Raw genomic sequence first — 56297 nt, forward strand, 5'->3', positions numbered from 1 at the left:
CGGCTTCCTGCTCCTTGATCATCCCGATGATCTGCGCCTCGGTGAAGCGGCTCTTTCGCATCGTCTGCTCCTTTGCAATTGAGCAAACTCTACATCAGACTGAGGGATCTCGAGGGGGGCAGGTCACCTCCAGCGGCCGCAGTTCGGCGTTCCGGTCGTCCATCAGTTCCCTGATGGCGTGCCCCATCTTCCACGCGGTCTTCTGGTTCACGCCGAGCAACCGTGCCATCACAACCGAGGAGATGCCCTTGCTCGATGTGAGCACCAGGAACATCGCGCAGATCCAGATACGCAAGTCGAGCTTCGTGCCGTGCATCGGGGTGCGCGTGGTGACCGTGAACTGGAGACGACAGTCCCGGCATTGGTAGAGCCCCGGTCGGCAGGTGCGACCGCGCAGTATCGACGAGGCTACCGAGCCGCAATGCGGACAGTGCCTGCCGGTCGACCATATGATACCTTCCAGGAAGCGTCGAGCATGCATCTCGCTGGGCATGCGCTTCCAGATGTCCGGGATCGACTTGAGTTCGGTGATCATCGGAACCCTCCATGCCTGCCACCAGCCGGGCAATATTGGCCGGGAGGTCGATTTCCGAAGGAGGAGCCTGAGGAAAAGGCGCGAAATGCGGCGACACCAAGGAAAACCTACGCCCCTTCAGACGCTTGGACCACTCGGTGCTTTTTCTCGTGGATAAGCGCGTAGTGTTTTTAAACCAGAAGCGCTTCGCGAGCTGTAGGATTCACGTCACAAAGCAGTCATGAACTCGGTCGATGGTAGTCAAAAATCATATGCGGTCATCATTTTATAATAAGCGGGATATTCAATAGAGTGGAATTCTTGGTCGGCCTGGTGGTCGCGATCGGATTATACCTTCAATGGCATAGACGTAGAATGCTGCAATCAACTCAGGCGAAACTAAATGAGGGCACCCTTGCAGGGCGAGCCTTAAAAGCCTTTATACTACTCCCGGCCGCAAGCCGGCGCAGCCTCGATTTATATTATAATGATTACATGCACCGTGAGTTCGCCTTTATAAAGGCGCGAGGCTATTTGCAAAGCGAATCAATACGTGACAGATGGCAAAGCGATAAAAAAGACTATGGCTGCTACGGAAAGTTCCTCTGGCGACGCGATAATCGAATCGTGACGCCGTCCATGTGGGACAGAATACTATTCAGCCTTCCAAGAGCTACAGCGGTAATAACCGAAAAAGCACTGAGGTTCGATCTTCATACTGGGCTGCTCATCTGTGGCGTTATTGGGGCCTTCGTCCTGAGCTCGAAAACTGCAATAGAAGATCCCACTATAGTCTCAATGTTTTGGGTGATCGGCGCTCCGCTTCTTGCGTTCGTCGGGTACAGTATACACTGGTATTTTCAGCCGTTATCACTCGCGTTTATTATAGCATTTTTCCTAATAAATTTCTCTCAAAGCTACTTTGATAGACTGGGCCTTACCTTTGTCGAAAATGTAGTTGCAGAACTACTTTCCTCGCCAGGAACTGCCCTCTCTGTTGCATCAATCCTGACACTAGCTTTTATCTCCACATTGGTTGACGCCCTTGACGCAATATAACTCTTCTTGGTTTTGACTTTCATATGCTAACGCTTAGACCGTGACGCGGTCGAAAACTGTCAGGAGACAGTTCTACGGCAACACCTCGACATGTCGAATGAGACATCATCCGACATGTCGAGGCCGCAGCACTGACATAATTACGTCAGCATGAGTGGCAGCATAGTCCGCACAACCGACTTTGAGAAGTAAAGAGCTGGGTGCCGATGCCGTCGCTCTCTTGGCTTGACAAACGGGTTGGTCAAGCAAGGCGGGGTTCGCTTCAACTCCGGCAAGCTATGCGGGATCTACCTTATCGCCAACGCTGAGAAACTCAGTTAATTCCGCGAAAGGCGGCGCCACCAATTGGCATAGGGAGTGTTCTTTGGATGGTGGCGATTGACGTCCGGCGCCCCGTCTGACCACCAAACAGGCCCCCGTTCACCCAATGCCACTTTAGTCGCATGCACCCGTCTCCGTGCATCTTCAATTTCCTTATCCGTCTTTGCATTCTTCACCGCGGAGCGAGCCTTCATAAGCTTCTTCACAAGCTCCGCGCGCTCCACATCGGAGAGGGCGGGGTTACTGCATCGCCACAAGCGATCCTTTACCAAGAAATATCGGCCGTCCGGCGTGGTGGGGTAGGATTTGTGTGCCATTGCGGACAGCAAAAGTGTGGGTCGTAGTCGGAAACTGATATGCTGCCAAAATTAGGCTCGTTTCGAGCTGAGACCAGTGCCAATACGTGCTTGTGAACTCCTACCAGAGCCGGCGCAGAGGGGGCGAGAATGATCGCGCAAGAGGCGTAGATTGCGGATGGATTGGCGACTTCGGCTTGCTTCAGCGTCGTTATGCTCCTCTAATACTTAGGGACATGTGTGAATGTCTCTGTTGACGAGCCGCGCTGCAAGAATGCGGAGAGCAGTGAACTGCAGCTTTGGGCCGTTTTCCCCGTTACCGCTTTCGAGCGAACGCGACATTGCAAACGCCGCTTTCTGCGCATTGCTGCCCTTCGTGCGGGGCACAGCAGATCTCCGGAGCCAGCCGGCCTACGGCCTCTACCGATCCTGGCGCAGACGTCGACTTACTAGTGATAGCGATCTGCTGTTTGCTGAACCGAGATTTCTGCGAGGGCCTTCCTCGCATTGCCTGCTTTGCAATTTACGAGACTTTTCAGAGATTTGGTGGTCCAGTTTCCCGAAATCAGGTCATCTCTACAGCCGCGGCTTCCGGACGCGCCGCGTGGCCCTGCTTCGCGAGGATGCAGCACGGCGCAGCGCGGCCGTGGCATCAGAGGCCGGGTAGGTATGACCGGCCCGCAGCGGCCTTGTGACGGCGAGGATCGGGCGCGCGCCTCACCGCGCTCCGAGAACGAGCAGCACGAGCGGCAGGGTCGCGATCACCGCCAGCGTCTGGGTCGTCACGATCCCGGCCATCAGCGTGGCGTCGCCGTTCATCTGTCGCGTCAGCGCATAGGCGGTCGGCGCCGTGGGCACCGCCGAGAACACGACGAGCACCATGATCTCCACCTCGGACAAGCCGAAGACGAGGCTCACCGCCCCGGCGAGGACCGGCATGGCAAGCAGCCGCGCCGCGCCGATCCCCGTCAGGACGGCCCAATCGCCGCGCAGCGAGGTGTGCGTCAGCGCCGCGCCGACGCAGAGCAGCCCGAGCGGCAGGCTGGCCTGTACCATCAGCGCCACGAAGCTGCCGACCCCGAGCGGCAGGCCGATCCCGCTCAGCGCCAGCCCGAAGCCGCCGAGACAGGCGAGGATTAGCGGGTTTCGCAGCACCTTGCGCGCCACGAGAGACAGCGACCCGCCCTTTTCGCCCAAGGCGAGGATCGACAGCAGGTTCACGAGCGGCACCGCGATGGCGAGGTAGATCGCCGCGCGCTCGATCGCCGGGGCGCCGGACAGCACCGTGAGGGTTGAGAGGCCGAGATAGGTGTTGAACCGGATCACGCCTTGCAGGACCGGGCCGAAGCGGGCGGCGGGCAGCGGGCGCACACGCGCCAGCAGCGCCACGAGGCGGTCAGGATCGTCGCGATCGAGGCCCCGCCCAGCCGGAGGAGGCCGGATCGTCCACGGGCGCTTCGGCGAGGCTGGAGACGAGCAGCGCCGGGAACAGCAGGAAGTAGTTCAGCCGATCCGCCATCGGCCAGAAGCCCGGCCCCGGAAAGCCGCTGCGGGCGAGGGCATGTCCGAGGCAGATCAGCGCGAAGATCGGCCAGATCGAGATCAGTAGCATGAAGGCCCCGTGTCCTGCCCGTGTCCTGCGCCTGACGCCATGTCGGGCCGAATGCAATGGCGCGAGGGGCCATCACCCGGCCCGAGTTAGCGGCTGTCCGGGCAGCGGGGAAAGACCGGCTTGGCAGGATGGGCGTCGTTGTCTTTCGCTCGTCGGACGCACGACGGGCAACCACAGTATTGGCCAGTTCATCGTGCCCTCGACGCCCGACGCCGCGTTCAGGCGATGCAATCGAAGTTGGCGGGCCCTTGAACCGAAACGGGCGACCGTCAGGCCGCCCTCAATAGAACCCTATGGCATCCGATCCGGTCGAACACTCGATGTTGTGTTACCCGGCCTCTTCGCCGGATCTTCACCGCGAAACCGCCTCAACTTGAGTCGGATTTACATGTCAGTGCGTCCAGGCCCCGCGCCGGGTGGTCGAGAAGTTCTCGCCATAACCGCCGGGGCGGATGTTGTGCTTGCGCACATGCGGCTCCTGCACGATCGCGTCGAGCCCGTGCTTCTCGGCATAGGCCAGCGCTGCCTCGCGGCTGTCGAAATACATCCGTACCTGGCTTTGGGTGTCGGTCGAGCTGGTCCAGCCCATCAGCGGGTCGATCTCGCGCTTGGAGGCCGGCGCGAATTCGAGGATCCAGGCCTCGGTCTTGGCGGTGCCGGACTGGGTGGCTGTCCGGGCGGGTCGGTAGATCCGTGCGCGCATCTGATGGTCCCTTCTCATCTGCTCGGCGTTATCGGCAAAACGGCGTCGCCATGCAAGGCGGCAAAGACGCCGCACCCCTCTTGCACAGGAACGAAAAGAGGCCAGATTGGTTCGGTCCCGAGGAGTCCGCCGATGCACAACAACTCGCCCCAGCAGATGCCGATGCTGCACGCCCCCGCGCCGGATGTGAAGGCGCGCGACAAGCTCGAAGGCGGCAAGCGGTTTCGCATGCAGACCGACTTCTCGGCGGCGGGCGACCAGCCCACCGCCATCGTCGAGCTTGCGGGCGGCATCAGCTCGGGCGAGCGCGATCAAGTGCTCTTGGGCGCCACCGGCACCGGCAAGACCTTCACCATGGCCCGCGTGATCGAGGAGACGCAGCGCCCGGCGATCATCCTTGCGCCCAACAAGACCCTCGCGGCGCAGCTCTATGGCGAGTTCAAGGGGTTCTTCCCCGACAACGCGGTCGAATATTTCGTCTCGTATTACGACTACTACCAGCCCGAAGCCTACGTGCCGCGATCGGACACCTTCATCGAGAAGGAAAGCCAGATCAACGAACAGATCGACCGGATGCGCCACTCGGCCACCCGCGCGCTTCTCGAGCGCGACGACGTGATCATCGTGGCCTCGGTCTCGTGCATCTACGGCATCGGGAGCGTCGAAACCTATGGCGCGATGACGGTCGACCTGCACAAGGGCAAGACTTACGAGCAGCGCGCCGTGATGGCCGATCTCGTGGCGCAGCAGTACCGGCGCAACGACGCGGCCTTCGCGCGCGGCTCGTTCCGGGTGCGCGGCGACAGCCTCGAGGTCTGGCCCGCCCACCTCGAGGATCGGGCGTGGCGGCTGTCCTTCTTTGGCGACGAGTTGGAGAGCATCACCGAATTCGACCCTCTCACCGGGTCGAAAACCGACGAGTTCGACCGCATCCGCATCTATGCCAACAGCCACTACGTCACCCCGCGCCCGACGATGAATCAGGCGGTTAAGGGCATCAAGGAAGAGCTGCGCATCCGGCTTGAGCAGCTTCAGGGCGAGGGCAAGCTGCTGGAAGCCCAGCGGTTGGAGCAGCGCACGCATTTCGATCTCGAAATGCTGGAGGCCACCGGCGTGTGCAACGGCATCGAGAACTACTCGCGCTATCTCACGGGGCGCGCGCCGGGCGAGCCACCGCCCACCCTGTTCGAGTTCATCCCCGACAACGCCATCGTCTTCGCCGACGAAAGCCACGTCTCGGTCCCGCAGATCGGCGGCATGTACAAGGGTGACTTCCGGCGCAAGATGACGCTGGCCGAGCACGGCTTCCGCCTGCCGTCCTGCATGGACAACCGCCCCCTCAAGTTCGAGGAATGGGACGCGATGCGGCCGCAGTCGATCTTCGTGTCGGCCACGCCCTCGGCTTGGGAGCTCGATCAGGCGGGCGGCGTCTTCACCGAACAGGTGATCCGCCCCACCGGCCTGCTCGACCCGCAGATCGAGATCCGGCCGGTGAAGACGCAGGTGGACGACCTTCTGGACGAGATCCGGCGCGTCACGGCCAAGGGCTACCGCACGCTGTGCACCACGTTGACCAAGCGCATGGCCGAGGACCTGACCGAATACCTGCACGAGCAGGGCATCAAGGTGCGCTACATGCATTCCGACATCGACACGATAGAGCGGATCGAGATCCTGCGCGACCTGCGGCTCGGGGCCTTCGACGTGCTGATCGGGATCAACCTGCTGCGCGAGGGGCTCGACATCCCCGAATGCGGGCTGGTGGCGATCCTCGACGCCGACAAGGAGGGCTTCCTGCGCTCCGAAACCTCGCTCGTGCAGACGATCGGCCGAGCGGCGCGCAACGTCGACGGCCGGGTCATCATGTATGCCGACCGGATCACCGGCTCCATGGAGCGCGCCATGGCCGAGACCGAGCGGCGCCGCGAGAAGCAGATCGCCTACAACATCGAACACGGCATCACGCCCGAGACCGTGAAGAAGAACGTCGATGACATCCTCGCCGGTCTCTACAAGGGCGACGTCGACATGAACCGGGTCACCGCCAAGGTCGACAAGCCGATGGCGGGGGCGAACCTGCAAGCGGTGCTCGACGGTCTCAAGACCGACATGCGCAAGGCCGCCGAGAACCTCGAATTCGAGGAGGCGGCGCGCCTGCGCGACGAGGTGAAGCGGCTGGAGGCGGTGGATCTGATGGTGTCGGACGATCCCATGGCGCGCCAGCAGGCGGTCGAGCGGGCCTCGGAGGCGGCGGTGAAGTCGTCTGGACGCTCCACCGCCGGCAAGCCCGGTCAGCGCGGCGGCAACGTGGATCGCAAGAAGAACCGCAAGCCCCGCTAGGTGCCGCGTGAGCCTATTTGGCGATCGCGCGCACCAGCGCCAGCACCAGCGCCGCGCCGATCAACGCCACGAGGATGACCAGCAGCAGCCCCCCGGCGGCCAGAACGGTCACGCCCAGCGCGGCCAGAACGAAGGGCGTGGCCATCGCCGCCAAGGCGCCCACGATCATGTAGAGCGCCCGCCTGCGCCCGCCCGAAAGCAGGCTTGCGAACCAGCCCACGGCGAGGCCCACAAGCGCCAGTATGACCAACGCCGCGATGCCGATGCCTTGCAGAAGTTCTTCCATCATCCGTCTCCAATTGTTGCGCCAAGCCTAGCGCGGCAACGCGCGTGGGAAAGGCCCGGTCTGCCGGGCGGGATCATGGCGCCGCTAGCTGGCCCGCAGGAACAGGACCGCCCCCGATGACCGACCCGACGACAACCGAGACCGCCGATGAAACCACCGCCGCGATGATCCTCGGTGCCGCCGTTTGGGAGGACGGGCCTTCGCCGACGCTGCGGCGGCGCACGCTGCAGGGCGCTGCGCTATGGCACATGGGCGAGGTGTCGCATCTCGTGCCCTGCGGCGGGCTGGGGCGGCATCCGCCGAGCGAGGGCGAGGCGATGCGCCGACTGCTCGTCGAGGCGGGCGTGCCCGACCATGCGATCCACCCCGAGACCGCCTCGCGCGACACGCTCGAGAACATCCGTCTCGCCCTGCCGATCCTTGCCCGGCTCGGCACGGACCGGGTCGTGGTGGTGACCGACGCGCCCCACCTGCCCCGCGCCCTGCTAGTGGCGCGCAGGCACGGGCTCAAGGCGCGTGGCAGCGCCCCGCAGGGCGGCGCACGTCGGGCGGCGCAGCTGCGCCTCGCCCTGCGCGAGATCCCCGCCTATGCCGCCTATCTGTGGCGGCTGCGGTCGTTAACCCGCCGTTAACTGCCCACCCCTCAGCCTTGGGAATGGCTGTTCGGGGGAAGGGCCGATGTCGCGCATCCTCGTCCTGTTGCTCTGCCTGCGGCTCGCCTTGGGCGCGGGACCGGTCTGGGCGGGGGCATGGCCGCGCGACGAGGGCGAGACATTCCTGTCCTTCGGCGGCAACGTGGCGCTCTTCGGCGGTGCGATGCGGCCTGTGCATTACGACCCGATGTTCTATGCCGAACACGGCCTGACCGCGCGGCTTACCCTGGGCATCGACGGCTACACCGCCGATGCGGGCACCGCCGGAAGCCTCTTTGCATGGCTGCGCCTGCCTTGGCGCCCGGGCGATGGCGACGATGTCTGGGCGGTGTCGACCGGGATCGGCGCGACGCTGCTGCCCGACGGCACCCACGAGGCGACGACGCGGCTCGGGCTGCATTGGGGACGCGGGCTCGAAAGCGGCTGGCTGGCGCTCGACGCCCAAGGGCAGCTCGGCGTGACCCGGCTGTCGCATCAGGCCAAAATCGAAGCCACGTGGGGCCACAAGATCACCCCGCTCTGGACCAGCCTGTTTCAGGGGCAGGCAGGCTACGGGCTGTCCGGCGACCTTTATGCCAAGCTCAGCGCATCGGTCATATGGCACACAACCGAGACGTTCGACCTGCGGCTCGGCCTCACCCGCGCGATGACCGGCGACCGCGGCGGCGGGCTGACGCTCGAAAGCTGGTGGCGCTTCTGATCTTGCCTGCGCCGCCGCGCCGCGACAGGCTGATCCCATGACCGATCCGATCCGCCCCACCGATGACGGCGCCCGCAAGCAGGCCGCGCGGCTCCTGGCGCAGGCGTGCCACGGCGTGCTCGGCGTGCAGGGTGACGGGCCGCCGGGACTGAGCCGGGTGGCGCTCTTGCCCGATGGCGCGGACCTGCTCATGCTGGTGTCGGATCTGTCGCGGCACACGCGGGCCCTCGCTACCGACCCCCGCTGCGCCCTGCTGATCGGTGAGCCGAGCCTTGGCGATCCGCTCGCCGCCGCGAGGCTGTCGCTGGAGCTTCGGGCCGAGGCGGCCGACAAGGCGGCGCATCGCGCGGCTTGGCTCGCATGGCATCCGCAGGCGGCGCTTTATTTCGATTTCGCCGACTTTCGGCTGCTGCGGCTGATGGTGCAAAGCGGGTTTCTGGTCGGCGGGTTCGGCCGGGCTTTCGCCCTGTCGCGCGCCGATCTCGAAAATCCCCGCCCCACCGCTTGACACATGCGCGACGAAAGGCCAGATACGCGCGCAGTGGGGTCGTAGCTCAGTTGGGAGAGCGCGTCGTTCGCAATGACGAGGTCAGGGGTTCGATCCCCCTCGACTCCACCAACTTTCTTCCTTCAGGCAAACGAAACCGGCGCCGCAGCTTGCGCCACGACGCCGATGCATTCGCATGGCCCGGTCGGATCAGACCGGCATCGCCTTGTCCCGGGCACCGGAATTGGCGATGCTTTGCGCCGCCTTGCGGGCAAAATCATTGCCGACCATCGCCGCGTCGCTCGCCTCATTGGCGAGATCGGCGCCCTCTTCGGCCATTTCGCGGGCCTTGGGGAGAAGCGCGTTCATTGCCGACATCTGCATGTCGAACGCGGCGCTCCACATCTTGAAGCCTGCCTGCCACATCTGGAGCGGCATGGTGATATAGCGGTTGTCCATCGCTTGGACCTTTCCAGGGGTGAGTGTGCCGCCACAACCCCCGGATGCGGCACCGCGTTCCGGCGCGGACGCCGCCCTAGCGGAAACCGGCCGTCAGCCGCCCATCTTCAGGAAATTCGGGCCACGACGCGCCAGACGCTTGTTGTTCGAGGCGGTGCGGCGCTGCAGCGGCAGCATCGCGGCCATCGCGACCTGATCGGGGCGCTTGCCCGACATCATGGCGCGGTTGCCCGCGACCATCGCCTCGGCGAAGGCCGGGCCCTTCTCATCTACCATGCGGGTATTTTCGGTGCCGGTGACGGCCCACAGGCCCGCCATGCCCATGATGCGGTAGGCCATTACCGCTTGGGTTTCGGCCATCAGGGTCCAGAATGTCACGGATGTTCGAACGAGTTCGGCCGGTGTCGCGATCGAGTTCATCATCGTCTCCACAGGAGGGGGCCCGGGGTGGGAGGGCTACCTGCATGGACGCGCGAACCCCCTCTCGGGTTCCGCGCCGTCCTGCGTCATACAGGCTGATCCATGCGCACGCGGCAGCGCATCCGTCCCGAAACCGGCCGGTCCCAGATGATGCGGAAGCTGCGCCTGTCGCCGCCATGCTCGGGGTCGATCCACGGGTTCGCATAGACCGCATTCCCTGACGCGTCCTCGACCTTGCCTTCGGGAAGCGCCGCCTCCACCACCCGCGCGCGCCCCTCGAACGGCAGATGCGGCGCGGTGCCGACGACCCAGATCCGGGTTGCCGAATTCTCGGCATGGCTCAGGCTCGCGGGATTGCGCGCCGGGGCGTTGATGCCATGAAAGGCGTTGGATTCGAAGGTGATGTCGCGCATCCGCCCGTAATCGAGGTCGGCAAAGCTGGTATCGACATGCTCGACCCGGTCGATGTTGCCGTTGAAGGTCCGGAACACGTTGCCGGTCACGTGCAGCCCGTGAATATAGTGGCCCGGCCCGCGCGGCTTGATCACCAGCCAGTTGAACCAGCGCGCCGCATCGGTGCAGATGAAGATGTTGCCGGTGATGGTGAGGCCGCCGAAGCTGAACTGCGCGCCGCGCGCGGGGCTCTCGTCGTGCTCATTGCTCCATTCGATGAAATTGTTGTCGATGTAGTTGCCGACGATCAGCGAGGCCGGGTTGGGCCGGGTCAGGATGATGCCGCCCTTGCGCACCCCGTCGGATTCCGAATCGCCATGGAACCAGTGGTTGTTCGAGATCAGGTTGCCGGTGCCCGCCAGCACGCAGAAATGCTCGAACAGCACGATCCGGCTGTCGCGGATCTTCACGTCGTTGGCGTTGGCGTTGAAGCACAGGGTTTTCCGCTGCTCCACCGGCAGGCCCTGCTCGTTCGACAGGAACTGGCAGCGGTCGATCATCATCCCCTGACAGCCGCCGCCATGCGAGGTCAGGCCGCGGTCGCGCGGCTTGGTCACGAAGCAGTCGCGCAAATGAAAGGCGAGACCGGCGGGCGGCAGGATGATCCCCGAGGCGATGCCGTTGCACTGGAATTCGATGTCGTCGAAGACGAACTGGCTCAGATCCCTGAACCCCGAGAAGTCGATCAGGTAGCGAAACCGGGTAAAGGTGAAGGGCTGGACCCCTTCGGCGTCATAGAGCGGCTGGCTCAGAACGACCCGACGGTTGGCGACATCGACCGATTTGACATAGACCTCGCGCCCGACCCCGTTTCCGGTCACGAGGCTGCCCGGCGCGATCGAACCCGCATTGCTCACATTGTCGAGCCGGTAGGGCGTGGCGGCGGCATAGCTGGCGTTCGACGTCACCTTCGCGGGCGTCCAGGCCGCGCCGTCGATGGGCTGGAACTGACCGTTGCGCACCACGCGGCGGGTGGCGAAGGTCTCGCGGTCGGGCACGGCGGCGGCCATGTCGAAGGGTTTCGTGAGGCCGATGCGCCGCCCCTCGAGATCGAGCGACTCGTGGTCCGAAAAACTCAAGAGCGCCTGAAACGCCTTGGTGAAGGCCAGCTCCTCGTTGCCGAGCGCGTCGAGATAGGCGCCAAAGCGGAAATCGCGCTGCAGGATCAGCTTGGTTCCGCCCACCGGCGCGACGGTGCCGACAAAGCGTACATGGCTGCGGAAGGTGACGTCGCTGGTGATGCGAAAGCGCCCCTCCGGCACCAGAACCATGCGCCCCTCCGCCGCCGCGTCGGCGGCCTCGAAGGCGGCGGCATCATTGCCGGTGCCGTCGCCGCGCGCGCCGTAATCGCGCACATCGACCACGCCCGCGAAATCGGCCGCGAAAAGATGAGTGACTTCCTCGACCGCGATGTCGTCGACGCGCACCACCCCGCCCGAGGGGCCGGTGAGATCGATCCCGACATGGCCGTAGCCCGCCCCCGGCCACACCAGATCGACCCCGTCGCGCAGCCCCGGCCCGATGATGGCGCGGATCTCGACCACATCGCCATAAGCGGTAAGCTCGGTGACGGGCGCGGTTTCGTCCACCCCGCCCAGATGCGCGCCCGTCTCGCGCCCGGCCCAGGCCGCGATCCGCACCCCCGGAAGCGGCCCCGACACCGCCTTCACCCTCGCGGTGACGCGGATGTAGAGGCCGGGCCGCACCGGCGTCTCGCCCATGTAGCGCAGCTTTTGCACCGAGGCGGTCTTGAGGATTTCGAGCGCGCCGCCGAAATCCTGATCGGCGGGCACGAAGACGCCGCTGCCCGATTGCGCATAGGTGTCGGAGCCGGGTGTTCCGTCGCCGCTTGACCAGACATCGAGACCTGCGGAAAACGATGTCGGCATCAAGCTTTCGGTGATCGGCATGGCATGGGCCCCTGTCGCTGTGGGGCGGACCGGGGGCGACGCGCCCCCCGCCCGTCACCGCCCCGGCCCGCCCGGTCCTCGTCCGGGCCATGGCTCCGGACAGGCGACATCAATAGCGGGCGGGCATGAAGAACTGGCCATTGCAGCGTGCGCAAGGCAGGGCCGCGCGCAACGCCCCCCGACGAGACCTCGCATCAGGTCCCGCGCAGGGCCTCAGACGCCGACCTGCGGCCCTGCGACGAGCGACACGCCGTCGATGCGCCAGCCCTGCGGCGTCTCGATCATCTTGTATTCAAGGACATGCGGCACGCCACGCGCGTCGCGCAGCATCACCCGCTGCCACCAGACATCGCCCTGTTCGCGCAGATCGAGATAGCGCGCGCCGGAATTGTCCCAGACCATCGGGTAGCCCTGTTCGACCATGGCGCCAAAGCTCGCGGCGTTGCCGAACATGCGCCGGATCGTCCGGCTGGCATGATCGAAGGCCCCGTCGAGATCGCGCGCGATGAAATCCGCAAGTTGGTCGTCGATCACCGCCGCGATGGCGGGGCCTTCCCTCTCCTGCGCCCCGGCGGCCCCCGACAGCGCGGCCGACAGCAACAGGGCCGTGAATGCGATACGCATGATCCGTCCTCCTCGGTCTCTCCGGGAAGCTACGGCATCGCGGCCCGTTCGGTTTCACCCGCGCTCTCGCGGGATCGGCGCTCGGGGTGCAACCGGCGGGAAAGACGCCTCTTTCCAGCCATCACGTTGTGGAGAGCCGGTTCAGGCGACCAGATCGCCCGACAGTGCCCGGTCGATCAGGGCCACCGTGTTCTCGACGCCGTAGAGCGCGATGAACCCGCCGAAGCGCGGGCCTTCGGAGGCGCCGAGCAGCACCTCATAGAGCGCCTTGAACCAGTCGCGCATCGGATCGAACTTGCGCTCGCGGGCAACCGCGAAGACCACCGATTGCAGCCCGTCGGCATCCGCTCCGCCCGCCCATGCGGCAAGCCGCGCGCGCAAGTCCTCGAGCGCCGCGCGCTCCTCCTCGGTGGGGGCGCGGTAGGTCTTGCCCGGCTTCACCCGATCCTCGTAGTAGCGGATCGCGAAGCCCGCCGCGTCGTCGAGGCCGGGATGCGTCTCGGGGCTGGCCTCGGGCGCGTAGCGGCGGATGAAGCCCCACAGCGTCTCCTTGTCTTCGGCGCCAGACACCGAGACCAGATTCAGAAGCATCTGGAACGGCACCACCATGTCCGAGGCAGGCACGTCGCCCTGATGGATGTGATAGACCGGGTTGGCGAGCTGCGCCTTGAGATCCTGACCGGGATAGGCGCGCAACTGCTGGTGATATTCGTCCACCATCTTGGGGATGACGTCGAAATGCATCCGCTTGGCGGTCTTGGGCTTGAGATACATGAAGTAGCTCAGGCTGTCGGTCGAGGCATAGCTCAGCCACTCGTCCATCGTGAGGCCGTTGCCCTTGGACTTGGAGATTTTCTGGCCCTGATCGTCGAGGAACAGCTCGTAGGTGAAGTGATGCGGCGCGCGGCCGCCCAGCACCTTGCAGATGCCGTCATAGATCGGCGTGTTGGTCGAATGGTCCTTGCCATACATCTCGAAATCGACGCCGAGCGCGGCCCAGCGCGCACCGAAATCGGGCTTCCACTGCAGCTTCACGTTGCCGCCCGTCACCGGCAGCGTCCATTCGCGCCCCTCCTCGTCGTCGAAGGTGACGGTGTGCTCCTTGGCATCGACATGCTTCATCGGCACGTAGAGCACGCGGCCCGTCTCGGGGTGGATCGGCAGGAAGCACGAATAGGTCTCGCGCCGCTCGTCGCGCAAGCTCTTCAGCATGATCGCCATGATGTCGTCATAGCGCTCGGTGGCGAGCTTGAGCGTGTCGTCGAACTTGCCCGCCCGGTAGAACTCGGTCGCCGAGACGAACTCGTAATCAAAGCCGAACGTGTCGAGAAACCGGCGCAGCATGGCATTGTTGTGCCCGCCGAAACTGTCATGCGTGCCGAAGGGATCGGGAACGCTCGTCAGCGGCCGCTGCAGGTTCTCGTGCATCATCTCCTGCTGCGGCACGTTTTCGGGCACCTTGCGCATGCCGTCGAGATCGTCCGAGAAGCAGATGAGCCGCGTCGGGATGTCCGAGATCACCTCGAAGGCACGGCGGATCATCGTGGTGCGCAGCACCTCGCCGAAGGTGCCGATATGCGGCAGGCCCGACGGCCCGTAGCCGGTTTCGAACAGCACGTGGCCCTTCTCGGGGTCCTTGCCGCCAAGACGTTTGAGCAGCGCGCGCGCCTCTTCGAAGGGCCAGGCCTTGCTCTGCATCGCCGCGTCGCGCATCTCGGACATCGTGTCACCTCTTGGGAATGATCCGGCTCTCCTATTGCGGGGGGGTCACGGCGTCAATAAATTGGCCTCGAATGCAAGGAGCCCGACCCATGAGCGACACCCCTTCCCTGACCGCGCAGGATGCGCTGGTGGCGCTGATGATCGCCGTCTCGGCCTCGGACGAAACCATCCGCACCTCCGAACTCGTCAAGATTTCGAACATGGTGAACCACCTGCCGGTGTTCTCCGATTACGGCGACGACCTGTCGGGCATCTCGAACACCGTGTTCGACCTGCTCGAACAGGAGGACGGTCTCGACGCACTGTTCGGCCTCATCCGCGCGGCACTGCCCGAGCGGTTGTTCGAGACGGCCTATGCGCTGGCCTGCGACGTGGCCGCCGCCGATGGCAACGTCACCGAGGGCGAGGGGCGGATGCTCGAGGAGATCCGCTACGAGCTGGCGATCGACCGGCTGCACGCAGCGGCAATCGAGCGCGGCGCGCGGGCGCGGCACCTCACCGTCTGAGCGCCGTCTTCGCACTCTACCCTTGGACCCCGAGGCCCCCGCCGGGCGTTCATGACGCATAGCCATGAAAGGGCCGCGTCATGCGCATCTTCGGACTGATCGTCTTCCTGCTCGATCTCTACGCCATCTGGAACGTCGTCACCTCCTCTGCCTCTACGGGCAAGAAGGTGATCTGGACCCTCGCCATCCTGATCCTGCCGGTGCTCGGCCTGATCGTGTGGTTCTTCATGGGGCCGCGGGGACGCAAGATCAGGACCTGAGCCTAGTTGGTGGCGTTCCGTTCTGTTTCATAGGCGATGCCCCAGCGCTGCAGCAGCCTCTGCTGCAGCCACTTGGCGCGGCCGTTGTAGCTGCGCGCGCCCTCGGGGCGCTCTTCCTCGTCATCCTGCGAATCGATGCGCCGCTCCACGTCGCCCGAGAAGATCGCGAAGGCGATATCCCGCCCGCCCATCGTGCGCTCGTAACCCGCCAGCGCGCTGACGAAGTTGAGCGTGCCGGTCTTGGCCACCACGACGCCCGGCGGTGTGGCCAGCGCCTCGCCGCGCGGGCCATAGAGGCGGATCGACTTCAGAAGCGGCCTGAGCGCCTCGCGCGCCTGCGGCGTGGCGAGGATCTTGCCCATCTGCATGGCGCTGATCCGGCTCCCGCCGCCCAGACCCGAATGATCCACGAGATCGGGCGCGGCCCCGAACCGCGCCTCGATCCAGTTCGACATCGCCCGCCCCGATCCCGGCAGGTCGGTGACGCCGGTGCCGCGCCTGACGCTGGCGGCAAGGCCGATCTGCTCGGCGGTGAGATTGGTCGAATAGAGAAGCATGTCACGGATGAGCCGGGTGAGATCGGCGCTCTGGTGGCGCACCAGCACCGTGCCCTGCGGCGCGGCGGCCGCCTCGGACACCGCGCCCAGATCGATCCCCTGCGCCTCGGCCAGCTTTGCAAAGACCTGCCCGGCATAAAGCGCGGGCCGCCGCACCGGCAGCCATCGCGACCCGCTGTCGCCGAGATAGCGCCGTCCCACGGTCCAGACGTCGACACCGTCCTCCTGCGCATAGGTGTAGACCGGCGTGCCGCGATCCACCGCCTCGATTCGCGCCATCGCGACCTCGGGGCGGCTGTCGGTGCCGCGCGCATCGAGCGTCAGCTCGTAGCCCGTGCCGCGCCGCACCCATGAGAAATAGATGCGGTTGTAGTTGAGATTGAGCCCGCCCACGGACGGGTTGTAGCCCAGATGCGCCATCTGCACCGGGTCGATCTGCGCCTCCTGCGGCACCGCCCCGCCCCAGACGACGAGACCGCCCGTGACGCCACGCACGCCCGCCGCCTTCAGCTCGAGCGCCATGCCGTCCAGCGCATCGGTATCGAGCGTCGGATCGCCCGACCCCGCGAGCACGAGGTCGCCCTGCACGATGCCGTTCTCGACGGGGCCCGTGGCCATGAGGGTCGTGTCGAAGCGGAAATCCCCGCCCAGCGCATCGAGCGCATAAAGCGCCGTGATCGACTTGGCCACGCTGGCGGGCGGCAGGCGGGTATAGGCGTCGTGCTGATCGAGGATCTCGCCCGAACGCGCATCGAGCGCAACAAAGGAGGTGCGCCCGCCGAGCCGGGCCTCCTCGACGAAGCGGGCGGTGGACTCGCGCGCCTGCGGGCGCAACCCCGAGGGGCGCGCATCGAGCGCCACGGCCCCCCCGGGGCGGGCCTGCGGGCGCAGCGCGGTGAGCGGCGCCTGCGCCATCGCGGCGGAGGCGGTCAGGGAAAGGCCGCCCAGAAGCAGGCCGCGTCGGGTCAGTCGTGCATTCATACCCGATAGATAGAGCGCGCGGGCGGGTGGGGGCAACGCCCCGCGCCTCACGGTTTTGCAAGTTTTCGACCCGATGACGGCCAATCGCCCCCCGCGCGGATCGCCGTCGAGGAGACGGCCGACATCGGCAGGTTGACGAAACACCACGCGGGCGCCTGCGAGCGGGCCAGCGCCTCGGCCGAGCCCATCGGCAGTTGCGCCGCACGGTAAACCCGCGCCGCACGTGACAGCCGCGCCGACAGCCGGTCGCCGGGCCGCGCGAAGACCCCCATCGGCACCGTCTCGACGATGCGGTGCCAGTCCTGCCAGCGATGCAGCTGCACAAGATTGTCGGCGCCCATCAGCCAGATGAAATCGACGCCCGGATAGCGCGCGGTGAGCCGGGCGATGGTCTGGGCGGTATAGCGCGTGCCGAGCCGCGCCTCGATGTCGGTGACCTGTATCCGGGGATGCCGCGCCACGGCCTCGGCCTGCGCGATGCGCTGCGGCATCGGCGCGGGGCGGCGCGCCTTGAGCGGGTTGCCGGGGCTCACCATCCACCACACGCGGTCGAGCCGGAACCGGCGGATCGACTCGAGCGTGATCGCCATGTGCCCTTCATGCGCCGGATCGAACGACCCGCCCAGAAGGCCGATGGCCTGCCCCGCCCGTGCCCGCGGCCATCCCGTGCTCATGCCGGGTAGCGGATGAAGGCAAAGCACGAGCCGTCCGGCGCCCAGCACGGCACGTTCAGGCTCCCCTGCCCGCCGCGAAACCGCGCGATCTCGCGCCCCGCGCCGCCCGTTTGCGGCATCAGCCACAGCGCCACGTCGCGATCGGCGGGATGGCCCTCGGTGCCCGGCGGATAGCGCAGATGCACGACATGGCGGCCATCGGGCGACGGATGCGGAAACCAGTCGACGCCCGGACCGTCGGTCATCCGCTCCTCACCCGTGCCGTCGGGCCGGATGCGCCAGATGTCCACCGCGCCGTCCCGCTCACCGTTGAACCAGATCCACGTGCCATCGCTCGAGAAATCCGGCCCGTCGGCGTGATCGAAGGCATCGGTCACGCAACGTTCCTCGCCGGTCTCGACATCGGTGAGGTAGATCCCCACCGGCCCGCCACCCCGCGCTCCGGCATGGACGACCTGCCGCCCGTCCGGGCTCCAGCCATGCATCCATGATGGCACGGCCCGGGTGACGCGGCGCGGCGTCCCGCCCGCGACCGGCACGAGATAGACGCAGGAGGCGCCGGTCTCGACCTTGTCGGAGATCGCGACATGCCCGCCATCGGGCGACGGCGCATGGTCGTTGTTGAGCTGCGTGGCAAAGCCGGTATCCACGGGCGCAAGCCGGTCCGCCTCCGGGCCGAGCCGCCACAGCCGCCCTTCGGCATTGAGCAAGAGCGCGCCGTCGGCGCACCAGTTCGGTGCCTCGACGCGGCCCTCGCAGGTCAGGCGCACGGATATCGCGCCATCATGCCGCCAGACGCAGATCCCACTCTTCATCGCGCTCCCCCCCGGTGCTGCCGGACGCGCCGCGCGGTTCAGGCAAGGAGCTGCCGAACCGCGTCCGACAGGCCCGAATGCGAATTGATTTTCTGGCTGATTCGGGTTAACTGGACAAGGCGACGTTACCTCTATCGACTACTGTCTCCTTTACCGGCCTCAGTCCCTCGATCAGCACTGACAGAGCCGCAGACCGCCGCAATTCCGCGCGCGGAGACTTGTTAAGGAAGACAGCACGATGGCTACCGGCACCGTGAAATGGTTCAACACCACCAAAGGCTTCGGCTTCATTGCCCCCGATGGCGGCAGCAAGGACGTGTTCGTCCACATTTCCGCTGTTGAGCGCTCGGGCCTGACCGGCCTGGCCGACAACCAGAAGGTCAGCTTCGACATCGAAGCCGGCCGCGATGGCCGTGAATCGGCCGTGAACCTCAAGCCGATGTAAAACGAAGGGGCGCGCCTCGCGCCCCGTCGCACAGGTTTCGGGACGGGCACGACCTCTGGCGGGTCGTGCCCGTTTTCGTCTCGGGACGCTTTCGTGTCGGGTTCAGTCCGCGAGAATGAAGGTGACCCGCATCGCCACGCGATACTCGGTGATCCGCCCGTTCTCGACCGCCACCTTTTGTTCGGACACCCAAGCCCCGGTGATGCCCTGAAGCGTCTCCGAGGCCCGCGCGATCCCGTTCTTCACGGCCTCGTCGAAACTGTTCGGCGATGCGGCGATGATTTCCGTGACCTTTGCGACAGACATGGTGCGATCCTCCCTGTTGCGATGACAGGGAATCTAGCGCGCGGCGGCCTGCGATCCATCGCCCCGCGGCGCGTCGGCCCTCACCTCTTCGGCCAGATCCAGCACCCAAGGCCCCAAGGCCTCGACGATCACCGCTACCCCTTCGGCGTTGGGATGGATGCCGTCGGATTGCAGATAGGCCCGCCGTGCCGCATCGACGCCCTGCCCGTCCTGCAGCGCCGAGAAGAAATCGGGGTAGAGAGGCACGTCATGCGTCTCGGCCAGTGTTTCATAAGCGCCGTCGAAGGCCTGCGCGTAATCCGCGCCATAGTTCGGACCCGCCGCGATCCCGACCAGAAGCGCCTCGATCCCCGCCGCATCGGCCTTGTCGAGAATGCCGTCGAGATTGTCGCGCATCGCCTCAGGCGCCAGCCCACGCAGGAAATCATTGCCGCCCAGCGCCACGATCATCGCATCGACCTCGGGCGTCAGGGTCCAGTCGGTGCGTGCGAGCCCGCCCGCCGAGGTGTCGCCCGACACGCCGGCATTGATCAGCCGGATCTGCGCGCCTTCGGCGTCGAGCCATTCCTGAAGCTGCGGCACCAGCCCCTCGCCCTGCGGCAGCCCGTAGCCCGCCGTCAGGCTGTCGCCCAGCGCCGCGATGACGACTTCCTCCGTCTGGGCGGCGACCGGGGCGGCGAGCGCGGCTGCGGCGAAGAGCAGCGGCAGCAACGGGTTGCGCATCCCCGCTCTCAGGCCATATCGCTCGGAGCGTGTGCGAAGGAAGGCTCCCCCCATGACCGATCCCGTTCTCTCTCTGACCGATGCCGAGCTGACGCTCTCGGGCAATGCGGGGCCGGTGGAGATCCTGCACGGCATCACGCTCGACGTGACATCCGGCGAAACGCTGGGGCTGGTGGGTCCGAGTGGATCTGGCAAGTCGTCGCTCCTCATGCTCATGGGCGGTCTCGAGCGCGCCACCGGCGGCGCCGTCGCGGCGCTGGGCCACGATCTCACCGCGCTGGACGAGGACGCTCTGGCCCGGTTCCGCCGTGACAATATGGGGGTGGTGTTCCAGTCCTTCCACCTGATCCCGACGATGACGGCGCTGGAAAATGTCGCGATCCCGCTGGAACTGGCGGGCGCGCGCGACGCGCATGAGCGCGCCGAGGCGCAGCTGATCGCCGTGGGCCTCGGCCACCGCGCCGGGCACTACCCCGGTCAGCTCTCGGGCGGCGAGCAGCAGCGCGTGGCGCTGGCGCGCGCCACCGCGCCGCATCCCAAGATCCTTCTGGCCGACGAGCCCACCGGCAACCTCGACGCCGCCAACGGCGCGCAGATCATGGACCTGCTGTTCGACCTGCGCGACCGGCATGGTGCGACGCTGGTCATGGTGACCCATGCGCCCGAACTGGCCGAGCGCTGCGACCGGGTGGTGCGTCTGACCGACGGGCGGATCTCGGCATGAGCGCGCGCCTCGCCGCCCGTCTCGCCCGGCGCGAGCTGCGCGGCGGCTTGCGCGGCTTCCGTATCTTTCTGGCCTGCCTCGCGCTGGGCGTCGCCGCCATCGCCGCCGTCGGCATGGTGCGTTCGGCGATCCAGTCGGGGCTGGAGCGCGAGAGCGCCGCGATGCTCGGAGGCGACGCCGAGATCGAACTGACCTACCGCTATGCCAATGACGAGGAACGCGCATGGATGCGCGCCACCGCCTCGACCGTGTCCGAAGTCGTCGATTTCCGCGGCATGGCGGTGGTCGAGCGCGACGGCGAGACCGAGCGCGGCCTGACCCAGATCCGTGCCGTGGGCGACGCCTATCCGCTGGTGGGTCAGGTCCGGCTGGAGCCAGAAATACCACTCGACCGGGCCTTTGCGGGGGCGGACGGCCTGCCCGGCATCGTCATGGAGCGCGCGCTGAGCGACCGGTTGGCCCTCGCTCCGGGGGACCGGGTGCGGCTCGGCACGCAGGAATTCGTGCTGATGGCGGTGCTGGCGGGCTATCCCGACAGCGCGGCGGGCGGCTTCGGCCTCGGGCCGCGCAGCCTCGTTCTGGCGCGCGACCTCGAAGCCTCGGGGCTCTTGGCCGAGGGCACGCTGTTTTCTTCGCATTACCGGCTCGACCTGCCCGGGGGCGCCGATCTGCAGTCGCTCGAGGACGAGGCCGAGACGCGGTTCGAGGGTAGCGGCCTGCGCTGGCGCGACGCGCGGCGCGGCGCTGGCGGCACCGAGCGTTTCGTGGACCGGCTCGGCTCGTTTCTGGTGCTGATCGGTCTGTCCGGCCTCGCCGTGGGCGGTGTCGGCATTTCGGCGGCGGTGCGCGCCTATCTCGCCGGCAAGACCGAGACCATCGCGACGCTGCGCACGCTTGGGGCGACGCGGGCGACGATCTTCCTGACCTACTTTCTCCAGATCGGCGCGCTGACGCTGCTGGGCCTCGCCATCGGCCTCGTGCTGGGGGTGCTCGCGCCGCTGGCGCTGGCGCCGCTGATCACCGCGCGGCTGCCGATCCCGGCAGAGTTCGCGGTCTATCCGCGCCCGCTGATCGAGGCGGCGCTCTACGGCGCGCTTGTCGCTATGATCTTCACGCTCTGGCCGCTGGCGCGGACCGAGAACGTGCGCGCGGCGACGCTGTTTCGCGACGCGATGGGGGCGGGGCGCGCCCTCCCCCGGCGACGCTACATGGGCGCGATCGCGGCGCTTCTGGCGGTGCTTCTCGGGGCGGCGGTGCTGTTTTCGGGCACATGGCGGCTGACGCTCTCGACGGCGGGCGGCATCGCAGGGGCGCTGGTGCTGCTGTCGCTGGCGGCCTTGGGCGTGCAGGCCCTCGCGCGGCGCTTCGGGCGTGGCCTGCGCGGGCGTCCGGGTCTGCGCCTGGCGCTGGGCGCCATCGGCAAGCGCGGCGGCGAAACCGGATCGGTGGTGCTGTCTTTGGGCCTTGGCCTGTCGGTCCTCGCCTCCGTGGGGCAGATCGACGGCAACCTGCGCCGCGCCATCGCGGACGACCTGCCCGAGGTCGCGCCCGCCTATTTCTTTCTCGACATCCAGCCCGACCAGATCGAGGGATTCCGCGCGCGGCTCGATGGCGACGCGCAGGTCAGCCGCACCGACAGCGCGCCGATGCTGCGCGGCATCATCAGCGAGATCAACGGCCGCCCCGCGCGCGAGGTGGCCGACCACTGGGTGCTGCATGGCGACCGGGGCCTGACCTATTCCGCCGCGCCGCCCGATGGCGAGGATATCGTCGCGGGTGACTGGTGGGCCGAGGACTACACCGGACCGCCGCTCGTGAGCTTTGCCGAGGAAGAGGCGATGGAGATCGGTCTGGGCCTTGGCGACGAGATCACCGTCAACGTGCTGGGCCGCGACGTGACCGCGACCATCGCCAATCTGCGCCGCGTCGATTTCGGCTCTGCCGCCATCGCCTTCGTGATGTCGATGAACCCCGGCGCCCTCGCCGGTGCGCCGCATAGCTGGATCGCCACGGTCTATGCCGAGGAAGAGGCCGAGGCCGCGATCCTGCGCGATCTGGCCGACGCCTATCCCAACATCACCGCGATCCGGGTGCGCGATGCCATCGATCAGGTGACGCGGGTGATCGACGGCATCGCGGCGGCCACCCGCTACGGCGCGGCGGCGACCCTTCTCACCGGGTTTCTGGTGCTGATCGGCGCGGCGGCGGCGGGCGAGCGGTCGCGCACCTACGAGGCGGCGATCCTCAAGACGCTGGGCGCCTCCCGGGCCCGCATCCTCGCGAGCTTCGCTTTGCGCGCGGCGCTTCTGGGGGCCGCCGCCGGGCTGGTGGCGCTGGGCGCGGGCATTCTGGGCGGCTGGGCCGTGTCGTATTCCGTGATGGAAACCGAGTTCTCGGTGATCTGGTCCTCGGCCATCGGCATCGTGCTGGGCGGCGCCTTGGCGAGCCTTCTGGCGGGCCTCGGCTTTGCGTGGCGTCCGCTGAAGGTCCGTCCCGCGCAGGTGCTCAGGGCGCAGGACTAGGGACCGGGGACCGGGGACCGGGATCCAAAGATTGGAGGCCTAGTCCGCAAGCAGCCTGTTGTGGATCGCCGTGGTCGCCACGGCGGCGTGGCCCATGCCATGGGCAATCTGGTCGAGGCCCGCCACCACGTCGCCGATGGCAAAGAGGCCTTTGACGTCGGTTTCGCAATGCGCATCCACCGGGATGCAGCCGGCGTCGGTCAGCGTCGCGCCGAGATCGCGGGCGAGGTCGGAATGCGGATCGGTGCCCAGCGCGACATAGAGCGTGTCGAAGCGCGCCACCTGCCCGTCTTCCATCTCGACCACGATATTATCGCCGTCGAGCCGGATGTCGCGGCGATGCGATGGCAGGATCTTGAGCCCGGTCCGCGACAGCGCCCGTTCATCATCATCGTCGAGCGGCGCGTGTTCGGGGCGCACTACGGTCACGTCCTCGGCGTAATGCCGTACGAAGCGTCCTTCGGCGACCGCATGCGGTCCCGAGCCGAGGATCGCCACCTTGCGGCCACGCACCTCGTAGGCGTCGCAGATCGGACAGTAGCGGATCAGCCCCCGCGCCACCCCCTCGTCATGAATCTCCTCCGGGATCCGGGGCGGGCGGTTGGTGACGCCGGTGGCGAGGATCAGCGTCCGGGCCTCGATCGCGCCGCCATCCGCCTCGACCCGAAAGCCGCCCTCGATGCGGCTGGCCGTCGTCGCGCGATCGCGGCGGATCTCGACGTCGTAATGGCCGAGCTGGCGGCGCATGTTGTCGAGAAGCTCCGGCCCCTCGATCCCGTCGGGGTATCCCGGCAGGTTGCGGGTGCGCGGGATGCGATGCGCGCGGGGGCGGCCCGCGTCGAACAGCACCGTGTCGCGCAGGAACCTCGCCATGTAGATTCCGGCGGTCAGGCCCGCCGGGCCGCCGCCCACGATGATGCAATCGCGCATGATCCGTCTCCCGCCTGTCAAAGGCGGGAGATATGGCGCGTGCCGATCCGGTCCAGCCCGCCGGGGTGGGACCGGTCGTCGCGGCGGGTCAGACCTGCGGCTTGACCCGCATCAGCGCCATGACATCGGCCATTTCGGGACCGTGATCCATGCCGGTGACGGCGCGGCGCAGCGGCAGGAACAGGCCGCGGCCCTTGCGCCCGGTCTCGGCCTTCACCGCGTCGGTCCACTGCTTCCAGGTCTCGGGGCCGTAAGGCGCGTCGCCCAGAAGTCCGAGCGCCTGTGCCACGAACTCCGCGTCCTCGGGCTCGGCGCGACCGGCGCGGCCGTCGCGGAACACCGCCCACCATTCGGCGATGGTCGCGCGGGTCTTGAGGTTCTCGCGCACCACGGCCCAGAACGCCTCGGCCAGATCGTCGGGCACGCCCGCCGCCGCCACGTCTTCGGCCACCTCCGACAGCGGCTGCTGCGACAGCCAGCGCGCGGTCAGCGGCTCCAGATCGGCGGGGTCGAACTTGGTCGGGGCCGAGCCGAAGGTGGCGATGTCGAAGCCCTCGATCACCTCCGCAGGCGTCTGGCGCAGCTCGACAGGCTGCGAGGAGCCCAAGCGCGCCATCAGGCTCAGGATCGCCATCGGTTCGATGCCAGCGGCCTTGAGATCGCGCAAGGACAGCGTGCCGAGCCGCTTGGACAGTGCCTCGCCCTGCGGGCCGGTGAGCAGGGAGTGATGCGCGAAGCGCGGCGGCTCATAGCCCAGCGCGCGGATGATCTGGATCTGCGTCGCGGTGTTGGTCACGTGGTCCGAGCCGCGCACCACGTCGGTGATGCCCATCTCGGCGTCGTCGACCGAGGAGGCGAAGGTGTAGAGCACCTGCCCGCTTTCCTTGATCAGCACCGGGTCCGACACGCTCGCGGCGTCGATGGAAATGGGCCCGAGGATGCCGTCCTCCCACTCGATCCGCTCGCGGTCGAGCTTGAAGCGCCAATGGCTGCCGCGCTCGGCGCGCAGGCGGTCCTTTTCGGCGTCGCTGAGATCGAGCGCGGCGCGGTCATAGACCGGCGGCTTGCCCATGTTGAGCTGCTTCTTGCGCTTGAGATCGAGCTCGGTCGGGGTCTCGAAGCATTCATAGAGCCGCCCGTCGGCCACCAGCTTCTCGCGCGCCGCCGTGTAGCGCTCCACCCGGCCCGACTGCCGCTCCACCCGGTCATGGGTGATGCCGAGCCAGTCGAGCGCCTCGAGGATGCCATCCACGTATTCGGGTTTCGAGCGTTCCTGATCGGTGTCGTCGATGCGCAGGATGAACTCGCCGCCCTGCTGGCGCGCGATGGCGTGGTTGAACAGCGCGGCGCGCAGGTTGCCGATATGCAGCCAACCGGTGGGGGACGGGGCGAAACGGGTCGTGGTCATGGGGCTCTCCTGTTCGTGACGGCTCTTTCACAGGCGGGCCGTTTTGTCCATATCGGGGGCCATGGACAGCACATCCGACCCCTTCGCGGGCAGCCCCCTCGCGCCCTCCCTCGACGAGATCGAGACGATCGCGCGCCATGTCATCGAGACCCTGCCCGAGCCGTTCCGAGCGGCGGCGCGCGAGGTGGCCCTCAGGGTCGTCGATTTCGCGCCCGACGACATCCTCGAACAGATGGAGATGGAGCCGTTCGAGCTGACCGGGCTCTATGACGGCACGCCGATGACCGAGAAGTCGAACTGGGACGTGCCGCACGGGCCCGACGTGGTCTGGCTGTTCCGGCGGCCGATCCTCGACGAATGGGCCGAACGCGGCGACGTCACCGTGGCCGAGATGGTGGCGCATGTGACGGTGCATGAATTCGCGCATCACTTCGGCTGGTCCGACGACGACATCGCCGCGATCGACCAATGGTGGCTATGACGCACAGCCCCTGTGCGCGCCACAGCTAGGCGAGGATGCCCTGCGCGCTATCCTCTGTTGGAACTCAACGCAGAGGAGACCTCAGATGTCCCATTCGATCAGCCGCCGTGCGGCACTCATGGCCGGCGCGGCGCTGCCTCTCGCGGCAAGCGCGGGCCTGCCCGGCACCGCCACCGCACAGGCCGCTCCGGGCGGTGGGGTCGAGCTTCCGACCCACCGCGCCTTCACGCTGGGCGACGTCACGGTGACCACCTTGCTGTCCGGCAGCCGCGTGGTGCCCGACCCGCATTCGATCTTCGGCCTCAACGTCGATGACGAGACCTTCGCGCAGGTCAGCGAGGAGAACTTCATTCCCTCCGACGAGGCGCGCTTCTTCTTCAACCCGGTGCTGGTCGAAGCGGGCGGAAACGTGATCCTCGTCGATACCGGCAACGACGCGGCGGGTATCACCGCAGCCCTCGAAGCCGCGGGCAAGCAGCCCTCCGACGTCACTCATGTGGTGCTGACCCACATGCATGGCGACCATATCGGCGGGCTGATGACCGAAGGTGGAGAGAAGACATTCGCCAACGCCTCGCACCATGCGGGCCGGGTCGAGTTCGACCATTGGGCCGAACAGGGCAACGAGGGGTTCGAGGCCAAGGTGCGCCCGCTGGAAGGAGAGCTGCAGTTCATCGAGGATGGCGACACGGTCGGCCCGCTCACCGCGATGGCGGCCTTCGGCCACACGCCGGGCCACCTCGTCTTCACCGTCACCGGGAGCGAGGGCGAGCTTTTGCTGATGGCCGATACCGCCAACCACTATGTCTGGTCGGTCGGCGAGCCCGACTGGCATGTGAGCTTTGATTCCGACAAGGAAATGGCTGTCGAGACGCGGCGGCGGGTGCTGTCGATGGCGGCCGAGCGCAAGATGCCGGTGATCGGTTATCACATGCCCTTCCCCGGTGCGGGCTATGTCATGGCGGTGGATGACGGCTTTGCCTGGGTGCCGCATAGCTACCAGCTGACGCTCTGATCACTCCGCCGGGGCGGGCTCGGGTCTGTCGCTGCCCCCCCGCCCCGGCCTGATTTCCGGCACGAGGCGCGGCTCTGGCAGCCGCCAGACCAGAAGCGCCACGGCGACGAAGGCGGCCGCGTTGAACCACAGCGCGGCCGTCATCGCGTCCGGATAGCCGCCCCCGCCGCGCAGCAATCCGAAGAAGAGCTGTCCCATCACCGCCACGCCCAACGCTCCGCCGACCTGCTGAAAGCTCTGCAGCGCGCCTGAGCCCGCGCCGGTGTCGCGGTCGGCCACGTTGGCAAGCACGGTCTGGAACAGCGGCGAGACGGCGGTGCCGAGGCCCAGCCCGGCGAGGCCCAGCGGAAGGATGAAGGCCATGCGCGACAGGGCCCCGCCCTCTTCGGGCAGCACCATCCGCAGCGCGGTCATGCCGATCACCAGCAGCACCGCCCCCGCCGTGATCCGCTGACGCGGCCAGCGCGTGCCGAGGCGACCCGACAGGATCGACGCGCCCAGAACGCCCAGCGAGAACGGCATGGTGGTGACGCCCGACTCGAGCGGGGTCAGGCCGTTGCCGATCTGAAGAAAGATCGCGAAAACGAGGAAAAAGCCCGGAATTCCGGCAAAGAGCAGCGTCGCCAAAACCGAGCCGGTGACATAGTCGCCATTGGCCAGAAGGCTCGCGGGGATGAGCTGCGGCGCGCCGCGCGCGGCCTGACGTCGCTGCCACAGCACGAAGCCCAGCCCCACGGGGACCGACACCCCCATCATCGCGAAGATCCAGACGGGCCAACCGAGCTGACGCCCCTCGATCAACGGGAACAGCAGCAGCATCAGCCCCGTCCCCGCCAATGCCATGCCAACGAGATCGAGGCGCAGCGCCTTGTCGCCGGGGATCTTGGGCACGTAGCGCATGGCCCCCGCCACCGCGATCACGCCCACGGGAATGTTGACGAGGAAGATCGGCCGCCAGTCGAGACCCATGATGTCGGCGCCGATGAGAAACCCGCCCAGCACCGGGCCGGTCACGCTCGCCAGACCTGCCGAGAGGCCGAACAGCGCGAAGGCCGCGCCGCGTTCGCGCGGCGGGAACAGCGCGGGCACGAGGGCGAGGGTCTGTGGCGTCATCATCGCCCCGCCGATGCCCTGCAGCACGCGGGCGGCCACGAGGCTGCCGATGCCGGGCGCGAGGCCGCACAACGCCGAGGCAATGGTGAAGACCACAACGCCGATCACGAACATGCGCCTGCGCCCGACCACGTCGCCCAGCCGGCCAGCGGGCAGCAAGAACAACGCGAAGCTCAGGATATAGGCGGCCACGACCCATTCGATCTGGCTGTCGGTGGCATCGAAAGCCGCCTGCAGCGACGGGATGGCGACGTTGACGATGGTCACGTCGATCAGGTTCATGAAGCCCGCCACCAGCAGGGCCGCCATGGCGATCCAGCGGCCCCTGAGGGGCGTGTCGTCTTCGGTCATGGCGATCCTTGGCAGACGGGGCCCGCCTCAGATCGGATGCACCGGCGAAAAGCCCTCCAGCCGGTCGAGCCCGTGCCGGATCAACTCCGCCAGAACGCCGCGATCCACATCGGCGAGCTTGTTGATGTAGAGGCACGATTTGCCGAGCCGATGTTTGCCCAAGCGGGCGAGGATCGGGTTGGCCGCGTCGTAGCCGGGCATGATGTAGAGCACCAGATGCGCCTTTCGAGGCGAAAACCCGGTGGCGAGGAAACGCCCCGAGCGGCCGCTTTCGTAGAGATAGTCATACGAGCCGTAGCCGACGATCGATGCCCCCCACATCTGCGGCACGAAGCCCGTCGCGTCGCGAAACAGCGCATCGAGGGCGCGGCCTTCCTCGCGGCGGCGATCGGGCGTCACCGCGTTCAAAAACGCCTCGACGCTCTCGGTCGTGGGTCTGGTCTTGTTTTCGGGCATGGGACCTCCGCGGGTCTGGTGCATCGGGGCGAGAGTAGTCGCAGCCCGTGCCTGCGCAAGCGTCGCCGTGCGGCATGCGCGCTCCGATCCATGGGCCGACCTGTGGCCCGGCGGGCCCGACCCGCCAAGGACATGCCGGGGCTGTTGTCTTGGCTTCGGGCGGCCGCTACTCTGGCACGAAATCGGAAACAGGGGCCGGTCGAACCGGGCCCGGCGATCGGGGGCAATCGGTCATGTCGGCAGGAGCCATGCGCGCGTTCACTCTCGCGGCGGCAATCGGACTCGCGCAGGCGCCCGGCGCCATCGCGCAGGACGTCACCACCAAGCAATACGAGGATGGCGGCGTCTACGAGGGCACCTTTCTCAACGGTCGCCAGCACGGTCAGGGCAGCTACCGGCTTCCCAACGGCTATGAATACGTGGGCGAGTGGTTCGAGGGCGAGATCCGTGGCGAGGGTCAGGCCACCTTTCCCAACGGCTCGGTCTATGAGGGGCAGTTCGCGCGCGGCAAGCCCGAGGGCGTGGGCCGGATCACATTCGCCGATGGCGGCAGCTACGAGGGCGAGTGGGAGGACGGCAAGATCACCGGCCGTGGCACCGCCGACTATGCCAACGGCACCCGCTACGAGGGCGAGTTCCGCAACGCCATGCATCACGGCACCGGCACGCTGACGAGCCCGGACGGCTATGTCTACGAGGGGCAGTTCATCAACGGGGTCAAGGAGGGTGAGGGCAAGATCACCTATCCCGACGGCTCCACCTATGAGGGTATGCTCAAGGCGGGCGAACGCGACGGCGAGGGCACGCTCACCATGGCCGACGGGCTGCGCTACACCGGCGGCTGGGTCGACGGGCAGATCGAGGGCGAGGGCCGGCTCGAACAGCCCGGCGGCGATATCTATGAGGGCCAGTTCGTGGCGGGCAAGCGCGAGGGCACGGGCCGGGTCGAATACGTCAATGGCGATGTCTATGAAGGGGCCTTTCAGGCCGACCGCCGCCACGGTCAGGGCAGCTTTACCGGCACCGACGGCTACCGCTATGTCGGCGCCTGGGTCGAGGGCCGGATCGAGGGACAGGGCGAGGTCACCTATCCCGACGGGTCGGTCTATGTCGGCCAGTTCGAGAACGACCTCGCGCATGGCACCGGCAAGATCACCTATCCCGACGGCTCGACCTATGAGGGCGACTGGAAGGAAGGCGTGATCGAGGGCGAGGGCGTCGCGACCTACGCCAACGGCCTCGTCTACGAGGGTCAGTTCCTCAACGCGCAGAACCACGGTCGCGGCAAGATGACCTATGCCGACGGCTACAGTTATGAAGGCGAATGGGCCGAGGGGCAGCGCGAGGGCCAGGGCACGGCTACCTATGCCGACGGCACCGTCTATGAGGGTGGGTTCGAGGACGGGCAGCGCCACGGCACCGGCCGGATCACCATGCCCGACGGCTTCGTCTATGAAGGCGACTGGGTCGATGGCGAGATCGAGGGACGAGGCCTCGCCACCTATGCCAATGGCGACACCTATGAGGGGCAGTTCCGCAACGGGCGGCGGCAGGGCGACGGCGTGATGCGCTATGCCACGGGCGAGGTCGAGGAAGGCGGCTGGCGCGACGGGGCCTATGTGGGCAACGCGCCGGTGACCGCCCCCGAAGCGGTCCCGGCAGAGGACGAGGACGGATCCGGAGCGCCCGTCGTGGGAGACGCCCCCGAGGCCCCCGTTCCGGGAGATGGGTCGGCCACGCCCGTTCCGGGAGACGAGTCGGACACGCCCGTTCCGGGAGACGAGTCGGACACGCCCGTTCCGGGAGACGAGTCGGACACGCCCGTTCCGGGCGATGAACCGGCCGGGACCGGCACGGCGGACGGGGCCACGGAGGAGGAAGGGACCGCCGCCCCCGGCGAGACCGATGCTCCGCAGATCATCGAGGCCGATCCCGACGCGGGAGACGTGACCCTAGAAAGGGTGGAGCCTTCGCCGGACGAGACCGGCTCGGACGGTTGAGGCGCTACCAGGGCACCTCTTCGCCGCGCCAGTCGTAGAACCCGCCCGATTGCGACGGGTCGAGCCCCTCGATCACCTGCAGCAAGTTCTGTGCCGCCTCCTGCGCGGGGACCATCCGGTGCCGCCCCGCATAGGCGGCGGTGAACGCCGTCTCGACCGTGCCGGGATGCAGCGCCACGAGGATCGCGTCGCGGTCATGGCGCGCCAGCTCGATCGCGGCGCCATGCACGATCTGGTTCAGCGCCGCCTTGGAGGCGCGGTAGCCGTGCCAGCCGCCGATCGCGTTGTCGCCGATCGACCCGACCCGCGCCGACAGCACCCCCGCCCGGCCACCGGGCGCGAGCAGGCGCGCGAGATGCCGCAGGATCAGCGCCGGGCCGATGGCGTTCACCGCGAAAAGCCGCGCCATGGCGGCGGGGTCGATGGCCGAAAGGGATTTCTCCGGCCCCTGCCCTTCGGGCGCGAGAATGCCGATCGCCACGAGGATCGTGTCGAACGGGCCATCAATGCCGCCCATGACCCGCGCAACCACCTGCGCATCCGTCACCTCGAACCCGTCATCGCGGCGCGACAGGCGCGTGACCTCTGCGCCGCGCGCCTGCAGAGCCTCGGCCAGCGCAGCACCGATGCCGCCCGAGGCACCGATCACGAGGGCGCGTTCACTCGGCATAGATCATCTTGCGCGTCATGCCGCCATCAAGCACCACCTCCTGCCCGGTCATGAAGCCTGCGCCCGCGAGCCACAGCACCGCCTCGGCCACGTCCTCGGGGCGACCCGCCCGGCCCGCCGGGTGCTGGGCGTGGTCGATCTCGCGCAGTTCGTCCCAGCCCTCCGTGACGATCCAGCCGGGGGCGATGGCATTGACCCGGATTTCGGGACCGAGCGACACCGCGAGCGCATGAGTCAGCGCCGTGAGCCCGCCCTTGGCGGCGGCATAGGGCTCGGTGTTCGGCTCTGACTGGTGCGCCCGGCTCGAGGTGACGTTGACGATGGCGCCGCGCCGCGCGCGCAAAAGCGGCACGCAATGCTTGGTCATCAGCAGCGCCCCGGTGAGGTTGGTGTCGATCCAGCGCTGCCAGTCGCCGAGCGCCAGATCCTCGACCGGCCCGGCCTCGGGGCCCGCCAGCCCGGCATTGTTGACCAGAAGGTCCAGACCGTCCCAGCCGGTGGACGCCACGGCGGCGCGCACCGAAGCCTCGTCGGAGACGTCGCCGGTGATGGCGCGCACCCCCTCGGGCAGCCCCTCCAGCGCCTCAGCGTCGCGGTCCATCGCCGCGACCTGCCAGCCCTCCCGTGCCAGACGCGCCACGAGGCCGCGTCCGATTCCCTTGGCGCCGCCGGTGACGAGCGCGCGTTTGATATCCTGTGTCATGCGCCGCGACCTAGGCGACGCCGCGCCGTGGTCAATCCGTGACGGGTGCGGCGCGGCGTGGCATGATCGTTCCGCGCGAAGGAGGAACGCCATGGCCCGTGCGATCATCTATCACATCCCCGTCTGCCCGTTTTCGCAGCGGGTCGAGATCCTGCTCGCGCTCAAAGGGCTGACGGGCGCGGTCGAGTTCCGGGTGATCGACATCACCGAGCCACGCCCAGATTGGCTTCTGGAGAAGACCGGCGGCACCACGGCGCTGCCGGTGCTTGAGACCGAAACCGGTGGCATTCTCAAGGAGAGCCTCGTGATCCTGCGCTATGTCGAGGAGCGCTGGGCCGAGCCGCGCATCGCCAGCGCCGACCCGTTCGAACGCGGGATCGAGCGGCTCTTCATTACCCGCGAGGGGCCGTTCGGCATGGCGGGCTATCTCTACGTGATGAACACCGACCCCGCGAAGACCGACGAGAAGCGCGAGGCGCTGCTCGGGCATTACATCTGGCTGAACGGGATGCTGAAAAGGCACAACCCCAAGGGCACGTGGCTCTTTGACCGGTTCGGCTTGCCAGAGATTGTCTATACGCCACTGCTGATGCGGTTCTGGTTTCTGGAGCATTACGAGGGCTTCACGCTTCCCGACACGCCCGAATTCGCCCGCGTGGCCCGCTGGCGTGCGGCCTGCTTGGGTCACGAGGCGGCGCAGCAGGTCACGTCCGACCAGATCGTGAAGCTCTACTACGATTACGCCGTCGGCGCGGGCAACGGGGCGCTGCCCGAGGGGCGCAGGCGGTCGAGCTTCGCCTTCGAGCCGCATTGGCGCGACCGACCGATGCCGCTCGCCGACAAGTACGAGCGCATCGCCTCGGACGCCGAGTTGGGGCTTCTGACCGCTTAGGGGTTTTCATTGGCAAATCGGGCGATATAGTCCCGCCCATGAGCTGTAACGTCACTCTCTCGTCCCCCGCGGCCCTGCCCGCGCTCCGGACCCTTCTTCTCCTTACTCGCCTCTGAGCGTGCCATTCGGCGCGACCGCTCAGAGGGGACAATCGCGCCGGAGCAAGCACCCGGACCCGAGAGGATTTGAGAGATGACCACCACACCCGACACCCGCCCCGAGAACCGCGTCCTGATCTTCGACACGACGCTGCGCGACGGTGAGCAATCGCCCGGCGCCACCATGACCCATGCCGAGAAGCTCGAGATCGCCGACCTGCTCGACGAGATGGGCGTGGACATCATCGAGGCTGGTTTTCCGATCGCCTCCGAGGGCGACTTCAAGGCGGTGAGCGAGATCGCGAAGCAGTCGCGCAACGCCACGATCTGCGGCCTCGCGCGTGCCAACTACAAGGATATCGACCGCTGCTGGGAGGCGGTGAAACATGCCCGCTCGCCGCGCATCCATACCTTCATCGGCACCTCGCCGCTGCACCGCGCCATCCCGAACCTGACGCAGGACGAGATGGCCCAGCGCATTCACGACACGGTGACCCACGCGCGCAACCTGTGCGACAACGTGCAATGGTCGCCAATGGACGCGACCCGGACCGAGTGGGACTACCTCGCCCGGGTGGTCGAGATCGCGATCAAGGCCGGGGCCACGACGATCAACATCCCCGACACGGTGGGCTATACCGCGCCCGTCGAGAGCGCCGACCTGATCCGCCGGCTGATCGCCGAGGTGCCGGGCGCGGACGAGATCATCTTCGCGACCCACTGCCACAACGATCTGGGCATGGCGACGGCCAATTCACTGGCCGCCGTCGAGGGCGGCGCGCGGCAGATCGAATGCACGATCAACGGTCTGGGTGAGCGCGCGGGCAACACCGCGCTCGAGGAGGTCGTGATGGCGCTCAAGGTGCGCCACGACATCATGCCATGGGACACCGGCGTCGACACCCGCAAGATCATGAACATCTCGCGCCGGGTCGCCACCGTCTCGGGCTTTCCGGTGCAGTTCAACAAGGCAATCGTCGGAAAGAACGCTTTCGCGCATGAAAGCGGCATCCATCAGGACGGGATGCTCAAGAACGCCGAGACCTTCGAGATCATGCGCCCCGAGGATGTCGGTCTCGCTGGCACTTCGCTGCCGCTGGGCAAGCATTCGGGCCGCGCGGCGCTGCGCTCCAAGCTCAAGGCGCTGGGCTTCGAGATGGCCGACAACCAGCTCAACGACACCTTCGTGCGGTTCAAGGATCTCGCCGACCGCAAGAAGGAGGTCTATGACGACGACCTGATCGCGCTGGTGCGCCAGAACGAGGCGGTCTCCGACCGGGTCCGGCTCAAGTCGCTCAAGGTGATCTGCGGCACCGAAGGGCCGCAGCACGCGGCGATGACGCTGACGATCGACGACGAGGAAAAATCGGTCGACGCCACCGGTGACGGTCCCGTGGACGCCACCTTCAACGCGATCAAGGCGCTGTTTCCGCACGAGGCGCGGCTGCAGCTCTATCAGGTGGCGGCCGTCACAGAAGGCACCGACGCGCAGGCCACGGTGTCGGTGCGTCTCGAGGAAGACGGGCGCATCGCGACCGGCCAGTCGGCCGATACCGACACCGTCGTGGCGAGCGCCAAGGCCTATATCAACGCCGTGAACCGGCTTCTGGTGCGGCGCGAACAGACCGCCCCTGGCGCCGACATGAAGGGCGTGGGTTACATGGACGCGAGCGAGTGACAACCAAGGGGACACGGCGCGGGCCGCGTCCCTCCGGGGTGCCGGATTGCGGCGGTGCGGCGAAAATGCGCTGACACGGGGGCGCCTCGGCCCTTTCCGCGCCGCACCGCTATGCCTATAAGGCGCGAAGCCCGCAGGCGTTTCGGAGTCGCGGGGCATCACAGCACTGGGAACGGGATAGATCACGCCATGTTCGGATTGGGCAGCTTGTTTTCGTCTGACATGGCGATCGACCTAGGGACGGCGAACACGCTGGTCTACGTCAAGGGACGTGGCATCGTGCTCTCGGAGCCCTCGGTGGTGGCGTATCATGTCAAGGACGGGGTGAAGAAGGTTCTCGCCGTGGGCGAGGACGCCAAGCTGATGCTTGGCCGGACCCCCGGCTCGATCCAGGCGATCCGGCCGATGCGCGAAGGCGTCATCGCCGATTTCGACGTCGCCGAGGAGATGATCAAGTATTTCATCCGCAAGGTGCACAAGCGCACGACCTTCTCGAAGCCCAAGATCATCGTCTGTGTGCCGCATGGCGCGACCCCGGTGGAGAAGCGCGCGATCCGACAGTCGGTGCTTTCGGCCGGCGCGCGGCGCGCGGGGCTGATCGCGGAACCCATCGCGGCGGCGATCGGATCGGGCATGCCGATCACCGATCCGACCGGCAACATGGTCGTCGACATCGGCGGCGGCACCACCGAGGTGGCGGTGCTGTCGCTTGGCGACATCGTCTATGCCCGCTCGGTGCGCGTCGGTGGCGACCGGATGGACGAGGCGATCGTCAGCTACCTGCGCCGCCAGCACAATCTTCTGGTGGGCGAGGCCACGGCCGAGCGGATCAAGACCCAGATCGGCACCGCCCGCATGCCCGATGACGGGCGCGGCCAGTCGATGCAGATCCGCGGCCGCGATCTTCTGAACGGCGTGCCCAAGGAGACCGAAATCTCCCAAGCGCAGATCGCCGAGGCACTGGCCGAGCCGGTGCAGCAGATCTGCGAGGCGGTGATGACCGCGCTCGAGGCGACGCCCCCCGATCTCGCCGCCGACATCGTCGATCGCGGCGTGATGCTGACCGGTGGCGGCGCGCTTCTGGGCCAGCTCGACCTCGCGCTGCGCGAGCAGACCGGCCTCGCCATCTCGGTCGCCGACGAGTCACTCAACTGTGTGGCCTTGGGCACCGGCAAGGCGCTGGAATACGAAAAACAGCTGCGTCATGTGATAGACTACGACAGCTGATCGCGGCGCCCCCGAGGGGCGTCCTGCCCCATCCGCGGGGGCGACATGCCAAATCACGAGGGGGTGCGCGCTCCTTGGCGAAACCACGACACAGCGGCGAGGATTTTGCCCGCCCGATCCGCAGGTTGCTGGTCGGGCTGCTGATGCTTGCGCTGATCGCGCTGTTCGCGGTGTGGCGCATCGATAGCCCCCGCGTCGAGCGGATGCGCGCCGAAGTGATCGACCGGGTGCTGCCCTCCTTCGACTGGGCGCTGGCCCCGGTCACCGGCCTTTTCACTATGGCCTCCAATTTCCAGAGCTACGCGCATCTGCACGAGCAGAACCAGCAGCTCCGGCGCGAGCTTCAGCAGATGCGCGCGTGGCGCGAGGCGGCGCTGCAGCTCGAGCAGGAGAACGCCAAGCTTCTCGATCTCAACAATGTGCGGCTCGACCCGCGGCTGACCTACATCACCGGCGTGGTGATGGCCGATAGCGGTTCGCCCTTCCGGCAATCGGTGCTGCTCAATGTCGGCGCGCGCGACGGCGTGCTCGACGGCTGGCCCGCAATGGACGGGATCGGCCTCGTGGGCCGGATTTCGGGCGTGGGCCGCGCCACCAGCCGGGTCTTGCTGCTCACCGACACCTCGTCGCGCATCCCGGTGACGATCCAGCCCTCGGGACAGCGCGCGATCCTCGCGGGCGACAACACGGTCTATCCGCCGATCGATTTCCTCGAAAACCCCGACCTTGTGCGCCCCGGCGACCGGGTCGTGTCGTCGGGCGATGGCGGCATGTTCCCCGCCGACCTGCTGGTGGGTCAGGTGACGATGGGGGCCGACGGGCGTCTGCGCATCCGGCTTGCCGCCGATTACGAAAGGCTCGAATTCCTGCGGGTGCTGCGCAGCCATCAGGCCGAGACGCTCGACGAGACCGGCCGCCTGATCGTGCCCGAGCCACGGGAGATCTTCGGTCCGCCCGCCCCTGCCCCCGAAAGCCTCGGGCAGGTGCAGGACGGCCCCGAGGCCGGCGCGGAGACCCCCGATGGCTAACCCGCGCCCCACGAGGCTCTGGCTGGGCCGACTGGGCGTCGCGGCCCTGGCGCTCGTGCTCATCATCGCCCGGCTGCTGCCGCTCGACACGCTGCCGCCGCGTTGGGCGGGGCCGGACCTGCTGCTGGCGGTGCTGCTGTTGTGGACGCTGCGGCGGCCGCGCCTGCTGCCGGTCTGGCTGGTCGCGGGGATCGTGCTTCTGGCCGATTTCCTGTTCCAGCGTCCGCCGGGGCTGGTCGCGGCTCTGACCGTGTTCGCCACCGAGATGCTGCGCCGCAGGCACCTGCGGCTGCGCGCCGGCGGCTTTCCCACCGAATGGCTCGCGGCGAGCCTCGCGGTGGCGGGCATCCTCGCGGCCGCGCAGGCGGTGATGCTGATCGCCGTGATCCCGACCCCGCCCGCCGCACTGGTGGCGAGCCAGGCTCTCGCGACCGCGCTGGCCTATCCGATCGTCGCTTTCGCCGCGCGCTGGCTTCTGGGCGTCGCGCGCAACCCGACCGACAGCCGCCGGAGGATCTCGGCATGAAACGCCCGCCCAAGGAAACCGCCGAAAGCGCCCGCCGCATCGGACGGCGCAGCCTCGTCATCGGCGCCTCGCAGCTGGCCATGGTCGGCGTGCTGGGCTGGCGGATGCGCTCCATGCAGGTCGAGGAAGGCGAGATCTACCGCACGCTTGCCGAAGAGAACCGCATCAACATGCGGCTGATCCCCCCCTCGCGCGGGCTGATTTTCGACCGCAACGGCGCGCCGCTCGCGGTGAACGAACAGAACTACCGCATCGTCATCACGCGCGAGGATGCGGGCGACGTGGACGACACGCTCGACCGGCTGGCGCGGCTGATCTCGCTGCCCGAGGGCGCGGTCGAAAGCGCCAAGGCCGAGATGCAGCGCCGCCCCGGCTTCGTCCCCGTCACCGTGGCCGAGCGTGTGCCGTGGGACGACGTGGCCAAGGTCACGGTCAACACCCCCGCCCTGCCGGGCATCACCGCCGAGGTCGGCCTGTCGCGGCATTATCCGCGCGGCTCGGACACGGCGCATGTGGTGGGCTATGTCGGCCCGGTCTCGGATTACGACCTGTCGAAGATGGAGGACCCCGATCCGCTGATGCAGATCCCGCGTTTCCAGATCGGCAAAACCGGGGTCGAGGCCAAGTTCGAGGAGGAGCTGCGTGGCTCGGCCGGCACCAAGCGGATCGAGGTCAACGCCACCGGCCGGGTGATGCGCGAGCTCGACCGCGAGGAAGGCAAGTCGGGCGCCGACATGCAGCTTACCCTCGACAGCAGGCTGCAAAGCTACACCGAGGCCCGTCTCGAAGGCGAAAGCGCCTCCGTCGTGGTGATCGATCTCGAGACCGGCGACCTGCGCGCCGTGGCCTCGGCGCCGACCTTCGATCCGAACCTCTTCGTGCGCGGCATCTCGGGGCCGGACTGGCGCGGGCTCAACGAGAACAAATACCGCCCGCTCTCGGCCAAGACCGTGCAGGGGGCCTATCCGCCCGGCTCCACCTTCAAGATGGTGGTGGCGATGGCGGCGCTGGAATCGGGGCTCGTCGGGCCCGAAGACACCGAATACTGCCCCGGCTTTACCGAGGTCGGCGGCTCGCGCTTCCACTGCTGGAAGCGCGGCGGCCATGGCAATGTCAACATGCACCGCTCCCTGCAGGAGAGCTGCGACGTCTATTACTACGAGATCAGCCAGAAGATCGGCATCGACCGCATCGCCGAGATGGCGCGCCGCCTCGGGGTCGGCGTGCCGCTCGACGTGCCGATGTCGGCGGTGAGCGAAGGCGTGGCCCCCGACACCAAGTGGAAGCGCGACCGCTATGGCGAGGCCTGGCGCATCGGCGACACGGTCAACGCCTCGATCGGTCAGGGCTACGTGCTGGCGACGCCGCTGCAACTCGCGGTGATGTCGGCGCGGCTCGCCACCGGACGCGACGTGAGGCCGCGCCTCGTGCATTCGATCGGCGGCGTGGTCCAGCCCTCCGGTGCGGGCGAGCCCATGGGCCTCAACGAGAACTACCTGCGCCGGGTACGCGCGGCGATGAACGACGTGTCGAACGCCGCGCGCGGCACCGGTTACGGCGCGCGGATCGTGGCCGAGGGCATGCAGATGGCAGGCAAGTCCGGCACCAGTCAGGTGCGCCGCATCACCGCCGACGAGCGCGCGCGCGGCGTCACCTCGAACGCCGACCTCCCATGGGAACGGCGCGACCATGCGCTCTGGGTCAACTTCGCCCCCTATGAGAACCCGCGCTTCGCGGTGTCGGTGGTGGTCGAACATGGCGGCGGCGGCTCCTCGGTCGCGGCCCCGATCGCACGCGACGTGACGCTGCAGGCGCTCTATGACGGGGCGCCGCCGCTCGAGGCGTATCCGTCGAACCTGCGCGACACGATCGCCGAGCAGCAAAAGCGGATCGAGAACCATGTCGCGCGCGGCATGACCTCCTCCGACAGGGCCTGAGATGAGCTACCTCGAAGCGAACGCGAAATTCGTCCCCAGCGGCTTTCGCAAGCTGCTCTACCTCAACTGGCCGGTGGTGCTTTTGCTCGCCGCCGTCTCGGGCTTCGGCTTTCTGATGCTCTACTCGGTGGCGGGCGGTTCGGCTACGCCGTGGATGGAGCCGCAGATGAAGCGCTTCGGCGTCGGCATGGTGGCGATGATCGTCGTCGCCATGGTGCCGATCTGGTTCTGGCGCAACATGGCGCTTCTGGCCTATGGCGTCTCGCTGGCGCTGCTGGTCGCGGTCGACATGTTCGGCGAAGTCGGCATGGGCGCGCAACGCTGGATCGACCTCGGGCCGATCCGCCTGCAGCCTTCGGAGCTGATGAAGGTCAGCCTCGTGATGCTTTTGGCAGCCTATTACGACTGGCTGCCGCTGAGACGCGTGTCGCATATCTTCTGGGTGCTGCTGCCGGTGGTGTTCATCTCGATCCCGACGCTGCTGACGCTGTCGCAGCCCGATCTCGGCACGGCGCTGCTCTTGCTGATCGGGGGTGCCACGGTGATGTTCGCCGCCGGGGTGCATTGGGCCTATTTCGCGACCGTGATCGCCGCCGGGGTGGGTGCGATCTATGCGGTCTTCGTGTCACGTGGAACAACTTGGCAGTTACTCAAGGATTACCAGTACCGCCGCATCGACACCTTTCTCGATCCGTCGAACGACCCGCTTGGCGCGGGCTACCACATCACACAGGCCAAGATCGCTTTGGGATCAGGCGGCTGGACCGGGCGCGGCTTCATGCAAGGCACGCAATCGCGGCTCAACTTCCTTCCCGAGAAGCACACCGACTTCATTTTTACGACGCTGGCCGAAGAGTTCGGCTTTGTCGGGGCCTCGACGCTGCTGGCTCTCTATGCGCTGATCATCTTTTTCTGCGTGGTCTCGGCAGTGAACAACCGCGACCGCTTCGCCTCTCTGGTCACGCTCGGGATCACCATGACCTTCTTCCTGTTCTTTGCGGTGAACATGTCGATGGTGATGGGCCTCGCCCCCGTGGTCGGCGTGCCGCTGCCCTTGGTGAGCTATGGCGGCTCGGCGATGCTGGTGCTGCTGCTGGCCTTCGGGCTGGTGCAGAGCGCGCATGTTCACAAGCCGAGGTGAGATGAAGATCCTGTTCTCCGCGCCCGAGAAGGATTGGGCCGATTACCGGGACGTGCTGCCTGCCGCCCTGTCCGAGGCGGGGATCGCGGCGGATCTGGTGCGCGAGGCCGCCCCGGGGACCGTCGATTACATCATCTATGCGCCGAACGACACGCTGCGCGATTTTACGCCCTATACCCGCACCCGCGCCGTGCTCAGCCTCTGGGCCGGGGTGGAACGTATCGTCGGCAACGCGACGCTGACCCAGCCGCTGACGCGGATGGTCGATGCGGGACTGGAGCGTGGCATGGTCGAATACGTGACCGGTCACGTGCTGCGCCATCACCTCGGGCTGGACGCGCATGTGACGAACCTTGCGCGCGACTGGCACCCCGCGCCGCCGCCGCTCGCCGCCGACCGGCCCGTCACGATGCTCGGCCTCGGCGCGCTGGGACGGGCCTGTGCAGAGGCGCTGGCGGGTCTGGGGTTCCCGGTGACCGGGTGGAGCCGGACGGCCAAGGCGATCGACGGCATCCGCTGCCTTTCGGGAGAGGAGGGGCTGGCCGAGGCGCTGCGCGGGGCACAGATTGTCGTGGCACTGCTGCCGCTGACGCCACGGACCGAGAACCTGCTCGACGCCGACCGTCTCGCCCTGCCCGCCCGGGGGGCGGCGCTCATCAATCCGGGTCGCGGGGCGCTGGTCGATGATGACGCGCTACTCTCGGCGCTCGATGCGGGCCGGATCGGTCATGCCACGCTCGACGTGTTCCGGACCGAGCCGCTGCCCCGCGATCACCCCTATTGGGCCCATGCGCGCGTCACCGTGACGCCGCATGTCGCCTCGGCCACGCGGCCCGCCACGGCGGCGCGGGTGATCGCCGAGAACATTCGGCGGTCGGAGGCGGGCGAGCCGCTCTTGCATCTCGTGGACCGGGCGCGCGGGTATTGAAACCGGGCCCGCGTGGCGGCGGGTCGTTTCGTGAATTGTAAGAGTGAGGGGGCCGTCAGTGCAGACGCGGCGGTTTCCCGGGGTCCATGCCGGGGGCCTTGGGGCCGGGCGCCACATGCGGCTGCGGCAGCTTGAGACGCAGGCCGACGCGGGCGATGCGGCGCGCGGTCTCGCTGTCCGAGGCGAGGAAGGTCACGTCGAGCGCGCCCTCCTCCAACCCCGAAAAGGTCAGCGCCTCGCCCACCGCGACGGCCAAACCGCGCTCGGCCACCGGGGCGGGGTCGAGAAAGGCCAGAAGCGGCGCCTCGCGCCCATCGGCGTATTCGACCCGAACCAGCCATGCCTCGCGGGCAAGACCGCGCGCGGAGGCCAGCTTTTCGTCGAGGGCGGCAAGTAGGTTTTCGGGGAAATCCCTGGGCGGGTTCACCGCGACGGGGCGGTCGGCGGCCTCCTGCGGCGCATGGGTCAGCGTTTCGGCCAGCCAGGTCAGCGCCTCGGGCGGCAGCAGCCGCGCCGAAGGCGCGATGCGCGGGTTGAGCGCGAGGCCCAAGCCCTGCGCGCCGAGGATTTGCGCCAGCGCCCGGCCCGGCACGGCGGCGTGGAAAGCGGCGGCACCGGCATATTCCGACAGCCGCTCTTCGCGATCGAAAGCCACGGCGTAGCTCTGGCCCGCCTCTTCGATGGTCTCGAGGGTGACGCTCTCGTCATCGGCCTCATCGGCGAGCAGCAGGTACAGCTCGGCATCCGCGAGACGCCCGTAATAGCGCAGCCGCGCCGCGTCGTCATCGGAGGCAGCGTCCATGGCCGCCGAGGCCACGTCGAGACCGGTTTCCATGGGCTAGTCCTCCATCACCTCGCGCACACGGGCCTTCAGGGCGGGAAGCACCTCCTCGCCGAACCACGGGTTGCGTTTGAGCCATGCGGTATTGCGCCACGAGGGGTGAGGCAAGGGAAACACGTCGGGCGCATGGTCGCGCCAAGCACGCACTCGTTCGGTAACGCCGGGACCGCGCCCCAGATGCCAGTTCATTGCCGCCCCGCCAATCAGCACCGTGAGACGTATGTCGCTCAGCTGCGACAGCACACGGTCGCGCCAGACCCGCGCGCAGACGGGGGGCGGCGGCAGGTCGGAGCCTTTGGCGTCGTAGCCGGGAAAGCAGAAGGCCATCGGTACGATGGCAACCCGAGACCGGTCGTAGAACGTTTTTTCGTCGAGGCCGAGCCAATCGCGCAGCCGAGTGCCGGAGCGATCCCAAAACGGCGTGCCCGCTTCGTGCACGCGCAGGCCCGGCGCCTGACTCGCGATCAGCAGGCGGGCTCCGGGGCGGAACCAGACCACCGGGCGCGGGCTATGCCGCGTCGCGGTGGCGGCGAAACGGTCGGCGCAGAGGCGGCAGGCGGACAGGTCGGCGCGAAGCTCTTCCATCACCGGCGACCCCTGCTGCTCCGGGTTCGACGCGGCAACCGGGATCAACCCCGGCGACGACCGCCCAGAAGCTTGCGGCCCAGCTTGTAGAGAGCGAAGTACTTGACGAACTTGCGCATGATGTTGTCCTTCCCGAGGTTGTCTTTCCTCACCAACGCGCAAACCGGGCCGAAGGTCCTTGGACGAAAGCGCCGTCAGGTCAGGATTGGGAAACATTCCACCGCCGTGCTAGGAATTCTGGCGTCCTTTTGCCACAAACCCCGACTAGAACGGATAGCGGGCCGACCCGATCCGGCGTCAGGGGGTTGGAGCGCAACGAGGAAAACCAAGGCGGAGCGCGGATGCTTGAGTTCGATCAGGTCAGCAAGTCCTTCTGGACCGGCACGCGGCGCAAGGTCATCCTCGACCGCGCCTCGTTCCGGGTCGAGCTGGGCCGTTCGCTGGGCATCCTCGCACCCAACGGCACCGGCAAGACGACACTGATCAACATGATGGCCGGGCTGGAAAAGCCCGACGAGGGCCGGATCGCCCGCGGCTGTCGGATCTCGTTCCCGCTGGGCTTCATGGGCGGCGTCGTGCCGCGCCACACCGCGCGCGAGAACGCGCGCTACATCGCGCGGCTCTACGGGCTCGATCCCGACTACGTGGAGGCCTTCTGCCGCTGGCTCTGCGGCATCGAGGAATATTTCGACCGGGCGGTCGGCACCTATAGTCAGGGCATGCGGGCGCGCTTCACCTTCTCGTTGATGCTGGCGCTTGATTTCGACATCTACCTGATCGACGAAGGCATGCCGCAGACCACGGATGCGGAATTCAACCGAAAGGCGGGCGAGATCCTGCGCGAGCGGCTCGAAACCACGACGGTGATCATCGTCTCGCATCAGCCGCAGACGCTGGAGCGGTTCGCCCGGCAGGCGGCGGTGCTGCGGCATGGCAAGCTGCATATGTTCGACAGCCTCGAGGAGGCGCGGGAGCTTTATGACTATCACTCCTAAAGTGACCCGCTACCGGCTGCGCCCCAAGGCCCCGCTGGCACCACGCCTGCCCGATCCGGCGCAGGCCGAGGCCATTCCCGAGGCCGCCCCGCGCGAACCGCGATCCGCCGACGCCGCCATGTCGATGCGCGTGACGCAGCAGCGCCTACCGCGTCCCGACGCAACCGAGCCCGACAGCCTCGCCGAAGGAGAGGCCGTCGCCCGCGACGCCTCGAACGCCCCGCCCGAGGCCCGGCCCTATCCCGCACCGCCGCCAACCGCGCAAGGCGCGCAGGACGCCCCCGCCGGCACGCAGGAGATCGACCGCATCCGCCGCGAGGGGCTGACCGGGCGGCAGCTGCGCATGGCGCGCCGCGTGGCGCAGAAGCATGGGCTTGAGGTGGCGTCGGATTTCGACGCGGTGCGCCAGCTGCGCGCGCTCGACATCGATCCATTCCAGCGCTCGAACATCATCGAACTCGTGGTGCCCGCGCAGGAGGAAGAAGAGCGGCAACTCGTCGCGCCCGAGCCGCGCGTGCAGCTGCCCTCGACCGTGTTCGATGGCGACCGGAAACTGCCCTCGACCGAGAAGATCGACCCGGCCGAGCGGCGCGGCTCCGAGATCCGCACCATCCAGCGCGACCTCGCCCGCCGCCGCCGTCGCCGGATGGCGCTGCTCGGGCTGCGCCTGATGCTGTTCGTGGTGCTGCCCACGGTGCTGGCGGGCTACTATTTCTTCGCCGTGGCGACGCCGATGTACGCCACCCGGTCGGAATTCGTGATCCAGCAGGCCGAACCGCAGAGCGGCGCGGGATTGGGCGGGCTGTTTCAAGGCACCTCGATGGCGACCCAGCAGGACAGCATCACGGTGCAATCCTACCTCACTTCGCGCGCCGCCATGGTCCGGCTCGACGAGGAGGAGGGATTCAAGGCGGTGTTCTCGGACCCGGCGATCGACCCGCTGCAGCGGCTGGCCGAACCCGCGACCAACGAGGCGGCCTACGCGATCTATCAAGACCATGTGAAGATCTCCTATGATCCGACCGAGGGAATCGTGAAGATGGAGGTCATCGCCCCCGACCCCGCGACCTCGCAGCGGTTTTCCGAAGCGCTTCTGAGCTATGCCGAGGATCAGGTCGACCAACTCACCGCGCGGTTGCGCAACGACCAGATGCAAGGTGCGCGCGACAGCTACGAGGCGGCCGAAACGCGCCGGGCCGAGGCGCTCGCCAATTGGCTGCGCATCCAGCAGGAGGTGCAGCAGATCGACCCGGTGGGCGAGACGGCGGCGCGCACCAGCCAGATCTCGGCGCTCGAAAGCCAGCGCCAGCAGCTCCAGCTCGAACTGCAGACCCGGCTCGCGGTGCGCCGCCCCAACGAGGCGCAGGTGAACTCGATCCGAAGCCAGATCACCGGCATCGAAGCGCTGATTTCGGATCTGCGACGCGAGATGACCGAGGCCTCGGAGGCGGGCTCGTCGCTCGCCGCGCGCAACACCGAACTGCGCCTCGCCGAAGAGGATTACGGCTTTCAGACGCTTCTGGTGCAGCAGGCGCTGCAGCAGATGGAGGCGGCGCAGATCGAGGCCAACCGGCAGGTGCGCTATCTCTCGCTCGGTGTGGAACCGGTGGCCCCCGACGAGGCCACCTATCCCAAGGCGCTTGAGAACACGGCGCTGGCCTTCCTAATCTTCGCGGGCATCTACCTGATGCTGTCGATCACCGTCTCGATCCTGCGCGAGCAGGTTTCAAGCTGAGGCGCGGGCGGCGCGTGACGCCGCCCGCCGCGCAGGCTAGACCGGGGCCTGTCAGCACCCCGAAAGGCCCCTGCCCCATGATCGACGTCTCCATCGGCTCACTCACGGTCGGCAACGACCGCCCTCTCACCCTGATCGCCGGGCCCTGCCAGCTCGAATCCTCGGACCACGCGCAGATGATCGCGGGCCGGATGGCCGAGGCCTGCGCGGCCCATGGCGCGCAATTCGTGTTCAAGGGCAGCTACGACAAGGCCAACCGCACCTCGCTCTCGGGCAAGCGCGGCCTCGGGATGGAAGCCGGGCTTCGCGTGCTCGAGGACGTGAAGCGCGCCATCGGCTGCCCGGTCCTCACCGACATCCACGGGGCGGACCACTGTGCGCCCGTGGCCGAGGTGGCCGACATCCTGCAGATCCCGGCCTTCCTGTGTCGCCAGACCGACCTGCTTCTGGCCGCGGGCGAGACGGGGGCCGTGATCAACGTCAAGAAGGGCCAGTTCCTCGCCCCGTGGGACATGGCCAACGTCGCCGAAAAGGTGGCCTCGACCGGCAACCACCGCATCCTGCTCACCGAGCGCGGCGTCTCCTTCGGCTACAACACGCTGGTGGCAGACATGCGCTCATTGCCGACGATGATGAAGACGGGCTACCCGGTGGTGATGGACGCGACCCACTCGGTGCAGCAGCCCGGCGGCCTGGGCGGTGCATCGGGTGGCCAGCGCGAATTCGCCCCCGTGATGGCACGCGCCGCCGTCAGCCTGGGCATCGCGGCGGTGTTTATCGAGACGCACGAGACCCCCGACACCGCCCCCTCGGACGGCCCCAACATGGTGCCCCTGTCGCAGATGCCCAAGCTTGTCGAGACGCTGATAGGCTTCGATCGCCTCGCCAAGGCCGACCCGATCCGCGTCTGATCTTCTCCCGCGGCGGGCCGGCCTCGCGCCCGGCCCGCCTGCCCCGAAAATTTGGCCCAATTGCCCTTGCGGAAGATGAAAAAACCTTGAATTCAGATCTTGAACCCCCCGAGTGACAAGGTTAGACAGCGCCACACCTGCTGGGGTGTAGCCAAGTGGTAAGGCATCGGTTTTTGGTACCGTGTATCGTAGGTTCGAATCCTACCACCCCAGCCAGGTTTTTCCCAAGTCATTGATATTGTTGATGCCCCTGAACATGACTGGGGCGTGTCACACAGAGCTGTCACACCATGGTGCAGCACTGGATGACGGGGATCTCGGACCGCCTGCTCTCGATGGAGGGCGGCATGACCGCAATGAACCATGTCTTCCGAAGAGGCGCCGTCTATACGTGGCGCCGCCGGCTGCCTCGCACGCTGGTCAGGCGTGGAGCGCCTGTTGTGATGCAGTTGAGCTTACAAACCTGTGGATTACCGGCCGCTAGGCGTCTCGCCGCTATTGTGACAGCGCAGAGCGAAGCTGTATTTTGGGCCATGGAACACGAAAACCTTTCCCCCGAAGAGGCCCGGCATTTGCTGGAGCATAGCTTGCGCGACGCGCAGGCTCAGATTGCAAAGCAAGAGCTTCTCGCTCTCGCAGATGGCGCGCCGAACGCGGTCGAGGCGGAACGGCGGGCCGATCTCGTATCGGGACATGCGCATAGGCTGATGGCGACACGTGGCCAGTCAGCACGCCTCAGCGAACAGGACCGGCAGTCGCTTGCGCGGGAGGGACTGAGCGAGGAGGAATGCAGCTCCATCGCTGCCCATATGGACGTTCTTAGGGACGCGTGTTTTTCTCGATCATGGGCGGGCCTGATCGGTCGGAAGACCTCCGAGGCCATTGGCCGACGGAACCTGTCAGCCCTCGATCTGGTCACTGCCCGCCAGATCATTCTCAAGGGGCGCGCTGCGGCTTACCTCGAAAGCGCAGCCTCGAACGCTTCCGACGACATCAGCCCCGAGATCACTCTCGCTGCTGAAATCAGGAGGGAGGCCATGACCGCGGCCTATGCCCCTCCTAGCGCGGATCCTGCGATGGATCGCGGTACCCACCCATTTCCGGTCCAGCCCGCAGCAGGTAACGAGGCTTGCACGACTAAGCGCTCGGACATTGCATTTACGACCACGGAAACCAAGGAAGACATGCCCTCCGATGACCTCGAATACGATAGTCGGATCGACGCAGTCTGTGCTCGTTTGGTCGATGACAAAAGTCGTGACGGCGTCGACGAGAAGTTTCAAACGCAGATCATGACCGCAGCACGGATCCTGCAGCAGATCACAGGGATCAGCGATGTCCGAAACCTGACTCACAGGCATTGCGCGCGCTTCAGGGACTCCCACCATAAGCTTCCCAAAAGCTGGGGGAAAAGCCCGAAGGATCGTGACCTCACGGTGCCGCAGATCATTGAGGCTGCAGCGCACCTACCTGCCGAGAAAAGAGGTTTGAGCGCTGCAACCATCAACCGAAATCTTGGCCTGCTGAAACAGTTGCTCGATAGAGCAGAAAGTGACGGCATTCCTGTCAGCTCAACCATCAAGCTCGACAAGCTGCGCGTGCGGTCCCACCGTCGGGCCCGGGACGACCGGAAGCCGTTTAGTATTAGTGAGGTTCGCAAGGTTTTCGAGCATCCTGTCTGGACGGGCTGCCACGGATTCACCCGCCGCCTGCGCCCTGGCGAGAAAATCATCAAGGACGGCTTGTTCTGGGTTCCTCTCATTGCTGTGTATACCGGCGCCCGGCGCGCGGAGATTGCAGGCCTCGCGATCGAGGATCTCCGTCAGGACGAGAATGGCCTTTGGTTCTTCGATATCCGCTTTTCGAACCTCCGGCGCCTCAAGAACGAGGCCTCGATCCGTAAGGTACCGGTTCACAGTCACCTCATCGAGCTTGGCTTGATCGAGCACCTGAACGCCCAAAAAAAGTCAAAACTTGCAGAGCTATTCCCTGACATGCGGCCGAAGCATACCAAGGGTACCTATGGCGATCGGCTCGACCGGAACTGGAGAATGATCGTGACGCAACAGCTCGGGAACGATGAGAACGACAATTCGCCCGAACAGGTTTTCCACTCTCTTCGCCACTATGTGGTCAACCAGCTCAAGCGGGATCCAGAACTCAAGGCAGGGTACGAAAAAGACATCATCGGGCACGCGGGACGAGACGAGACCGAGGAGCGCTATGGGGATACGTTGCCCATCAGCATCCTCAAACCCGCCATCGAACGCCTTCCACGAGTATTCGCGCTCGACTGACAGCACTGAGATCCACGTATTTGCCCACATTCGATCGAACTTGCCTAGTTCGGTAGCAAGAAGTTGTACCTACGACCCGGACCGACCGTTCGTGCTATGTGCAGCAAAGGACCGGAAGCAGCCTTCTCTCGACATTCGTGCTAAACGCAGCGAACTCCCAACCTTTCACCACGAAGGGCGGGAAGCGGTCATTCGCCGCAGTCCGGGCCAACGTCCGCGCAGCGGACTCTGCCTTACACCCGCGAGGTCGTCGAAGGTAAGCGCGCGCCTCGAACAATCACTAAAGCGCGGGATGACGGCAACACTGAGTAACCTACGGCGACGAGCAGGCGAGCCAGCGGCAGCTAAAACAAAGGAACGGCAGGTCAACTGTCGCTTGGCGGTCGAGAGCATCTTAGAAGGGCGAGAATACCTAAGGGCAACGCACTCTCGGGTTGTCGTGGACCCATGGGCTGGGGCAACCTGATGCCAGCCCAAAGGAGGATCGCGGTGCAGCCGGCATATATAGAGATATCACAGGTTTTCAGCCAAGATCAGCGATATACAGTTCCTCTCTTTCAAAGGCCCTACGTTTGGAACAGGGAGGACCAATGGGCACCTCTATGGGACGATGTTTTGGGGGTATTGAATCGCCTAAGAGCACGGCGTGACGATGGTATTGTAGCAAGCCATTTTTTAGGCACGATAGTCCTTGAACAAAAGCCAACACCTACCGGAAGTCTTCCGAAACGAGAAGTTATCGACGGCCAGCAGCGTCTCACCACGCTCCAGATCCTGCTGAAGGCGGTGGAACATGCGATCGACATATCTCTTGAAGCTTGCTCGGAGAATGATCGGAGATCGATTGAGCTTGCGAAACGTCAAATCTCTAAACTTACAGCAAACGATGCTATCGACGAAGAGGTATATAAAGTTTGGCCAACGAATGAGGATCGTGCGCCGTTTATTGCAGTCATGAACAGCCACGCTTCCAGTCAGCCTTGTGCGAGCAATGGCCGAATGGCTGAGGCCTACCGCTATTTTTACGATGCTGCAACAGATTTCATAAATACGGGCGAGCCTGCCGAGTCAGCACGCGTTCTATCGGAGGCTGTTAGGAACTATATGAGGCTCATTGTTCTCGATCTCGATCGGGGCGACGAACCTCAGGCAATCTTCGAAACACTTAATGCCCACGGGACACCACTTCTCCCTGCGGACCTCATAAAGAACTGGCTATTGTGGGAGGCCTCGAAGCAGAAGCTCGATGCGGCTGCACTATACGAAAGCTATTGGCGCCTGTTCGATCGCGATCACAGTTACTGGCGCGCCAAGGTGGGCACCGGCCACGCCGCTCGCGCTCGCGTTGACACGTTCTTGCAGAACTGGCTTTCCAAGGAAACCGGGGAGGCAGTTTCAGCTAAACATCTATACGATCTATTTTTGCGATATGCAGAAGGTAGTCATAGAAACAGCAATTACACAGTCGTGGTTTCGGACTTAATGTCCCTGATCCATGCCGATGCAAAGCGATTTGTAATAATTGATAAACCCAATGGAACGCGTCGATTCGAATTATTCCTGGAGCGCCTAAAGCGACTTGATATTGTTGTCTTTCATCCCCTATTGCTCGAAGTGATCGCTCGCACAGAAGAAGACCCTCAAGATGCTGATGAATTCGGCGCAATTCTTGAGAGCTATCTGGTTCGACGTTTTGTCTGCGGCGCTCAAACACGAAGCTATGGTAGCTTGGCGTTATCGATCTTGGGAGAGATCCGGGCGCAAACCGACCGGCGAACAAGTGACATCCTTCAGGACGTTTTGAAGTCGCTTACTGGCTCCGACGAATGGCCCTCCGACGTAGTCTTTCAGCGCAACTGGGTGTCTCGGCAATTCTATGGGTATTTTAAGCGCGACCGAGTCCTAATGCTCCTTCAGGCTCTTGAGCATAGATACCAAACCCAAAACGGCAAAGCCGAACCGCTAATGCATTTCGATTGGTTGCAGCTCCAGATTGAGCATATTTTACCCCGAGCCTGGGAGGTCCACTGGCCAGTTCCAGAAGGAATAAGTGCCGAAGAGCGCAAGGCCAATCTGCAGGGAATTGGAAATCTAACCTTGGTGAGTAAAAAGCTCAATCCAAGCTTGTCAAATGGACCGTGGTTACCTCTGAGTGAAAAGCAGCCCGGCAAACGGCGCGGCCTGCATGATCACACCATGCTAATGATTAACAGAAAGATCTTGGATGACTTCCAGGAGTGGGACGATACGTCAATAGCCAAGAGGGCTCACCAATTATTTGGCGACGCAAAAGCGATTTGGATGCGCTGACGTCAGTGTGCCCGCTCGCGCTTGAGCTTGCGTAAATAAGTCGGCAACGATAAGTATAAAGCTGTGCGAATTGGGTCGGGAACTCAACGTCGCCGCGTTCGGCATGATGGCCTGCTTGGCGGAGAAAGGAAGAGCGGCTCAGGCTTTTCGAATGCTGTGAAAGGGCTCGAAGCGGGCCTTGGACGCCGCCAAGACCAAGGACAACTCAGCGGACCTTCCCGCCGTTCGCTGCGAGCGCTCGATCGTCGCTTCGCCTGCGCAGGCCCCAGTCACGAAGGGCGGTGAGCGGCCGCTCGCTGCGCGCAACCCGAACGGCCGCTTCGGCGCCAGATCTGGCTTGTTTCTGATTTGCCTCGAAGTCGTCTCTCGAACGTCTCTGTGCGCTTGTTTCGTCGGGGTAGCTCTCTATTCTGCGCGCAGGTGCAACAGATAAGAGACTGGCATGCGGATCTTCTTTACGGGTGGCTCCGGCAAGGCCGGGCGCCATGTCATCCCCTACCTGCTCGAACGCGGGCATCGGGTGGTCAACGCCGACCGCGTGCCGCTCGACTTGCCTGGTGTCGATAATTTGCGCGTCGAGCTGACCGATAGCGGGCAGGTGTTCAACGCTCTGAGCGCGCTGGCCGGGCTCGACGAACTCGATCTCGCAACGGTGCCGCGCTACGATGCTATCGTGCATTTCGCTGCCCTGCCGCGCATCCTGATCGAGCCTGACTGCGAGACCTACCGCGTCAATGTCATGTCGACCTACAACGTGCTCGAAGCGGCGGCGAAGCTGGGCATTCCCAAGGTGATTTTCGCCTCCTCCGAGACAACATACGGGATCTGTTTCGCACAGGGCGATATGCGCCCGGACTACCTGCCGGTGGACGAGGAGCACCCCACCGTGCCGCAGGACAGCTATGCCATGTCCAAGGTCGCGAACGAGGCCGCCGCGCGCAGCTTCCAGGCGCGCACCGCCGCCGACGTCTACGGGCTGAGGATCAACAACGTCATCGAGCCGCACGAATACGCCCGCGACTTCCCGGCCTATCTCGATGATCCGGCGCTGCGACGGCGCAACATCTTCGCCTATATCGATGCCCGCGATCTCGGCCAGATGGTCGAGCGCTGCCTTCAGACCGACGGACTCGGCTACCAGGTGTTCAACGTCGCCAATCCGGACCTGTCGGTCGGCATCAGCAACGCGGAGGTGAGGCGCCGATTCTACCCGGACGTGCCCGTGAAGCGGGAGATGGCCGAGACCGAGACCTTCTACGCCATCGACAAGGCGCGCGAATTGCTGGGCTTTTCTCCCGAGCATGGCTGGCGGGATGAGTTGAACGCATAGCCGGCAGGTCTCGGTCGGGCGCGCTACCGCGCCCAAGACTTCGGCCCAGGGGCGCTACATCCTGCTCAGCAGCCGTCCCCTCTTTCGGCGGGGGGCGGGCTTCAGCGATAGCGAGCAACGCGGATGTTGTTGGTGCTACCTGTCTGGCCGAACGGCACACCTGCGAGAATGACACAGGTGTCGCCGGCTGCCACTTCGATGAGCCGGGCGCTTTCCTCGCGGGCCATGGAGTCCATGCTGTCATAGTTCAGCTCGGCCGTCTCGAGCACGGAACGCACGCCCCAAACCAGGGCCATCCTGCGTGAGACGCTGGTCTCCTTGGTAACGACGATAAGCGGCAGGGCCGGTCGGCGGGCAGCGACACGATGTGCCGTGGTGCCACTGACGGAATAGGCGACGAGGCACCGGGCGCGCAGCGCGCATGCCAGTTTTGCGCCTGCATCGGCTATAGACCCGGCCGCATCGAAGGGAGCTTCGCGCGAGGCCGCGATGCTGCGGCCATAAGCCTCATGCGCCTCGGTGCGCCGGATGATGCGATCCATGACTTCCACGGCCTCGACCGGAAACGCCCCCGTGGCGCTTTCGGCGGACAGCATCACCGCGTCGATGCCATCATAAATCGCCGTGGCGACATCGGACGCTTCGGCGCGGGTGGGCATCGGCGAAGCGGTCATCGACTCGAGCATCTGGGTGGCGACGATCACGGGCCGGCTCTCGCGGCGGCAGAGCGCGATGATTTCCTTCTGCCGCCCCGGCACGTCTTCGGGCGGAATCTCCACGCCAAGATCGCCGCGCGCGATCATGATGGCATCGGAGGAGCGCACAATAGCCTCGATCTCCGCCAAGGCCGAGGGCTTCTCGATCTTTGACGCCAGGCCTGCTTGTCCGGCGATAAGTTCGCGGATTTCGTCGAGATCCGATGCCCGCTGCACGAACGACAAGGCGACCCAGTCGACTCCATGGTCCAGGCCGAACTCGAGATCGGCGCGGTCTTTCTCCGTGAGAACGGGAAGTTCCAGCAGGGTGTCGGGCAGGTTGATGCCCTTGCGGTCGCTGACCTTGCCGCCCTCAAGCACCTCGGCCTCAATGCGCTCGGCATCAGCCGACACGACACGAAGCCGCACCCGACCGTCATCGATGAACAACCGATGACCCGGCGCGATGGCCGCGAAGACTTCCGCATGCGGCAGCGGTAGGGCAGTGATCGCTTCGGTGCTTTCAGTCAGCGTGAAGAAGACCCGTTCATGACGGTCGAGGACACGGCATCCCCCCGGCAGCCGGCCGAGCCGAATTTTCGGCCCCTGAAGATCCTGAAGGATGCCGATCGGCACGCCGACCTCGGTCTCGAGCGCGCGGATCGCGCGGATCACCGCGGCATGACTGGCATGGTCGCCGTGGCTGAAGTTGAGCCGAAACGTATCCACGCCCTTGTTGAACAGGTTGCGTAGCATGAAGGGCGCGGCCGAGGCCGGCCCGACGGTGGCAATGATCTTGGCGCGTCGGTTGCGAAGCATGGAGGGTCCTCGGGAAGCTCGGGGGCGGTCTCACAGCACAAGCACGGCCCGGAAATCATTGACGTTGGTCAGGGTCGGTCCGGTGCGGATCAGGGTGTCGATCCGGTCGAACAGGCTGTAGCTGTCATGCACCGCCAGCATCCGGCGCGGGTCGCAGTCGACCTCGCGGGCACGGCTTAGCGTGTCGGGACCTACCAGCGCACCGGCTGCGTCCTCGGTGCCGTCGATGCCGTCGGTGTCGCCGGCGAGTGCATGGACGCGAGGGTGACCTCTCAAGGTGCAGGTCAGCGCGAGAAGGAACTCGGTATTCCGACCGCCGCGACCCGGCGTGGCATCGCCGATGGTCACGGTGGTCTCGCCGCCCGAAAGCAGAACGGCGGGCGCAGGCAACGGGGCCCCATGCGCGGCCACGGCACGCGCGATGCCAGCCATGACGATGCCCAGCTCGCGCGCCTCACCCTCCAGAGCGTCGCCGAGAATCAGGGGCGTCACGCCAGCGGCACGGGCCGCCTCCGCCGCCGCTTCCAGAGACATCTGCGGTGCGGCGATCAGACGGAAATCCGGTGTCGTATCGGGCTGCGCGTCGCCCGGTGCCAGAAGCACCGCGCGCGCCGCCTCCGGCAGGTTTGGGCCGAGGCGTTCGACCAAGTGCGACAGGTCGTCGGTGGCGCTCGGGTCGGGCACGGTCGGCCCCGAAGCGATGGCGGCCGGGTCATCGCCTGGCACGTCCGAGATCGCCAGGGTGACCAGCCGCGCGCCATTCGCGGCCCGCAGCAGTCCACCGCCCTTGATCTGGTCGAGCCGCCGCCGCACCCGGTTCATGTCATCGATGGTCAGCCCAGAGCGCAGCAGCACCCGGTTGACGGCGATCAGATCGTCGAGCGTCAGGGGCTCGCGCGGCAGCGTCATCAGCGCCGATCCGCCGCCGGAGATCAGCGCCAGCACCAGATCATCGGGCCCGGCCGAGGCGACGGCGGCGAGGATCTCCTGCGCCGCAGCCTCTCCGGCGGCATCCGGCACCGGGTGAGATGCCTCGCGCACCGTGATGCGCTCGGTCGGCACCGCGTGGCCGTAGCGCGTGACCACGACGCCCGAGAGATCGACGTCGGGCCAGGCCACCTCGACGGCGCGCGCCATCGCCGCCGCCGACTTGCCCGCACCGACGACGACACAGCGCCCGGAGGGCTTCACCGGCAGGTGCCGCGCCAGCACCTCGGCCGGGTCGGCGGCTGCCACGGCGACGTCGAACAGCCGGCGCAGCAACGCGGGGGCGTCGTGGTCGCTCACGCCCATCTCAGATGTTCTCGCCGCGGATCGCGTCACAGACCGCGTCGGTCACCTGCTGCGTTGTCGCCTCGCCGCCGACATCCGGGGTCAGGATGCCATCGGCGCAGACCTTCTCCACCGCTCGCATCAGCCGGTCGGCGGCGTCTTTCTCGCCCAGATGCTCCAGCATCTGGCTCGCGGTCCAGAAGGTCGCGACCGGGTTGGCGATGCCCTTGCCGGTGATGTCGAAGGCCGAGCCGTGGATCGGCTCGAACATCGAAGGGTAGCGTTTCTCAGGGTCGATATTGCCGGTCGGCGCAACGCCGAGCGAGCCCGCGAGCGCACCGGCGAGATCCGACAGGATGTCGGCATGCAGGTTGGTGGCGACAATGGTGTCGAGGCTCTTGGGGTTCTTCACCATGCGCACCGTCATGGCGTCGACCAGCATCTTGTCCCATGTCACGTCCGGGAACTCCTTGGAGACCTCGGCCGCGATCTCGTCCCACATCACCATGCCGAAGCGCTGCGCGTTCGACTTGGTCACCACGGTCAGGAACTTGCGGGGCCGCGATTGCGCCAGCGCGAAGGCGTAACGCATGATCCGGGTCACGCCGACGCGGGTGAAGATCGAGACCTCGGTGCCGACTTCCTCTGGCAGGCCCTTGTGGGCGCGGCCGCCATGGCCGGAATATTCGCCTTCGGAGTTCTCGCGCACGATGACCCAATCGAGATCGCCCGCACCCACGCCCGCAAGCGGCGAAGTGATGCCGGGCAGGATCTTGGTGGGCCGCACGTTGGCATACTGGTCGAAGCCCTGGCAGATCGGCAGCCGCAGGCCCCAAAGCGTGATATGGTCGGG

General features: G+C 66.4%; 52 protein-coding genes, 2 tRNA genes and 1 pseudogene (1 of these 55 running past the window's edge). 29 read left to right on the plus strand and 26 right to left on the minus strand.

Annotated elements, in window-relative coordinates; translation table 11 throughout:
- Nucleotides 1–145: 145 nt before the first annotated feature.
- A pseudogene (locus tag ACJASC_RS14055) lies at nt 146–535 on the minus strand (transposase); the annotation flags it as partial.
- A gap of 354 nt (nt 536–889) precedes the next feature.
- Between ACJASC_RS14055 and ACJASC_RS14060 the strand changes: the two are divergent.
- On the plus strand, nt 890–1573 hold the full coding sequence (locus tag ACJASC_RS14060; RefSeq protein WP_415146562.1) for a hypothetical protein: 684 nt from the start codon (nt 890–892) through the stop codon (nt 1571–1573).
- Between the two features lie 1334 nt (nt 1574–2907).
- Here ACJASC_RS14060 and ACJASC_RS14065 read toward each other — a convergent pair.
- From ACJASC_RS14065 to ACJASC_RS14075, 3 genes are all read right to left on the minus strand, one after another.
- Complete coding sequence (locus ACJASC_RS14065; RefSeq protein WP_415146563.1) at nt 2908–3579, minus strand: AEC family transporter; 672 nt, start codon at nt 3577–3579, stop codon at nt 2908–2910.
- 7 nt (nt 3580–3586) lie between these two features.
- Entirely contained in the window at nt 3587–3802 is a 216-nt protein-coding gene (locus ACJASC_RS14070) for an AEC family transporter (RefSeq protein WP_415146564.1), read from the minus strand.
- A gap of 391 nt (nt 3803–4193) precedes the next feature.
- Nucleotides 4194–4505: an ETC complex I subunit gene (locus ACJASC_RS14075; RefSeq protein WP_021693775.1), complete on the minus strand. Its 312-nt coding sequence runs from the start codon at nt 4503–4505 to the stop codon at nt 4194–4196.
- 132 nt (nt 4506–4637) lie between these two features.
- Between ACJASC_RS14075 and uvrB the strand changes: the two genes are divergently transcribed.
- Nucleotides 4638–6845, plus strand: coding sequence for an excinuclease ABC subunit UvrB (uvrB, locus tag ACJASC_RS14080; RefSeq protein WP_415146565.1), 2208 nt, complete (start codon nt 4638–4640; stop codon nt 6843–6845).
- 13 nt (nt 6846–6858) lie between these two features.
- On the opposite strand, the gene ACJASC_RS14085 is transcribed toward uvrB, so the two are convergent.
- On the minus strand, nt 6859–7131 hold the full coding sequence (locus ACJASC_RS14085) for a GlsB/YeaQ/YmgE family stress response membrane protein (RefSeq protein WP_415146566.1): 273 nt from the start codon (nt 7129–7131) through the stop codon (nt 6859–6861).
- Nucleotides 7132–7247: 116 nt separating this feature from the next.
- On the opposite strand from ACJASC_RS14085, the gene ACJASC_RS14090 reads away from it, so the two are divergent.
- From ACJASC_RS14090 to ACJASC_RS14105, 4 genes are all read left to right on the plus strand, one after another.
- Complete coding sequence (locus ACJASC_RS14090) at nt 7248–7763, plus strand: YdcF family protein (protein WP_415146567.1); 516 nt, start codon at nt 7248–7250, stop codon at nt 7761–7763.
- 46 nt (nt 7764–7809) lie between these two features.
- The gene (locus ACJASC_RS14095; protein ID WP_415146568.1) at nt 7810–8484 is read left to right on the plus strand and encodes a hypothetical protein; all 675 of its coding nucleotides are present in this window, start codon (nt 7810–7812) and stop codon (nt 8482–8484) included.
- 37 nt (nt 8485–8521) lie between these two features.
- Complete coding sequence (locus tag ACJASC_RS14100; protein WP_415146569.1) at nt 8522–8992, plus strand: pyridoxamine 5'-phosphate oxidase family protein; 471 nt, start codon at nt 8522–8524, stop codon at nt 8990–8992.
- Nucleotides 8993–9027: 35 nt separating this feature from the next.
- Nucleotides 9028–9103: transfer RNA gene (locus ACJASC_RS14105), tRNA-Ala, on the plus strand.
- A gap of 78 nt (nt 9104–9181) precedes the next feature.
- Here ACJASC_RS14105 and ACJASC_RS14110 read toward each other — a convergent pair.
- The 5 genes from ACJASC_RS14110 to ACJASC_RS14130 all read right to left on the minus strand — a co-directional run bounded on the left by ACJASC_RS14110 (nt 9182) and on the right by ACJASC_RS14130 (nt 14559).
- Nucleotides 9182–9430: a hypothetical protein gene (locus ACJASC_RS14110; protein ID WP_415146570.1), complete on the minus strand. Its 249-nt coding sequence runs from the start codon at nt 9428–9430 to the stop codon at nt 9182–9184.
- A gap of 93 nt (nt 9431–9523) precedes the next feature.
- Entirely contained in the window at nt 9524–9808 is a 285-nt protein-coding gene (locus tag ACJASC_RS14115) for an antifreeze protein (protein ID WP_415146571.1), read from the minus strand.
- 128 nt (nt 9809–9936) lie between these two features.
- Nucleotides 9937–12213: a glycosyl hydrolase family 28-related protein gene (locus tag ACJASC_RS14120; RefSeq protein WP_415146572.1), complete on the minus strand. Its 2277-nt coding sequence runs from the start codon at nt 12211–12213 to the stop codon at nt 9937–9939.
- Nucleotides 12214–12426: 213 nt separating this feature from the next.
- Nucleotides 12427–12837 (minus strand): DUF4864 domain-containing protein, encoded by a 411-nt coding sequence (locus ACJASC_RS14125; protein ID WP_415146573.1) that lies wholly within the window; start codon nt 12835–12837, stop codon nt 12427–12429.
- Between the two features lie 141 nt (nt 12838–12978).
- On the minus strand, nt 12979–14559 hold the full coding sequence (locus ACJASC_RS14130) for a lysine--tRNA ligase (RefSeq protein ID WP_415146574.1): 1581 nt from the start codon (nt 14557–14559) through the stop codon (nt 12979–12981).
- A gap of 89 nt (nt 14560–14648) precedes the next feature.
- On the opposite strand from ACJASC_RS14130, the gene ACJASC_RS14135 reads away from it, so the two are divergent.
- Nucleotides 14649–15065 carry a tellurite resistance TerB family protein gene (locus ACJASC_RS14135; RefSeq protein ID WP_045319882.1) on the plus strand — a complete coding sequence of 139 codons (417 nt, stop codon included), beginning with the start codon at nt 14649–14651 and terminating at the stop codon, nt 15063–15065.
- Nucleotides 15066–15145: 80 nt separating this feature from the next.
- Nucleotides 15146–15325: a PLDc N-terminal domain-containing protein gene (locus ACJASC_RS14140; RefSeq protein ID WP_021693764.1), complete on the plus strand. Its 180-nt coding sequence runs from the start codon at nt 15146–15148 to the stop codon at nt 15323–15325.
- A 2-nt stretch (nt 15326–15327) separates the two neighbouring features.
- Here the strand turns inward: ACJASC_RS14140 and dacB are convergent, their stop codons facing one another.
- Genes dacB through ACJASC_RS14155 form a run of 3 tightly spaced genes read right to left on the minus strand, consistent with a single transcriptional unit; the run spans nt 15328 to nt 18352 of the window.
- Nucleotides 15328–16863 carry a D-alanyl-D-alanine carboxypeptidase/D-alanyl-D-alanine endopeptidase gene (gene dacB / locus ACJASC_RS14145; protein WP_415146575.1) on the minus strand — a complete coding sequence of 512 codons (1536 nt, stop codon included), beginning with the start codon at nt 16861–16863 and terminating at the stop codon, nt 15328–15330.
- 47 nt (nt 16864–16910) lie between these two features.
- Nucleotides 16911–17537, minus strand: coding sequence for a nicotinate-nucleotide adenylyltransferase (locus tag ACJASC_RS14150; RefSeq protein ID WP_415146576.1), 627 nt, complete (start codon nt 17535–17537; stop codon nt 16911–16913).
- Nucleotides 17534–18352 (minus strand): TolB family protein, encoded by an 819-nt coding sequence (locus ACJASC_RS14155; RefSeq protein ID WP_415146577.1) that lies wholly within the window; start codon nt 18350–18352, stop codon nt 17534–17536. The genes ACJASC_RS14150 and ACJASC_RS14155 overlap by 4 nt, the downstream gene beginning before the upstream one ends.
- Before the next feature lie 238 nt (nt 18353–18590).
- Between ACJASC_RS14155 and ACJASC_RS14160 the strand changes: the two genes are divergently transcribed.
- Nucleotides 18591–18797 carry a cold-shock protein gene (locus ACJASC_RS14160; protein WP_021693760.1) on the plus strand — a complete coding sequence of 69 codons (207 nt, stop codon included), beginning with the start codon at nt 18591–18593 and terminating at the stop codon, nt 18795–18797.
- A 102-nt stretch (nt 18798–18899) separates the two neighbouring features.
- Here ACJASC_RS14160 and ACJASC_RS14165 read toward each other — a convergent pair whose 3' ends face one another.
- Nucleotides 18900–19103 carry a dodecin family protein gene (locus ACJASC_RS14165; RefSeq protein ID WP_021693759.1) on the minus strand — a complete coding sequence of 68 codons (204 nt, stop codon included), beginning with the start codon at nt 19101–19103 and terminating at the stop codon, nt 18900–18902.
- A gap of 33 nt (nt 19104–19136) precedes the next feature.
- Nucleotides 19137–19826 (minus strand): arylesterase, encoded by a 690-nt coding sequence (locus ACJASC_RS14170; protein ID WP_415146578.1) that lies wholly within the window; start codon nt 19824–19826, stop codon nt 19137–19139.
- 52 nt (nt 19827–19878) lie between these two features.
- Here ACJASC_RS14170 and ACJASC_RS14175 point away from each other — a divergent pair, with 52 nt between their 5' ends.
- Nucleotides 19879–20550 carry an ABC transporter ATP-binding protein gene (locus tag ACJASC_RS14175; RefSeq protein WP_415146579.1) on the plus strand — a complete coding sequence of 224 codons (672 nt, stop codon included), beginning with the start codon at nt 19879–19881 and terminating at the stop codon, nt 20548–20550.
- Nucleotides 20547–23072, plus strand: coding sequence for an ABC transporter permease (locus ACJASC_RS14180; RefSeq protein ID WP_415146581.1), 2526 nt, complete (start codon nt 20547–20549; stop codon nt 23070–23072). The genes ACJASC_RS14175 and ACJASC_RS14180 overlap by 4 nt, the downstream gene beginning before the upstream one ends.
- 39 nt (nt 23073–23111) lie before the next feature.
- Here the strand turns inward: ACJASC_RS14180 and ACJASC_RS14185 are convergent, their stop codons facing one another.
- Entirely contained in the window at nt 23112–24002 is an 891-nt protein-coding gene (locus ACJASC_RS14185) for an NAD(P)/FAD-dependent oxidoreductase (RefSeq protein WP_415146582.1), read from the minus strand.
- 88 nt (nt 24003–24090) lie between these two features.
- Entirely contained in the window at nt 24091–25410 is a 1320-nt protein-coding gene (gltX, locus tag ACJASC_RS14190) for a glutamate--tRNA ligase (RefSeq protein ID WP_415146583.1), read from the minus strand.
- A gap of 61 nt (nt 25411–25471) precedes the next feature.
- On the opposite strand from gltX, the gene ACJASC_RS14195 reads away from it, so the two are divergent.
- Nucleotides 25472–25891 carry a metallopeptidase family protein gene (locus ACJASC_RS14195; protein ID WP_021693753.1) on the plus strand — a complete coding sequence of 140 codons (420 nt, stop codon included), beginning with the start codon at nt 25472–25474 and terminating at the stop codon, nt 25889–25891.
- An 85-nt stretch (nt 25892–25976) separates the two neighbouring features.
- Nucleotides 25977–26906, plus strand: a complete 930-nt coding sequence (locus ACJASC_RS14200; RefSeq protein WP_415146584.1) for an MBL fold metallo-hydrolase — start codon at nt 25977–25979, stop codon at nt 26904–26906.
- On the opposite strand, the gene ACJASC_RS14205 is transcribed toward ACJASC_RS14200, so the two are convergent.
- Both ACJASC_RS14205 and ACJASC_RS14210 read right to left on the minus strand, forming a co-directional pair.
- A complete protein-coding gene (locus ACJASC_RS14205; protein WP_415146585.1) occupies nt 26907–28370 on the minus strand; it encodes an MFS transporter in 1464 nt (487 codons plus the stop codon).
- 27 nt (nt 28371–28397) lie between these two features.
- Nucleotides 28398–28826: a DUF1801 domain-containing protein gene (locus tag ACJASC_RS14210; protein WP_415146586.1), complete on the minus strand. Its 429-nt coding sequence runs from the start codon at nt 28824–28826 to the stop codon at nt 28398–28400.
- A 248-nt stretch (nt 28827–29074) separates the two neighbouring features.
- On the opposite strand from ACJASC_RS14210, the gene ACJASC_RS14215 reads away from it, so the two are divergent.
- Nucleotides 29075–30826, plus strand: coding sequence for an MORN repeat-containing protein (locus ACJASC_RS14215; protein WP_415146587.1), 1752 nt, complete (start codon nt 29075–29077; stop codon nt 30824–30826).
- Between the two features lie 4 nt (nt 30827–30830).
- Here the strand turns inward: ACJASC_RS14215 and ACJASC_RS14220 are convergent, their stop codons facing one another.
- Together ACJASC_RS14220 and ACJASC_RS14225 are read right to left on the minus strand one after the other, a co-directional pair.
- A complete protein-coding gene (locus ACJASC_RS14220) occupies nt 30831–31496 on the minus strand; it encodes an SDR family NAD(P)-dependent oxidoreductase (protein WP_415146588.1) in 666 nt (221 codons plus the stop codon).
- Nucleotides 31486–32199: an SDR family oxidoreductase gene (locus tag ACJASC_RS14225; RefSeq protein ID WP_415146589.1), complete on the minus strand. Its 714-nt coding sequence runs from the start codon at nt 32197–32199 to the stop codon at nt 31486–31488. The genes ACJASC_RS14220 and ACJASC_RS14225 overlap by 11 nt, the downstream gene beginning before the upstream one ends.
- Before the next feature lie 91 nt (nt 32200–32290).
- Between ACJASC_RS14225 and ACJASC_RS14230 the strand changes: the two genes are divergently transcribed.
- The 8 genes from ACJASC_RS14230 to ACJASC_RS14265 all read left to right on the plus strand — a co-directional run bounded on the left by ACJASC_RS14230 (nt 32291) and on the right by ACJASC_RS14265 (nt 41654).
- Nucleotides 32291–33091 (plus strand): glutathione S-transferase family protein, encoded by an 801-nt coding sequence (locus tag ACJASC_RS14230; RefSeq protein WP_415146590.1) that lies wholly within the window; start codon nt 32291–32293, stop codon nt 33089–33091.
- A 192-nt stretch (nt 33092–33283) separates the two neighbouring features.
- A complete protein-coding gene (locus ACJASC_RS14235) occupies nt 33284–34867 on the plus strand; it encodes a 2-isopropylmalate synthase (RefSeq protein WP_415146591.1) in 1584 nt (527 codons plus the stop codon).
- Between the two features lie 189 nt (nt 34868–35056).
- Entirely contained in the window at nt 35057–36094 is a 1038-nt protein-coding gene (locus tag ACJASC_RS14240) for a rod shape-determining protein (RefSeq protein ID WP_021693743.1), read from the plus strand.
- A gap of 74 nt (nt 36095–36168) precedes the next feature.
- On the plus strand, nt 36169–37122 hold the full coding sequence (mreC, locus tag ACJASC_RS14245; protein ID WP_415146592.1) for a rod shape-determining protein MreC: 954 nt from the start codon (nt 36169–36171) through the stop codon (nt 37120–37122).
- Nucleotides 37115–37648 (plus strand): hypothetical protein, encoded by a 534-nt coding sequence (locus ACJASC_RS14250; RefSeq protein ID WP_045319878.1) that lies wholly within the window; start codon nt 37115–37117, stop codon nt 37646–37648. The genes mreC and ACJASC_RS14250 overlap by 8 nt, the downstream gene beginning before the upstream one ends.
- A complete protein-coding gene (gene mrdA / locus ACJASC_RS14255; RefSeq protein WP_415146593.1) occupies nt 37645–39585 on the plus strand; it encodes a penicillin-binding protein 2 in 1941 nt (646 codons plus the stop codon). The genes ACJASC_RS14250 and mrdA overlap by 4 nt, the downstream gene beginning before the upstream one ends.
- A gap of 1 nt (nt 39586) precedes the next feature.
- Nucleotides 39587–40726 carry a rod shape-determining protein RodA gene (gene rodA / locus ACJASC_RS14260; RefSeq protein ID WP_021693738.1) on the plus strand — a complete coding sequence of 380 codons (1140 nt, stop codon included), beginning with the start codon at nt 39587–39589 and terminating at the stop codon, nt 40724–40726.
- Nucleotides 40707–41654: a 2-hydroxyacid dehydrogenase gene (locus ACJASC_RS14265; protein ID WP_415146594.1), complete on the plus strand. Its 948-nt coding sequence runs from the start codon at nt 40707–40709 to the stop codon at nt 41652–41654. Before rodA ends, ACJASC_RS14265 begins: the two co-directional genes overlap by 20 nt.
- Before the next feature lie 55 nt (nt 41655–41709).
- Here ACJASC_RS14265 and ACJASC_RS14270 read toward each other — a convergent pair whose 3' ends face one another.
- Nucleotides 41710–42489 carry an SseB family protein gene (locus ACJASC_RS14270; protein ID WP_415146595.1) on the minus strand — a complete coding sequence of 260 codons (780 nt, stop codon included), beginning with the start codon at nt 42487–42489 and terminating at the stop codon, nt 41710–41712.
- Nucleotides 42490–42492: 3 nt separating this feature from the next.
- Nucleotides 42493–43080, minus strand: a complete 588-nt coding sequence (locus tag ACJASC_RS14275) for a uracil-DNA glycosylase family protein (protein ID WP_045319877.1) — start codon at nt 43078–43080, stop codon at nt 42493–42495.
- A gap of 341 nt (nt 43081–43421) precedes the next feature.
- Here ACJASC_RS14275 and ACJASC_RS14280 point away from each other — a divergent pair, with 341 nt between their 5' ends.
- From ACJASC_RS14280 to ACJASC_RS14310, 7 genes are all read left to right on the plus strand, one after another.
- A complete protein-coding gene (locus ACJASC_RS14280) occupies nt 43422–44075 on the plus strand; it encodes an ABC transporter ATP-binding protein (protein WP_415146596.1) in 654 nt (217 codons plus the stop codon).
- On the plus strand, nt 44059–45810 hold the full coding sequence (locus ACJASC_RS14285) for a capsule biosynthesis protein (protein WP_235047595.1): 1752 nt from the start codon (nt 44059–44061) through the stop codon (nt 45808–45810). Before ACJASC_RS14280 ends, ACJASC_RS14285 begins: the two co-directional genes overlap by 17 nt.
- A gap of 77 nt (nt 45811–45887) precedes the next feature.
- Nucleotides 45888–46721 carry a 3-deoxy-8-phosphooctulonate synthase gene (gene kdsA, locus ACJASC_RS14290; RefSeq protein WP_021693733.1) on the plus strand — a complete coding sequence of 278 codons (834 nt, stop codon included), beginning with the start codon at nt 45888–45890 and terminating at the stop codon, nt 46719–46721.
- A 141-nt stretch (nt 46722–46862) separates the two neighbouring features.
- Nucleotides 46863–46937 (plus strand) — tRNA-Gln (locus ACJASC_RS14295).
- Between the two features lie 74 nt (nt 46938–47011).
- Nucleotides 47012–49018, plus strand: a complete 2007-nt coding sequence (locus ACJASC_RS14300; protein ID WP_415146597.1) for a DUF6538 domain-containing protein — start codon at nt 47012–47014, stop codon at nt 49016–49018.
- Between the two features lie 489 nt (nt 49019–49507).
- A complete protein-coding gene (locus ACJASC_RS14305; RefSeq protein ID WP_415146598.1) occupies nt 49508–51328 on the plus strand; it encodes a DUF262 domain-containing protein in 1821 nt (606 codons plus the stop codon).
- Nucleotides 51329–51770: 442 nt separating this feature from the next.
- On the plus strand, nt 51771–52658 hold the full coding sequence (locus tag ACJASC_RS14310) for an NAD-dependent epimerase/dehydratase family protein (protein WP_415146599.1): 888 nt from the start codon (nt 51771–51773) through the stop codon (nt 52656–52658).
- 101 nt (nt 52659–52759) lie between these two features.
- Here the strand turns inward: ACJASC_RS14310 and pyk are convergent, their stop codons facing one another.
- The 3 genes in view from pyk to ACJASC_RS14325 are tightly spaced (at most 30 nt apart) and all read right to left on the minus strand, a layout consistent with a single transcriptional unit that may run on beyond the window.
- Complete coding sequence (gene pyk, locus ACJASC_RS14315; RefSeq protein WP_415146600.1) at nt 52760–54172, minus strand: pyruvate kinase; 1413 nt, start codon at nt 54170–54172, stop codon at nt 52760–52762.
- A gap of 30 nt (nt 54173–54202) precedes the next feature.
- Complete coding sequence (locus ACJASC_RS14320) at nt 54203–55465, minus strand: glycerate kinase type-2 family protein (RefSeq protein ID WP_415146601.1); 1263 nt, start codon at nt 55463–55465, stop codon at nt 54203–54205.
- A gap of 1 nt (nt 55466) precedes the next feature.
- On the minus strand, nt 55467–56297 hold the 3' portion of the coding sequence (locus tag ACJASC_RS14325; RefSeq protein ID WP_415146602.1) for a tartrate dehydrogenase. The gene runs 243 nt beyond the window's last position; the window shows 831 of its 1074 coding nt (coding positions 244–1074); its start codon lies beyond the right edge, outside the window — the gene reads right to left on this strand; the stop codon is at nt 55467–55469.

Origin of the sequence: Limimaricola cinnabarinus, from assembly GCF_047631075.1 — a bacterium.
GTDB classification, from domain to species: Bacteria; Pseudomonadota; Alphaproteobacteria; order Rhodobacterales; family Rhodobacteraceae; genus Limimaricola; species Limimaricola cinnabarinus.

Coding starts and splice junctions, on each gene's coding strand:
- ACJASC_RS14155 (WP_415146577.1), bottom strand. CDS start 18,352: ATGAAGAGTGGGATCTGCGTCTGGCGGCATGATGGCGCGATATCCGTG.
- ACJASC_RS14060 (WP_415146562.1), top strand. CDS start 890: ATGCTGCAATCAACTCAGGCGAAACTAAATGAGGGCACCCTTGCAGGG.
- rodA (WP_021693738.1), top strand. CDS start 39,587: ATGAGCTACCTCGAAGCGAACGCGAAATTCGTCCCCAGCGGCTTTCGC.
- ACJASC_RS14285 (WP_235047595.1), top strand. CDS start 44,059: ATGACTATCACTCCTAAAGTGACCCGCTACCGGCTGCGCCCCAAGGCC.
- ACJASC_RS14125 (WP_415146573.1), bottom strand. CDS start 12,837: ATGCGTATCGCATTCACGGCCCTGTTGCTGTCGGCCGCGCTGTCGGGG.
- ACJASC_RS14270 (WP_415146595.1), bottom strand. CDS start 42,489: ATGGAAACCGGTCTCGACGTGGCCTCGGCGGCCATGGACGCTGCCTCC.
- ACJASC_RS14265 (WP_415146594.1), top strand. CDS start 40,707: ATGTTCACAAGCCGAGGTGAGATGAAGATCCTGTTCTCCGCGCCCGAG.
- ACJASC_RS14110 (WP_415146570.1), bottom strand. CDS start 9,430: ATGGACAACCGCTATATCACCATGCCGCTCCAGATGTGGCAGGCAGGC.
- gltX (WP_415146583.1), bottom strand. CDS start 25,410: ATGACCACGACCCGTTTCGCCCCGTCCCCCACCGGTTGGCTGCATATC.
- ACJASC_RS14225 (WP_415146589.1), bottom strand. CDS start 32,199: ATGACACAGGATATCAAACGCGCGCTCGTCACCGGCGGCGCCAAGGGA.
- kdsA (WP_021693733.1), top strand. CDS start 45,888: ATGATCGACGTCTCCATCGGCTCACTCACGGTCGGCAACGACCGCCCT.
- ACJASC_RS14130 (WP_415146574.1), bottom strand. CDS start 14,559: ATGTCCGAGATGCGCGACGCGGCGATGCAGAGCAAGGCCTGGCCCTTC.
- ACJASC_RS14160 (WP_021693760.1), top strand. CDS start 18,591: ATGGCTACCGGCACCGTGAAATGGTTCAACACCACCAAAGGCTTCGGC.
- ACJASC_RS14120 (WP_415146572.1), bottom strand. CDS start 12,213: ATGCCGATCACCGAAAGCTTGATGCCGACATCGTTTTCCGCAGGTCTC.
- ACJASC_RS14165 (WP_021693759.1), bottom strand. CDS start 19,103: ATGTCTGTCGCAAAGGTCACGGAAATCATCGCCGCATCGCCGAACAGT.
- ACJASC_RS14210 (WP_415146586.1), bottom strand. CDS start 28,826: ATGCCCGAAAACAAGACCAGACCCACGACCGAGAGCGTCGAGGCGTTT.
- ACJASC_RS14310 (WP_415146599.1), top strand. CDS start 51,771: ATGCGGATCTTCTTTACGGGTGGCTCCGGCAAGGCCGGGCGCCATGTC.
- ACJASC_RS14275 (WP_045319877.1), bottom strand. CDS start 43,080: ATGGAAGAGCTTCGCGCCGACCTGTCCGCCTGCCGCCTCTGCGCCGAC.
- ACJASC_RS14095 (WP_415146568.1), top strand. CDS start 7,810: ATGTCGCGCATCCTCGTCCTGTTGCTCTGCCTGCGGCTCGCCTTGGGC.
- ACJASC_RS14220 (WP_415146588.1), bottom strand. CDS start 31,496: ATGCCGAGTGAACGCGCCCTCGTGATCGGTGCCTCGGGCGGCATCGGT.
- ACJASC_RS14230 (WP_415146590.1), top strand. CDS start 32,291: ATGGCCCGTGCGATCATCTATCACATCCCCGTCTGCCCGTTTTCGCAG.
- ACJASC_RS14170 (WP_415146578.1), bottom strand. CDS start 19,826: ATGCGCAACCCGTTGCTGCCGCTGCTCTTCGCCGCAGCCGCGCTCGCC.
- ACJASC_RS14180 (WP_415146581.1), top strand. CDS start 20,547: ATGAGCGCGCGCCTCGCCGCCCGTCTCGCCCGGCGCGAGCTGCGCGGC.
- ACJASC_RS14240 (WP_021693743.1), top strand. CDS start 35,057: ATGTTCGGATTGGGCAGCTTGTTTTCGTCTGACATGGCGATCGACCTA.
- ACJASC_RS14085 (WP_415146566.1), bottom strand. CDS start 7,131: ATGGAAGAACTTCTGCAAGGCATCGGCATCGCGGCGTTGGTCATACTG.
- ACJASC_RS14215 (WP_415146587.1), top strand. CDS start 29,075: ATGCGCGCGTTCACTCTCGCGGCGGCAATCGGACTCGCGCAGGCGCCC.
- ACJASC_RS14075 (WP_021693775.1), bottom strand. CDS start 4,505: ATGCGCGCACGGATCTACCGACCCGCCCGGACAGCCACCCAGTCCGGC.
- ACJASC_RS14235 (WP_415146591.1), top strand. CDS start 33,284: ATGACCACCACACCCGACACCCGCCCCGAGAACCGCGTCCTGATCTTC.
- pyk (WP_415146600.1), bottom strand. CDS start 54,172: ATGCTTCGCAACCGACGCGCCAAGATCATTGCCACCGTCGGGCCGGCC.
- ACJASC_RS14070 (WP_415146564.1), bottom strand. CDS start 3,802: ATGCTACTGATCTCGATCTGGCCGATCTTCGCGCTGATCTGCCTCGGA.
- ACJASC_RS14185 (WP_415146582.1), bottom strand. CDS start 24,002: ATGCGCGATTGCATCATCGTGGGCGGCGGCCCGGCGGGCCTGACCGCC.
- ACJASC_RS14090 (WP_415146567.1), top strand. CDS start 7,248: ATGACCGACCCGACGACAACCGAGACCGCCGATGAAACCACCGCCGCG.
- ACJASC_RS14200 (WP_415146584.1), top strand. CDS start 25,977: ATGTCCCATTCGATCAGCCGCCGTGCGGCACTCATGGCCGGCGCGGCG.
- ACJASC_RS14300 (WP_415146597.1), top strand. CDS start 47,012: ATGGTGCAGCACTGGATGACGGGGATCTCGGACCGCCTGCTCTCGATG.
- uvrB (WP_415146565.1), top strand. CDS start 4,638: ATGCACAACAACTCGCCCCAGCAGATGCCGATGCTGCACGCCCCCGCG.
- ACJASC_RS14175 (WP_415146579.1), top strand. CDS start 19,879: ATGACCGATCCCGTTCTCTCTCTGACCGATGCCGAGCTGACGCTCTCG.
- ACJASC_RS14100 (WP_415146569.1), top strand. CDS start 8,522: ATGACCGATCCGATCCGCCCCACCGATGACGGCGCCCGCAAGCAGGCC.
- ACJASC_RS14280 (WP_415146596.1), top strand. CDS start 43,422: ATGCTTGAGTTCGATCAGGTCAGCAAGTCCTTCTGGACCGGCACGCGG.
- ACJASC_RS14205 (WP_415146585.1), bottom strand. CDS start 28,370: ATGACCGAAGACGACACGCCCCTCAGGGGCCGCTGGATCGCCATGGCG.
- dacB (WP_415146575.1), bottom strand. CDS start 16,863: ATGAATGCACGACTGACCCGACGCGGCCTGCTTCTGGGCGGCCTTTCC.
- ACJASC_RS14135 (WP_045319882.1), top strand. CDS start 14,649: ATGAGCGACACCCCTTCCCTGACCGCGCAGGATGCGCTGGTGGCGCTG.
- mrdA (WP_415146593.1), top strand. CDS start 37,645: ATGAAACGCCCGCCCAAGGAAACCGCCGAAAGCGCCCGCCGCATCGGA.
- ACJASC_RS14195 (WP_021693753.1), top strand. CDS start 25,472: ATGGACAGCACATCCGACCCCTTCGCGGGCAGCCCCCTCGCGCCCTCC.
- ACJASC_RS14150 (WP_415146576.1), bottom strand. CDS start 17,537: ATGAGCACGGGATGGCCGCGGGCACGGGCGGGGCAGGCCATCGGCCTT.
- ACJASC_RS14320 (WP_415146601.1), bottom strand. CDS start 55,465: ATGGGCGTGAGCGACCACGACGCCCCCGCGTTGCTGCGCCGGCTGTTC.
- ACJASC_RS14140 (WP_021693764.1), top strand. CDS start 15,146: ATGCGCATCTTCGGACTGATCGTCTTCCTGCTCGATCTCTACGCCATC.
- ACJASC_RS14250 (WP_045319878.1), top strand. CDS start 37,115: ATGGCTAACCCGCGCCCCACGAGGCTCTGGCTGGGCCGACTGGGCGTC.